The sequence below is a fragment of the Roseburia sp. AF12-17LB genome, from assembly GCF_003479605.1.
Taxonomy (GTDB): Bacteria; Bacillota; Clostridia; order Lachnospirales; family Lachnospiraceae; genus Roseburia_C; species Roseburia_C amylophila.
On the sequence record NZ_QUHR01000005.1, the window covers coordinates 173,015 to 222,517 of the forward strand.

The 49,503-nt window shown below is 41.7% G+C and carries 43 protein-coding genes, 1 tRNA gene and 1 pseudogene (1 of these 45 running past the window's edge); 38 read left to right on the top strand and 7 right to left on the bottom strand.

The window, feature by feature from the left end; all coding sequences use genetic code 11:
- The 5 genes and pseudogenes from glnA to DWV68_RS15080 form a co-directional block, all read left to right on the top strand.
- Positions 1 to 177 carry the 3' portion of a type I glutamate--ammonia ligase gene (glnA, locus tag DWV68_RS08295; RefSeq protein ID WP_118665482.1) on the top strand. Its footprint begins 1,152 nt before the window's first position, so only the last 177 of its 1,329 coding nucleotides appear in the window; the start codon falls outside the window, past its left edge; it ends in the stop codon at positions 175 to 177.
- Positions 178 to 210: 33 nt separating this feature from the next.
- Entirely contained in the window at positions 211 to 759 is a 549-nt protein-coding gene (locus tag DWV68_RS08300; RefSeq protein ID WP_117698948.1) for an ANTAR domain-containing response regulator, read from the top strand.
- A 56-nt stretch (positions 760 to 815) separates the two neighbouring features.
- Positions 816 to 2,030 carry an LL-diaminopimelate aminotransferase gene (locus tag DWV68_RS08305; RefSeq protein WP_117841815.1) on the top strand — a complete coding sequence of 405 codons (1,215 nt, stop codon included), beginning with the start codon at positions 816 to 818 and terminating at the stop codon, positions 2,028 to 2,030.
- 350 nt (positions 2,031 to 2,380) lie between these two features.
- Entirely contained in the window at positions 2,381 to 3,052 is a 672-nt protein-coding gene (locus tag DWV68_RS14725; RefSeq protein ID WP_243089499.1) for a helix-turn-helix transcriptional regulator, read from the top strand.
- A 68-nt stretch (positions 3,053 to 3,120) separates the two neighbouring features.
- A pseudogene (locus DWV68_RS15080) lies at positions 3,121 to 3,189 on the top strand (hypothetical protein); the annotation flags it as partial.
- Positions 3,190 to 3,244: 55 nt separating this feature from the next.
- Here the strand turns inward: DWV68_RS15080 and DWV68_RS08315 are convergent.
- Positions 3,245 to 5,389: a hypothetical protein gene (locus DWV68_RS08315; RefSeq protein ID WP_118087679.1), complete on the bottom strand. Its 2,145-nt coding sequence runs from the start codon at positions 5,387 to 5,389 to the stop codon at positions 3,245 to 3,247.
- 251 nt (positions 5,390 to 5,640) lie between these two features.
- Positions 5,641 to 5,713, bottom strand: a tRNA-Gly gene (locus DWV68_RS08320).
- 111 nt (positions 5,714 to 5,824) lie between these two features.
- Between DWV68_RS08320 and DWV68_RS08325 the strand changes: the two genes are divergently transcribed.
- The 3 genes from DWV68_RS08325 to DWV68_RS08335 are packed head-to-tail and all read left to right on the top strand — an operon-like array spanning position 5,825 to position 7,771.
- Positions 5,825 to 6,274 (top strand): hypothetical protein, encoded by a 450-nt coding sequence (locus DWV68_RS08325; protein ID WP_022244363.1) that lies wholly within the window; start codon positions 5,825 to 5,827, stop codon positions 6,272 to 6,274.
- A gap of 56 nt (positions 6,275 to 6,330) precedes the next feature.
- On the top strand, positions 6,331 to 6,924 hold the full coding sequence (locus tag DWV68_RS08330) for a M48 family metallopeptidase (RefSeq protein WP_118087678.1): 594 nt from the start codon (positions 6,331 to 6,333) through the stop codon (positions 6,922 to 6,924).
- Positions 6,908 to 7,771, top strand: coding sequence for an aldose 1-epimerase family protein (locus DWV68_RS08335; protein WP_197420835.1), 864 nt, complete (start codon positions 6,908 to 6,910; stop codon positions 7,769 to 7,771). Before DWV68_RS08330 ends, DWV68_RS08335 begins: the two co-directional genes overlap by 17 nt.
- Here DWV68_RS08335 and DWV68_RS08340 read toward each other — a convergent pair.
- On the bottom strand, positions 7,768 to 8,142 hold the full coding sequence (locus DWV68_RS08340; protein ID WP_197420836.1) for a DUF3783 domain-containing protein: 375 nt from the start codon (positions 8,140 to 8,142) through the stop codon (positions 7,768 to 7,770). The two genes, DWV68_RS08335 and DWV68_RS08340, sit on opposite strands and share 4 nt — an antisense overlap.
- 172 nt (positions 8,143 to 8,314) lie before the next feature.
- On the opposite strand from DWV68_RS08340, the gene DWV68_RS08345 reads away from it, so the two are divergent.
- The 5 genes from DWV68_RS08345 (at position 8,315) to aspS (ending at position 16,094) form a co-directional block, all read left to right on the top strand.
- Positions 8,315 to 10,630 (top strand): RelA/SpoT family protein, encoded by a 2,316-nt coding sequence (locus tag DWV68_RS08345; protein ID WP_118639174.1) that lies wholly within the window; start codon positions 8,315 to 8,317, stop codon positions 10,628 to 10,630.
- Between the two features lie 75 nt (positions 10,631 to 10,705).
- A complete protein-coding gene (locus DWV68_RS08350; protein WP_118087965.1) occupies positions 10,706 to 11,338 on the top strand; it encodes an MBL fold metallo-hydrolase in 633 nt (210 codons plus the stop codon).
- 9 nt (positions 11,339 to 11,347) lie between these two features.
- On the top strand, positions 11,348 to 12,841 hold the full coding sequence (hemZ, locus tag DWV68_RS08355) for a coproporphyrinogen dehydrogenase HemZ (RefSeq protein WP_118665488.1): 1,494 nt from the start codon (positions 11,348 to 11,350) through the stop codon (positions 12,839 to 12,841).
- 108 nt (positions 12,842 to 12,949) lie between these two features.
- Positions 12,950 to 14,206: a histidine--tRNA ligase gene (gene hisS, locus DWV68_RS08360; protein ID WP_118665489.1), complete on the top strand. Its 1,257-nt coding sequence runs from the start codon at positions 12,950 to 12,952 to the stop codon at positions 14,204 to 14,206.
- 64 nt (positions 14,207 to 14,270) lie between these two features.
- A complete protein-coding gene (aspS, locus tag DWV68_RS08365) occupies positions 14,271 to 16,094 on the top strand; it encodes an aspartate--tRNA ligase (RefSeq protein ID WP_118665491.1) in 1,824 nt (607 codons plus the stop codon).
- Between the two features lie 282 nt (positions 16,095 to 16,376).
- Here aspS and DWV68_RS08370 read toward each other — a convergent pair whose 3' ends face one another.
- On the bottom strand, positions 16,377 to 17,249 hold the full coding sequence (locus DWV68_RS08370) for a DegV family protein (protein WP_022244372.1): 873 nt from the start codon (positions 17,247 to 17,249) through the stop codon (positions 16,377 to 16,379).
- A 233-nt stretch (positions 17,250 to 17,482) separates the two neighbouring features.
- Between DWV68_RS08370 and DWV68_RS14555 the strand changes: the two genes are divergently transcribed.
- The 9 genes from DWV68_RS14555 (at position 17,483) to DWV68_RS08405 (ending at position 25,221) form a co-directional block, all read left to right on the top strand.
- Positions 17,483 to 17,650 carry a hypothetical protein gene (locus tag DWV68_RS14555; protein ID WP_022244373.1) on the top strand — a complete coding sequence of 56 codons (168 nt, stop codon included), beginning with the start codon at positions 17,483 to 17,485 and terminating at the stop codon, positions 17,648 to 17,650.
- Positions 17,651 to 17,661: 11 nt separating this feature from the next.
- Positions 17,662 to 18,744, top strand: coding sequence for an ATPase, T2SS/T4P/T4SS family (locus DWV68_RS08375; RefSeq protein ID WP_317246668.1), 1,083 nt, complete (start codon positions 17,662 to 17,664; stop codon positions 18,742 to 18,744).
- Complete coding sequence (locus tag DWV68_RS08380; RefSeq protein WP_117947673.1) at positions 18,731 to 19,993, top strand: hypothetical protein; 1,263 nt, start codon at positions 18,731 to 18,733, stop codon at positions 19,991 to 19,993. Before DWV68_RS08375 ends, DWV68_RS08380 begins: the two co-directional genes overlap by 14 nt.
- Before the next feature lie 8 nt (positions 19,994 to 20,001).
- Complete coding sequence (locus DWV68_RS08385) at positions 20,002 to 20,376, top strand: hypothetical protein (protein WP_118665493.1); 375 nt, start codon at positions 20,002 to 20,004, stop codon at positions 20,374 to 20,376.
- A 116-nt stretch (positions 20,377 to 20,492) separates the two neighbouring features.
- Positions 20,493 to 20,636: a hypothetical protein gene (locus tag DWV68_RS14415; protein WP_156454680.1), complete on the top strand. Its 144-nt coding sequence runs from the start codon at positions 20,493 to 20,495 to the stop codon at positions 20,634 to 20,636.
- Between the two features lie 5 nt (positions 20,637 to 20,641).
- Positions 20,642 to 21,085 (top strand): hypothetical protein, encoded by a 444-nt coding sequence (locus DWV68_RS08390; RefSeq protein ID WP_118665495.1) that lies wholly within the window; start codon positions 20,642 to 20,644, stop codon positions 21,083 to 21,085.
- The gene (locus tag DWV68_RS08395) at positions 21,082 to 21,717 is read left to right on the top strand and encodes a hypothetical protein (protein ID WP_117947671.1); all 636 of its coding nucleotides are present in this window, start codon (positions 21,082 to 21,084) and stop codon (positions 21,715 to 21,717) included. The genes DWV68_RS08390 and DWV68_RS08395 overlap by 4 nt, the downstream gene beginning before the upstream one ends.
- A 10-nt stretch (positions 21,718 to 21,727) precedes the next feature.
- Positions 21,728 to 24,364 carry an InlB B-repeat-containing protein gene (locus DWV68_RS08400; RefSeq protein WP_197420837.1) on the top strand — a complete coding sequence of 879 codons (2,637 nt, stop codon included), beginning with the start codon at positions 21,728 to 21,730 and terminating at the stop codon, positions 24,362 to 24,364.
- 77 nt (positions 24,365 to 24,441) lie between these two features.
- Positions 24,442 to 25,221, top strand: coding sequence for a hypothetical protein (locus tag DWV68_RS08405; protein ID WP_117698830.1), 780 nt, complete (start codon positions 24,442 to 24,444; stop codon positions 25,219 to 25,221).
- A 32-nt stretch (positions 25,222 to 25,253) separates the two neighbouring features.
- On the opposite strand, the gene DWV68_RS08410 is transcribed toward DWV68_RS08405, so the two are convergent.
- Together DWV68_RS08410 and DWV68_RS08415 are read right to left on the bottom strand one after the other, a co-directional pair.
- Positions 25,254 to 26,504 carry an HlyC/CorC family transporter gene (locus DWV68_RS08410; protein WP_117698829.1) on the bottom strand — a complete coding sequence of 417 codons (1,251 nt, stop codon included), beginning with the start codon at positions 26,502 to 26,504 and terminating at the stop codon, positions 25,254 to 25,256.
- Position 26,505: 1 nt separating this feature from the next.
- Entirely contained in the window at positions 26,506 to 26,745 is a 240-nt protein-coding gene (locus DWV68_RS08415; protein WP_022244383.1) for a hypothetical protein, read from the bottom strand.
- Between the two features lie 128 nt (positions 26,746 to 26,873).
- On the opposite strand from DWV68_RS08415, the gene DWV68_RS08420 reads away from it, so the two are divergent.
- From DWV68_RS08420 to DWV68_RS08435, 4 genes are all read left to right on the top strand, one after another.
- Positions 26,874 to 27,515: an HAD family hydrolase gene (locus DWV68_RS08420; RefSeq protein ID WP_117698828.1), complete on the top strand. Its 642-nt coding sequence runs from the start codon at positions 26,874 to 26,876 to the stop codon at positions 27,513 to 27,515.
- Positions 27,516 to 27,870: 355 nt separating this feature from the next.
- A complete protein-coding gene (locus tag DWV68_RS08425; RefSeq protein ID WP_022244385.1) occupies positions 27,871 to 28,194 on the top strand; it encodes a PadR family transcriptional regulator in 324 nt (107 codons plus the stop codon).
- Positions 28,191 to 28,883, top strand: a complete 693-nt coding sequence (locus tag DWV68_RS08430) for a DUF1700 domain-containing protein (protein ID WP_197420838.1) — start codon at positions 28,191 to 28,193, stop codon at positions 28,881 to 28,883. Before DWV68_RS08425 ends, DWV68_RS08430 begins: the two co-directional genes overlap by 4 nt.
- Positions 28,880 to 29,662 carry a DUF4097 family beta strand repeat-containing protein gene (locus DWV68_RS08435; protein WP_118665501.1) on the top strand — a complete coding sequence of 261 codons (783 nt, stop codon included), beginning with the start codon at positions 28,880 to 28,882 and terminating at the stop codon, positions 29,660 to 29,662. Before DWV68_RS08430 ends, DWV68_RS08435 begins: the two co-directional genes overlap by 4 nt.
- An 86-nt stretch (positions 29,663 to 29,748) precedes the next feature.
- On the opposite strand, the gene DWV68_RS08440 is transcribed toward DWV68_RS08435, so the two are convergent.
- Positions 29,749 to 30,315 carry an ECF transporter S component gene (locus DWV68_RS08440; protein ID WP_118665503.1) on the bottom strand — a complete coding sequence of 189 codons (567 nt, stop codon included), beginning with the start codon at positions 30,313 to 30,315 and terminating at the stop codon, positions 29,749 to 29,751.
- A gap of 210 nt (positions 30,316 to 30,525) precedes the next feature.
- Between DWV68_RS08440 and DWV68_RS08445 the strand changes: the two genes are divergently transcribed.
- The 12 genes from DWV68_RS08445 (at position 30,526) to DWV68_RS08490 (ending at position 49,277) form a co-directional block, all read left to right on the top strand.
- Positions 30,526 to 31,758 (top strand): CapA family protein, encoded by a 1,233-nt coding sequence (locus DWV68_RS08445; RefSeq protein ID WP_118087665.1) that lies wholly within the window; start codon positions 30,526 to 30,528, stop codon positions 31,756 to 31,758.
- A gap of 106 nt (positions 31,759 to 31,864) precedes the next feature.
- Positions 31,865 to 33,628 (top strand): S8 family peptidase, encoded by a 1,764-nt coding sequence (locus tag DWV68_RS08450; protein ID WP_118665505.1) that lies wholly within the window; start codon positions 31,865 to 31,867, stop codon positions 33,626 to 33,628.
- A 123-nt stretch (positions 33,629 to 33,751) separates the two neighbouring features.
- Positions 33,752 to 38,020 (top strand): EAL domain-containing protein, encoded by a 4,269-nt coding sequence (locus DWV68_RS08455; protein WP_117698822.1) that lies wholly within the window; start codon positions 33,752 to 33,754, stop codon positions 38,018 to 38,020.
- Positions 38,021 to 38,381: 361 nt separating this feature from the next.
- On the top strand, positions 38,382 to 41,018 hold the full coding sequence (locus DWV68_RS08460; protein WP_118665507.1) for a cation-translocating P-type ATPase: 2,637 nt from the start codon (positions 38,382 to 38,384) through the stop codon (positions 41,016 to 41,018).
- Between the two features lie 317 nt (positions 41,019 to 41,335).
- Positions 41,336 to 41,767, top strand: coding sequence for a hypothetical protein (locus DWV68_RS08465; RefSeq protein WP_117947664.1), 432 nt, complete (start codon positions 41,336 to 41,338; stop codon positions 41,765 to 41,767).
- A gap of 33 nt (positions 41,768 to 41,800) precedes the next feature.
- Positions 41,801 to 41,944: a hypothetical protein gene (locus tag DWV68_RS14560; RefSeq protein ID WP_197420839.1), complete on the top strand. Its 144-nt coding sequence runs from the start codon at positions 41,801 to 41,803 to the stop codon at positions 41,942 to 41,944.
- Between the two features lie 348 nt (positions 41,945 to 42,292).
- On the top strand, positions 42,293 to 45,721 hold the full coding sequence (locus DWV68_RS08470; protein ID WP_118665509.1) for an ABC transporter ATP-binding protein/permease: 3,429 nt from the start codon (positions 42,293 to 42,295) through the stop codon (positions 45,719 to 45,721).
- 65 nt (positions 45,722 to 45,786) lie between these two features.
- Positions 45,787 to 46,221, top strand: a complete 435-nt coding sequence (locus tag DWV68_RS08475) for a MarR family winged helix-turn-helix transcriptional regulator (RefSeq protein ID WP_118057166.1) — start codon at positions 45,787 to 45,789, stop codon at positions 46,219 to 46,221.
- A 127-nt stretch (positions 46,222 to 46,348) separates the two neighbouring features.
- Positions 46,349 to 46,855: a DUF2798 domain-containing protein gene (locus tag DWV68_RS08480; protein ID WP_118057167.1), complete on the top strand. Its 507-nt coding sequence runs from the start codon at positions 46,349 to 46,351 to the stop codon at positions 46,853 to 46,855.
- A 72-nt stretch (positions 46,856 to 46,927) separates the two neighbouring features.
- Positions 46,928 to 48,196 (top strand): Y-family DNA polymerase, encoded by a 1,269-nt coding sequence (locus tag DWV68_RS08485; RefSeq protein WP_118057247.1) that lies wholly within the window; start codon positions 46,928 to 46,930, stop codon positions 48,194 to 48,196.
- Positions 48,186 to 48,371 carry a hypothetical protein gene (locus tag DWV68_RS14320; protein ID WP_147326048.1) on the top strand — a complete coding sequence of 62 codons (186 nt, stop codon included), beginning with the start codon at positions 48,186 to 48,188 and terminating at the stop codon, positions 48,369 to 48,371. Before DWV68_RS08485 ends, DWV68_RS14320 begins: the two co-directional genes overlap by 11 nt.
- Before the next feature lie 114 nt (positions 48,372 to 48,485).
- The gene (locus DWV68_RS08490) at positions 48,486 to 49,277 is read left to right on the top strand and encodes a sporulation initiation factor Spo0A C-terminal domain-containing protein (protein ID WP_118057168.1); all 792 of its coding nucleotides are present in this window, start codon (positions 48,486 to 48,488) and stop codon (positions 49,275 to 49,277) included.
- Positions 49,278 to 49,503: the final 226 nt, after the last annotated feature.

The window sequence follows — 49,503 nt, forward strand, 5'->3', positions numbered from 1 at the left end:
TCACTTCCGGGAGATTTAATGGAAGCAATCGAAGAGTTCGAACACGATGATTATATCAAAGGGGTTTTAGGACCACATATTACAGAGAAATATGCAGAAGCCAAGAAGGCTGAGTGGGCGGACTACAGAGCCCAGGTGACACAGTGGGAGATTGATGAGTATCTGTATAAGATTTAGTTGATGTAAGAAAATGCTACAGGAGATAAGAACTTGATTAATGTTATTGTTGCATTCCCTAAGATAGAAAACGCCAAAAGTATAAAAAATATACTTGTGCGCAGTGGATTTCATGTAGATGCAGCAGTCACAACAGGGGCTCAGGCATTGCAGTATGCGAATTCGTTAGATGGAGGTATATTGGTCTGCAGTCCAAGATTTGTGGACATGATGTATACAGAACTGCATGAATATATTCCTGCTACATTTCAGATGCTTCTCGTTGCTTCGCCGGATATCTGTAATGAGCATGAAGTTGCTGATATTATGTGCCTTTCCATGCCGCTTAAGGTGCACGAACTGATACAGACGGTAGAGACCATGTCTTATACTATTACCAGAATGCGTAAGAAACGGCGTATGGAACCGAAGGTACGGAGCGAAGAGGAAAAACGCATGTTACAGGATGCCAAAGAACTTCTGATGGTACGGAATAACATGAGTGAAGAAGAAGCACACCGGTATATCCAGAAACGGAGTATGGATAATGGAACCGGACTCATCGAGACGGCACAGATGATTTTGAGCCTTATGCATGCATAAGTATGAAAAATATGTTAAGTATAGTAGATTATTTAGAGAGAAGAAAAGGAGATATTATGTATCAGATTAATGAAAACTACCAGAAATTACCAGGAAGCTATTTATTCAGTACCATTGCCAAAAAGGTAAATGCATTTACCCAGGCAAATCCGGATAAGAACATCATCCGTCTTGGAATCGGGGATGTTACCCAGCCAATCGCTCCGGCAATTATTGAGGCTTTACATAAGGCAGTTGATGAGATGGCAGATCCTGCAACCTTCCATGGATATGCACCGGATTTGGGATATGATTTCCTGCGTAATGCTATTGTAAAAAATGATTATCAGGCAAGAGGATGTGCAATCGAAGCAGATGAAATTTTCGTATCCGATGGAGCAAAGAGTGATTCTGGAAATATTCAGGAATTATTCGGACCGGATGTAAGAATTGCTGTATGTGACCCGGTATACCCGGTATATGTGGATTCCAATGTTATGGCTGGAAGAACCGGTACATATAACCCGGATACCCAGATGTGGAGCAATGTAATTTATATGCCATGTACCAGAGAAAATAATTTCGTGCCGGAATTCCCGAAGGAGACACCAGATGTAATTTATCTGTGTCTGCCAAATAACCCGACAGGAACAACCATTACCAAAGCACAGTTACAGGAATGGGTTGATTATGCCAATAAAGAAGGTGCATTGATCATTTATGATGGCGCTTATGAAGCATATATTTCAGAAGCAGATGTGGCACATACGATTTACGAATGTGAAGGCGCACAGACCTGTGCAATCGAGATTAAGAGCTTCTCAAAGAATGCAGGATTTACCGGAGTACGTCTTGGATATACTGTAGTACCAAAGGATTTGAAATGCAATGGCGTATCTTTACATGATATGTGGGCAAGACGTCACGGCACCAAATTCAACGGCGCACCTTATATCGTACAGCGTGCCGGTGAAGCAGTATATTCCGAAGCTGGAAAAGCACAGTTAAAAGAACAGGTTGCATATTACATGAAAAATGCAAGCGTAATTAAGAGCGGTCTGAAAGAAGCAGGCTTCGAAGTATTCGGTGGTGTAAATGCACCATATATCTGGTTAAAGACACCGGAGCAGATGACATCCTGGGATTTCTTTGATTACCTCTTAGAAAATGCCAATGTAGTAGGAACACCGGGATCCGGATTCGGACCAAGCGGAGAAGGATACTTCAGACTGACAGCATTCGGAACATATGAGAATTCAGTTGCAGCATTAGAGAGAATTAAGGCATTATAAGTCAGTGTCATAAGGATATACGAAAATATAGAAGGGACAGCGATTTTAATTGCTGTCCCTTTTTGACATCCGATATAACAGGCAATTGGGAAGAAAAATATATTTATTTAAAAAAGTTTGGATATCGAAGGGCATCTGGATTTTACACTGAAATACCGTAATTCTAAAATATCGGTTTTGCTTTTGACTATTAAAACAGTCTTTCCAATGTTTGACAAAGGCACTGTATTGTTCGTCAACTACGGATGCATGATAAGGTCTGTTAGGGGCACTTAGAATTTCGTCTGTTATCCGGCAACGCTGACACAGGGAAGTGCCAGCGAGGCGCATTTGAACATGGATGTGAATTTGTGCCGGTTGCCGGAACAGATACTATTTATAACGAAATTCTTAGTGCCCCTTGCAGATTTTATGTTGCATCCGTAGTTGACGGACAGTGCAGTGCCCCTGTCAAAGCAACGGAAAGACAGTTTACCATCAAGCAAAACCGATATTTAAGAACTGCTGGTATTCCAGTGCATATTATCCAGATGTCCTTCAATATCCAAATATTAAAAAGAAATTTCTTATTTCTTTCCCAATTGCCTGTTAATACGACAGCACCACAATATTATGCAAATTATGCCACAACCGGCAATAACGGCGGTGCTTCGTCTTCGGATGATGCAGCAGCCCAGCCACATGAAAGTGCATCCAGCAGTTTTATTGTAAAGAATGCACTAAAATACATAGAATCCAATTATAATCAGAAGCTGACCTTGTGTGAAGTAGCAGAGAAAACCTATGTCAGCCAGTGGCATTTGAGTAAATTATTAAACCGTCATACCGGTCAGAGTTTTTCTGATATTTTAAATCATTGTCGAATTGAACATGCCAAGAAGCTGTTAGAGGATCCGTCCCTTCGCATCGGGGATATTTCTGATGCAGTAGGATTCCTGGATCTGGCACATTTTTCCCGTGTATTTAAGAAGCAGGAAGGAATGTCTGCCAATGAATGGCGGAACCAGAAGCTTGGCAGTTAGAATATGAAAAGCTTTGCGAAGAGAGTTGAAGAATCGAAAGAAGAGGATGAAACAGCAGGAAGGCTCACATGATTGAGAGCCTTCCTGTTGGAAAGTACACGCTCAGAGAGAAATCTGCACTATATGGATATAAGGCAGCAAGTGATGTAACCTTTGAAGTAAAGGAGACAGCAGAAATCCAGAAGGTATCCATCACTTGGAAATACGCTCACATCTTTTTTCTAGATATTTTGATTTATACCTTACAACAACTGCCATTCCGCCACAGGCAGCTGCCAGCAATACTATCCAAACCAATGGATTGCTGTCATCCCCTGTCTTTGGTGCGTTTGTAGCAGTCGTACTTTCCGTTGTAGCTGTAGCCGTGGCCGTGACCGTGACCGTGGCTGCTTCTGAGCTACTCTTTCCGCTTTCAGTAGTTGCCTCTGTGGTCGTACCGCCTGTTGCCCGTTTAATCTCAAAATCCGCACTGCATTCGCCGTCTGTATAAATGACTGTTATCTTATGGGTACCGACAGATAAGTCTTTTAAGTAACTGCTCTTTAATGTAATGATTGTGGAACCGGACTGTGCTGTGTAATTATCAGCCGAAACCAGAGTACCGTCAACCTTTACTCCTGTAAACTTGCTGATTTCTCCGTTTACACGGAATCTTAATGTACCGTTGCCGCCCTGCGACCATGAAACATTTTCTCCCTCCAGGAACTTATAGGTACTTTGTGCTACTGTCGGCTGCATGGTCTTAAGTTCCATAGCATATAAGGAATCACATCCCTCATCGACTGTTATTTTGGATGCATCAACTGTTTCCCCATTTAAGGTCATAGTCAGTCCCGTATCTACATCTGCAAAGAAGTTTCCATCGACCGCCTCCAGATTAATGCAGTACGTATAGTTTTTGCCTTCTTCAAAGGTGGTTATCTTTTGGTCGTCTGCCAGTTTTGCATTTTTTGTTGCATCCGAATACCAGAATTTTACCGGTACCACAGTGCCGTCGCTCTGTTTTTCCATTTCCGCCCAGTATTCATATACAATCTTGTACTTGGTGGCATTTTCACCACTTAAGGCTGCGGTTGCTTTTGGTGCATCTCCTGCATGGTAGGTAAGTGTCGCATTCGTAACGTCAATCGTCTTAATGTCCTCCGGCACTTGTCTGCTCGGTAACGTCATGCTCTTAATATTTGTAGCATAAACAGTCCAATAATCGCCTGATATTGGTTGGGTATTGGTGACCGGAAAGGATTCTCCGTTAATAATTACTGGCATCTTTTCTGTAAAGCTGTCAACTGTCATCATAGAAAGTATAATTCTTACAGAATAATAATAGGTCTTTCCTGCTTCAAAGGTTTTTAACAACTGACTTTCATCCTGCGGATTATCATATTTATTTGAAGAACACCACTTCACCTTATTCCCGTTTTCATCCAACTCACTCCATTGCTCAGAGTCGATAAGATATTTGCCTTCTTCTCCGGCAGCAACCTGTGCCGTAAATACCGGAGCATCTCCGTCATTAAACTGTAACGTTGCTCCGGTAATCTCCGCACGGTCAAACACCCGCGAGCCAACCTTATATTCCATATACATCACCTGACTCGTATCTCCAAGATTAAAGTCGCTGTTTTCATCAGGAAAATATTCTGTCGCATTACCGCCGAGCATATTGGGACTGGTAAGAATAGATGCTGTTGAACCGTTATAAAAAAATTTTCCTTTTCCTTGCTTCAGAGTTTTCGTACTACTTCGCAAGATCACAGAAAAATCCGTATGCTCACAACCCGGATTAAACCAAATTAATCCTGACGAATACAAGGCACATGCCTCCGGAAAATAAGTCCCTATGGAAGCACGATTGTTGTCCCCTGTAATGGTAAGCTTAGCTGCTGTATCAAACGGTGTAATACGAATCTGGTTTACATATACTCCATATCTGGCACCGGTAATGCTGCAGTCTCCGTTAATCCGTAGCTCCAAGAAGGTATTTGGACAGTAAATACCTGAATTAAAACAATCTTCCGATTCACCTCCACTATTGCTGTAAATCTTTACATTTCGCAGGTTCACAACGATTGCCGATGCAGGGTCATGTTTCGTCTCTGCATTTATCACCACGTTTGCCTCTGCCTCGGAACATGCCTTAATTTCGCCGGTCCCCTCATTATACTTCCAATACGATGCTTCATTTGTCTTAACCGTTAATTCATTTCCCCCGATATATATAGTCTGGGTCGTATCATCTGCAAATACGGTAGCCGGTACCATTGCAAATATCATACTAAATGCAAGCACAAAGCTTACAAGTCGTCCGATACTATGTTTTCTATGTATCGTTTTCATTTGAAACACCTCCTGTTTTTTGTCCTCATTTACATGAGACGAAATATAGTCATTATTTATTATAACATATAGTTTCCTGTATTTGCTATAATAAATAATGAAAGCACCTGGATCCTGTGTTAGGATTAATCTGGATTTTTGATTCAGTGGGGACCTCCAGGATGCGGAAGCGTTTTTTACTTTACAGGAAAGCAATTTCCTGTAAAGTAAAAAGAAAGGACATCCAATCGGATGTCCTTTCTTAAAAGTAGAGCGATAGACGGGGCTCGAACCCGCGGTCTCGACCTTGGCAAGGTCGCGCGTTACCAACTACGCCACTATCGCATTTGTGTTGAACACAAAATTTACTATACTATAAGAAAAAGGGTTTGTCAAGTGTAATATTAGAAAAGTTTTCACATAAAATACAATAAGCAAGAAAGCAGGAGGACTCCCTTGAGTGCAAAGACAAAGATTGTAGTGCTTCATATGAAGGAACTGATTTACACAGGAATTTTTGCGGTACTTGGAATATTACTGGTATTATTGTTGGTCTATATGTTTTCTCCGGATAAAGATGAGGAGAGCCGGGAGACCATGAAATATGTGGCAGGGGTATATACGTCTTCCATCATATTTAATGATAAAACCGTGGATGTGGAGGTTGTGGTGGATGAGAATAAAATCAATTCCATTTCGCTGGTAAATCTCGATGAAACTGTAACCGCAATGTATCCGTTGATGCAGCCGGCGCTGGATAATTTGAAAGAACAGATATATGAAAATCAGTCAACGGATAATCTCAGCTATTCCGATGATAACCAGTATACGTCCATGGTGCTGATTCACGCCATTGATGATGCCCTGGAAAAAGCAGCGGCTGCCCCGGAGACAGAGGCGGAGTAACAGTATAAAATGATACGACAGAAATAGCAAAAGGAAAACAAGAAAAAGGCTTGTCAGTGCCGGGACCAAAAAGCTATAATAATGGAATGGAGAATACAATACAATATGAACTGACACCAAAAAAAGTAAAGAATATTATCATCCGGGTAAAAGCCAATGGCGTAGTAGCAGTAACGATGCCCTATCGCATGAGCAAAAAGAAAGTGGATGCATTTGTGCAGAGCAAGGCGGAGTGGATCCGCATGATGCAAAAGAAGCTTGCAAATCAGCAGAGGATAGATGTGGATGCACTGGAGTGGAACCGGCAGAAAGAGCAGTATTTAAGAGATATACTGCTGCAGGAGTATGAACTGTTTCGGGCTTATCATATTTCTATGCCAACGGTCAGATTCCGCAGCATGACCAGCCGCTATGGGAGCTGCTGCAAGGCAAAGGCATCCATTACTTTGAATAAAGTACTGGCAGACCTTCCGTTAGAATGCGCAGAATATGTTGCTGCTCATGAACTGGCACACCTGGTAGAAGCAAATCACAGCAGACGATTTTATCAGGTGCTGGATACTGTGATGTCAGATCATAGAATACGAGAAAAGAGGTTGAGAGAATATGCGTTATTCCATGGAAAACGCGAGCATGAAGGTGGAAGTTGAGTCCCTTGGGGCAGAACTGAAATCTGTGCTTGGAAAGAAAAGTAACATTGAGTATATGTGGTGCAGCAATCCGGAGTATTACAAACGGAGTGCACCAAATCTGTTTCCGATTGTTGGAAGCTTAAAAGACGGAGTCTATCATTATCAGGGAAAGACTTACAAGATGGGACAGCACGGTTATGTCCGTGATGTAGAGTGGAAGGTGGAGAAAAAAGATGAAAATACACTCGTTTTTACCCATCAGTCCGATGATACAACAAAAGAAAAATATCCCTTCGATTATGAGATGGAATTAATCTATCATATGAATGGCAACAGACTGGAAATCACATGGAACATTAAGAATACCGGTAAGGAAAAAATGTATTTTTCCTGTGGATTCCATCCATGCTTCTCCTGCCCGGTACATGGCGAAGCGGACAAGAGCGGTTATGGCTATGACATGCATATGAATGGAAATGCCATCTGTCGTGATTTTGACGTAGAATCCGGACTGGCATTAAACAGCGAAAGTGAGCTTAAGTTAGAAAATGGATTTGCAGCATTTACGAAGGATTTCTTTGACAATGGTGCTTATGTGATAGAGAATAACCAGACTCATGAAGTATCTTTGCGTGATCCGGAAGGAAAGAATTACTTAAATGTGTATTTCCCGGAAGCTCCGTTATTTGGACTCTGGTCAGCAGAGAAGAAGAATGCACCATATGCAGCCATTGAACCTTGGTTTGGAAGATGCGATAAAGAGGATTTTAACGGAAGTTTGGAAGAAAGGGAATGGGGACATGCGTTAGCACAGGGTGCATGCTTTCAGGCAGCATACACCATAGAAATTGCAGGAGAAGATTAATTTTCATGCATTTTCTTATCTTCCGCTAAGAGTTCTTCATGAAGTGCAATGGAATCCCAGTTGATATTGTGCTCCGTGAGAACGGCTTTCAGACCGATTCTGGTAAGATGAAGCTTTTTAAATTCCACCAGGAAACGGTCTAAAAGAGCATTATCAAAGCCTTTGAATACCAGCATTTCGTCGGTGAAACCATCGCCGGTATAGGCCTCTTCTTTCAAAGGGAAGCCATCAATCCCTGCGAGGGCACCTAAAGTCTGATTATATTGTTCTTTGGTGATAATACGGATTTTTATTTTTAACCGGAGGCAGAGCATTTTTAATGTTCTGCCTTTGCTGTTTTCTAAATTGTAAAATAATAAAACTGGATGCATAAGGGAAAACTCCTTTCTTAAAGAGGTAGAAAAAATCTGCCATTCAGCCATAAAGTATAAGGTTTCCGGGGGAAAATGGCAAGTATAAAAGATTGCATTTTTATATATTTTTTATTATAATGAAAAATCATAGTTAAAAGTGGGATAAAACGCAAAAAAGTTGGTGTGAATTATGGCAGATATTACAACAGAAGAATTAGAAGAATTAGAAAATGAAGTGGTGTCTAAGGATGACAACATAAAGACCATGCAGGAATTCGTCAGTCCGGAGAGCCTGTATCAGGAGCTGATTGCCAGTGTGAAGAAATATCACCCATCGACAGATATTTCTTTGATTGAAAAGGCATATAAGACAGCGGATACGGCACATAAGGGACAGGTACGAAAATCCGGTGAAGCATATATCATTCATCCGTTGTGTGTGGCAATTATTTTAGCGGAGCTGGAGCTGGATAAAGAGACTATCGTAGCCGGACTGCTTCATGATGTCGTAGAGGATACCGTCATGACAGTAGAGGAAATTGCTTCCGAGTTCTCAGAAGAGATTGCCCTTTTGGTGGATGGCGTTACAAAGCTGGGCCAGTTATCTTATGATGCGGATAAAGTCGAGGTTCAGGCAGAGAACTTAAGAAAAATGTTCCTTGCCATGGCAAAGGATATTCGTGTTATCTTAATCAAGCTGGCAGACCGGCTGCACAATATGCGTACGTTAAAATATATGACACCAGAGAAGCAGAAGGAAAAAGCAAGAGAGACCATGGATATCTATGCGCCGATTGCACAGCGTCTTGGTATTTCTAAAATTAAAATCGAATTAGATGACCTTTCCTTAAAGTATCTGGAGCCGGAAGCATATTATGATCTGGTAGAAAAGGTTGCACTTCGTAAGAGTGTCCGTGATGATTATGTGCAGAGCCTTGTAAAAGAAGTGAGTAAACATATTGAAAATGCAGGAATCAAGGCACAGATTGATGGAAGAGCAAAGCATTTCTTTTCCATTTATAAGAAAATGGTCAATCAGCATAAGACCTTAGACCAGATTTATGATTTATTTGCCATAAGAATTATTGTGGATAATGTCAAGGACTGCTATGCAGCACTGGGTGTCATCCATGAGATGTATAAACCAATCCCGGGACGTTTTAAAGATTATATCGCTATGCCAAAGCCAAATATGTATCAGTCCCTCCACACCACACTGATTGGACCGACCGGACAGCCGTTTGAGATTCAGATTCGTACCTTTGAGATGCATCGTACCGCAGAATATGGTATCGCTGCCCACTGGAAATATAAGGAAGCTGCCAATAACGGCGGCACAGTGGCTACCACCAAATCAGAGGAAGAGAAGTTAAGCTGGCTGCGCCAGATTTTGGAATGGCAGAAAGACATGTCAGATAATAAAGAGTTCATGAGCCTGTTAAAGAGTGATTTGAACCTCTTTTCCGATACGGTATTCTGCTTTACTCCGTCCGGAGATGTAAAGAATCTGCCAACGGGTTCCACACCGGTAGATTTTGCGTACAGTATCCACTCGGCAGTTGGAAATAAGATGATTGGAGCCAAGGTAAATGGTAAATTAGTTCCAATTGATTACGAGATTCAGAACGGTGACCGTATTGAGATTATCACGTCCCAGAATTCCAAGGGACCGAGCCGTGACTGGTTAAATATTGTTAAGAGTACACAGGCAAAAAATAAGATTAACCAGTGGTTCCGGAGTGAGTTAAAAGAAGAAAATATCGTAAAGGGCAAGGAACTGATTGCCCAGTATTGTAAGGCAAAATCCATTAATCTTACGGATATTAACAAACCGGAATATCAGAGTAAGGTTATGCGGAAATATGGATTCCATGACTGGGATTCCGCACTGGCAACCTTAGGACACGGCGGACTGAAAGAAGGTCAGGTCGTGAATAAGATGCTGGAGGAGTACCGGAAAGACCACCCAATCCAGCTTACCGATGAGGATGTATTGAACAATGTGCCTTCCGAGAATAAGGATAAGGCAGTTCCACAGAAATCCAAGAGTGGTATCATTGTAAAAGGACTTTATGATGTGGCAGTGCATTTTTCCAAATGCTGCAGCCCGGTGCCGGGAGATGAAATTGTAGGATTTGTCACAAGAGGCCGTGGTGTATCTATTCATCGTACCGATTGCATTAATATCATGAACCTTTCCGAGCTGGAAAAAGTGCGTCTGATTGATGCAGAGTGGCAGCAGGGTGCAGAGCATGGTGACAATGGACTTTATCTTGCTGAGATTAAAATATTTGGTAATAACCGTACCGGACTTTTAGTAGATATTACCAGAATTTTCACCGAACGGGAAATTGATATCAGTTCCATTAATTCCAAGACCAGCAAACAGGGTGTTGCGACCATTTCTATTTCCTTTAATACCAAAGGCAAAGAGGAATTGAGCAGCTTAATAGAAAAAATCCGTCAGGTAGAGAGCGTGATTGATATTGAACGTACTACCGGCTGATAGAGCATTAGCAAAATAAATTGCTGATTTATGAAAAAAAGTCAAAGTCAGTTATTATTATAGAAGAGGAAAATTATGACAGAACAGACAGAAGTATTACGATATATTGTGGGACCAGTCTGCACCAACTGCTATCTTCTGGTAAATCATAAGACAGGAGAACTTCTTGTGGTAGACCCGGGAGACCAGGCACAGTTGATTGAAAAGCAGATTGAGAAAACCGGAGCAAAACCGGTGGCAATCCTTCTGACCCATGGACATTTTGACCATGCAGGAGCAGCAGAAGAGCTTGCAGATAAATACCAGATTTCCATTTATGCCCATGAGGCAGAGAGGGAGACCTTGGAAGACCCGGGACTTAACCTTTGCGGGATGATAGGAGAGCATAAGGTCTATCGTGCAGATGTTTTCGTAAAAGACGAAGAAGTATTAAATCTTGCAGGATTTTCCATCCGTGTATTTTTTACACCGGGGCATACCATTGGCGGATGCTGCTATTATATTGCAGATGAGAAGATTCTTTTCAGCGGAGATACGCTGTTTCAGGAATCTGTGGGAAGAACCGATTTCCCAAGAGGAAGTGCATCGGATTTAATCCGGGCAATCAGAGAAAAACTGATGCCGCTGCCGGATGATGTGACCGTGTATACCGGACATGACGAAAGCACTTTAATAGGCTATGAGCGGATGCATAATCCGTATTTATAAGGACGAACCATGATAACAGTATTATTAGATAAAGCAGAATTTGAATATGATATCCATTCGCTGGTAAAGGCATTTTATCCGAAGGAAGAGGTATATGTTTCCACGAAGGATAAGGAGAAAAAAGAAGAGCCGGTACATTATCACATGGATGTACAGTTTGCACCGGAAGAAATCATTTTTTCCTGGAAAAAGGTAGAGCCTTCAGAAGAAAATGAAAATCAGACCGGAATTACAAAACGAGTAGCAGTAGATGATACAAACCGCAAGGAGACAAAGAACAGCCTGAAACGGACGCTGTATCAGCTGCTGTCAGAATATACCGGAGTGGAACTTCCGTGGGGAAATCTTACCGGTATCCGCCCGACCAAGATTCCGATGGCACTTTTAGAAGAGGGTAAGAGCGAGGAAGAAATTGCCCGCTATATGAAGGAAACGTATTTTACCTCCGATGAGAAGATAAAGCTCAGTATTGAAATTGCAGAGCGGGAGTTGGAACTTTTACACAAATTAGACTACGAAGAAGGCTACAGCCTTTATATTGGAATTCCATTCTGTCCGACCACATGTCTTTACTGTTCTTTTACGTCCTATTCCCTGGCAGCCTGGAAGAATCGTATGGATGAATATCTGGATGCACTGGAAAAGGAACTGGATTATACAGCGGTCAAATTTGCACATAAGAAATTAAACAGCATTTATATCGGTGGTGGAACACCGACCACATTAAATCCGAAACAGTTAGACAGATTGATTCGAAAAATTAAATGTAGTTTTGATTTATCTGATTTAGTGGAATTTACAGTGGAAGCCGGAAGACCGGACAGTATTACAAAAGAGAAGCTTATGGTGCTTCGCAATCATGATATCAGCAGAATTTCCATTAATCCACAGACCATGAAACAGGAGACACTGGATCTGATTGGACGGCATCATACCGTGCAGCAGACAATAGACAGCTTTTATCTGGCAAGAGAACTTGGATTTGATAATATCAATATGGATTTAATCGTAGGACTTCCGGGAGAGAGTCTTTCAGATGTGGCAGATACCATGGAAGTCATCCGGAAGCTTGCGCCGGATAATCTGACGGTTCACTCCCTTGCTATCAAGCGTGCAGCAAGACTGAATATACAAAGAGAGCGTTATCAGGATTTTGAGATTGTCAATACTGCAGACCATATTGCACTGACAGCCAAAGTAGCAGAAGAAATGGGGCTTTTCCCATATTATTTATACCGCCAGAAGAATATGGCAGGCAATTTTGAAAACGTAGGCTATGCAGCACCGGGAAAAGCCGGTGTATACAATGTTCTTATTATGGAAGAGAAACAGAGTATTGTAGCTTGTGGTGCTGGTGCATCCACGAAGCGTGTCTGGGTACAGCCAAATCCCGATGGCACACACCGGATTGAACGTGCCGAGAATGTCAAGGATGTGGCACAGTATATCGCAAGAATTGATGAGATGATAGAGCGCAAGAGCAGGCTCTTTACGAAGGAATAAAAGCGGTTGACATATCAGGGTACGAAAAATATAATAGTTCTGTATGAATACAAATATATAATAAGAAAAATAGATAAAATGCTTATCTCGGAAAATGGAGGAAATTTCATGGCATTGAGTAAGAAGCCGGTTACAGGCATGAAGGATATTTTACCGGAGGAGATGCAGATTCGTGATTATGTGCAGAATGTAATCAAAGAGACCTACCGGAGTTTTGGATTTACACCAATTGAAACTCCTTGTATGGAGAATATTGCAAACCTCACCAGCAAACAGGGTGGAGAAAATGAAAAACTCATTTTCAAAGTATTAAAACGTGGTGAAAAGCTGAACTTAGAGACAGCAGAAAAAGAAGAAGATGTAGTGGATTTTGGTATGCGTTACGACCTTACCGTTCCGCTGGTAAGATTCTATTCCAATAACAGTAACCAGCTCCCATCCCCGTTTAAGGCATTACAGATGGGAAATGTGTGGCGTGCTGACCGTCCTCAGAGAGGGCGTTATCGTCAGTTCATGCAGTGTGATATTGATATTCTGGGCGAGCCGTCTAATCTGGCAGAGATAGAGTTGATTCTTGCGACAACAACAACGCTTGGAAAAATCGGATTTAAGAATTTTGAAATCCGGATTAATGAACGCCGTATTTTAAAAGCAATGGCAGCTTACAGCGGATTTCCGGAAGAAAGCTACGACCTTGTATTTATCATCTTAGACAAGATGGACAAGATTGGGCTGGACGGAGTCGCAGAAGAACTGAAAAAGGAAGGCTTTGCAGAAGAAGCGGTCGATAAGTACTTATCCTTATTTGAAAAAGCAGAAGGTACCGAAAACGGACTGGTTACCTTATGTGATACATTAATTGAAGCAGGATTCTTAGAGGAAGAAGTAAAGCAGAATCTGACAGAGATTATCGACAGCGTAGAAGCTACCAAGGCAGCAGATTTTAAAATGGTATTTGACCCGACTTTAGTGCGTGGCATGGGTTATTATACAGGAACTATTTTTGAAATAGCTATGCCGGAGTTTGGCGGAAGCTGCGGTGGTGGCGGACGTTATGATAAGATGGTTGGAAGATTTACCGGAAATGATGTACCGGCTTGCGGATTTTCCATTGGTTTTGAAAGAATCATTCTTCTGCTCTTAGAGAGCGGATTTAAGATTCCGGGACAGGCAGTGAAGAAGGCATATCTCATTGAAAAGGGATATCCGGCAGATAAGCTGCAGGAGGTAATTGCACAGGCTCAGAAGGAACGTTCCGAAGGAACCCAGGTATTAGTGGTTCGTATGAATAAGAACAAGAAGTTCCAGAAGGAGAAGCTTACGGCAGAGGGTTATGAAGAATTTGTGGAGTTTTTTAACAGATAGTCTGTTTTTCTGCAAGAAGCAGAAAATGGAATGATTTTGATAAGATTTTTAGGAGGATAAGAAAATGTCAGAATCCATGCAGGGATTACACAGAACCCATAGATGTACAGAGGTATCCAATGCCAATATTGGAGAAAAAGTTACCGTCATGGGATGGGTACAGAAAAGAAGAAATTTAGGAAGTCTTATATTCATAGATTTAAGAGACCGTTCCGGAATTCTGCAGCTTGTATTCGACGAGCCAAAGGTAGGAAGCGAAGGCTTTGCCAAAGCAGGAACACTGCGTAGCGAGTTTGTTATTGCAGTCGAAGGAACCGTGCAGAAGCGTTCTGCAGCAGTTAATGAGAATTTAAAGACCGGTGATATTGAGGTAATTGCTGAGAGTATCCGTATTCTTTCAGAATCACAGACACCGCCATTTCAGATTGAAGAGAACAGCCAGACGAAAGATGAGATTCGTTTAAAATATCGTTATCTTGATTTACGTAGACCGGATATCCAGCGTAACCTGATGCTGCGTAGTAAAGTAGCATATCTGATGCGTGATTTTATGGCAAAAGAAGGTTTCTTAGAGATTGAGACACCGGTTCTTTGTAAGTCTACACCGGAAGGTGCAAGAGATTATCTGGTGCCAAGCCGTGTGCATCCAGGCAGTTTTTATGCGCTGCCACAGTCACCGCAGCTTTTTAAACAGCTTCTGATGGCATCCGGATATGACCGTTATTTCCAAATTGCAAAATGTTTCCGTGATGAGGATTTACGTGCAGACCGTCAGCCGGAATTTACCCAGGCAGATATGGAACTTTCATTTGTAGATATTGATGATGTATTAGATGTCAATGAGCGTCTGTTAAAATACATTTTCAAAGAAGCCATCGATGTAGATGTAGAACTTCCACTTAAGAGAATGCCTTGGCAGGAAGCAATGGATCGTTTTGGTTCTGATAAGCCGGATACCCGTTTTGGAATGGAATTAAAGGATGTATCTGATATTGTAAAAGATTGCGGTTTTGGTGTATTTACCAGTGCGTTAGAGCAGGGTGGTTCTGTCCGTGGTATCAATGCAGAAGGACAGGGCACAATGCCAAGAAAGAAGATTGACAAGCTGGTAGAGTTTGCAAAAGGCTATGGAGCAAAAGGACTTGCTTATCTTTCTGTACAGGAAGATGGCAGCTATAAATCATCCTTTGCAAAATTCATGACAGAAGAGGAATTGAAGAATCTGGTAGCAGCAATGGACGGAAAGCCGGGAGACCTGCTTTTATTTGCAGCAGATAAGAATAAAATCGTATGGAATGTATTAGGTGCACTTCGTCTTGAAATTGCCAAAGAATTAGACCTTTTAGACCCGAACCAGTATAATTTCCTCTGGATTACAGAGTTCCCATTGTTGGAGTGGTCAGACGAAGAGAATCGTTATATGGCAATGCATCATCCGTTTACCATGCCAATGGAAGAGGACTGGGATAAGATTGATACAGATCCGGGTGCAGTACGTGCCAAAGCATATGACATCGTATTAAATGGTACCGAGTTAGGCGGTGGTTCTGTCCGTATCCACCAGAGTGATATTCAGGAGAAAATGTTTGAGGTTCTTGGCTTTACAAAAGAGAGAGCACATGAGCAGTTTGGATTCCTTCTGGATGCATTCTCCTATGGTGTACCACCACACGCAGGACTGGCTTATGGTCTTGACCGTCTGGTTATGCATATGGTACATGCAGATTCCATCCGTGATGTCATCGCATTCCCGAAAGTAAAGGATGCATCCGACCTTATGTCCAATGCCCCGGATATCGTAGATGAGAAGCAGTTAGAGGAACTGTGCATCAAAGTGGATGAGAAAGAAGTAGAAGAAAAAGAAGCAGAAGAAGCTGCAGAAAAATAAAGAAACAGATAAAGCATGTTTCTCACATAAATAAAAGAGTTATTGTATCACAGAATTTTAAACCGTGGTACAATAACTCTTTTTTGATTTACGCGAGTAGCGAGAAAAATCTGAGAGAAAAGAAAGAGCCAGGCTTGCCTGAGCGAATTTCTTTTCTCAGCAGATTTTGGCGAGCACCGCGATAACTCGAGAAACTCGCAAAGCGTGTTTCTCGTAGTTGTCAGATATTTTGCCAGACATCCGTAAGAAGCTGACTTTGACCGCTTCGTATCTGCTGGCGTTTTATCGATATTCACCCATATAGAACAGCGCAATAGTTCCCGGACCGGAATGTGCACCGATGGTTGAACCGACGTAATTGATTAAGAAGCTGTCGATGCCAAAACGTTCTTTTACAAGATTTGCAACAAACTGTGCATCTTCTAAAGCATCACCATGGCTGATAAATACGATATCATTCTGGTCACGGTAGGAGCCCATCTGTTTTTCCATATTGTCAACCAGGGTAATCAGGGATTTTTTACGTCCACGAACCTTGGAAACCATGATAAGATGACCTTCATCATCTACATGAAGCACCGGTTTTAAGTTAATCATGGTACCAAGAACAGCAGCGGTTTTAGAAACACGTCCACCTCTGTGAAGGTGGAACAAATCATCTACCGTAAAGTTATGTACTAGATGTAGTTTGTTTTCTTCCAGCCATTTTACGGTTTCTTCTAAAGTGGCACCATTTTCTTTCATCTGGACAGCTTTGTGAACCAGAAGTCCCTCTCCCATGGAAGCACAGAGAGAGTCTACGACAACGACTTTATGTGGAAAATTATCTTCTTCCATTTCACTTGCAGCAATTTTTGTACTGGAGTAGCTGCCGCTGAGTCCGCTGGAAAAGGCAATGTGAAGAATATCACAGTCATTTTCCGTGGCAATTTTTGTAAAGATTTCGCGGGCAGTTTCCGGGTTGACCTGAGAGGTGGTAGGCAGAGAGCCGGCGCGCATCTTTGCATAGAATTCTTTGACATCCATTGGATGTTCCCAGTCATAGGTTTTGCCGTCTATAGTATAAGTGAGTGACAGCATGCCAAGATTATGTTCTGCTACATAATCTGCCGGCAAATCTGCGGTAGTGTCGGTGGTAATAATAAATTTATTCATGTGTCCTCCTGTAGTTCTTATATAAAATTGTGGCATAAAATCATACCTTTTTTATTATAGCATAATGAAAAATGAAAATGTAAAATTTTTATAAAAATGAAAAAATATATTTACAAAAAAAGAAAAAGCAGGTATGATTAGAGCCATCTTATTTATCTTTTTTTATCCGGGAGTTTCCTCCCAAATATTCCAAACAGTGAAACGAAATTCAGTATGGAAAGGGGTTTTCTTATTTGAAAGAAATTTTTGAACAGTATGGTGGGGTAATTATAACAGTAGTTGCGATTGCAGCATTAGCAGCACTTGTGACAGCAATTATGGGAAATGGAACCAGTGGCCCCGTTTATGATGCATTTAAGAACTTAATTGATAACTTTGGAAATAACATCGGAACACCATAGGAGGGGATGACTTGGACAGACAGGAACTGGGTATCCGGATGGAGCCGGATTATTTTGGCCCCCTTTGGCGTTATGTTCGGAATGATAAGATTACAGATATTGACTATAACGGAAACCAGTTGTGGATTACAGATGTAGAAAATGAACGCTATCTGATTCGAAGTCATGGCATTACAGAGAAGTTTGTAGAGCAGTTTTCCCATCGGATTGCCAATGAAGTGAGCAAGCCTTTTAACAAGAAAAATAATTTGTTGGAGGCGGAGACCGACACGCTGCGTATCAGTATTGTGCATGAATCTGTTGCCATATCCGGCAGGAGCATCTGCATCCGTAAGTCAATGCCAATGCTGCGTATGCAGGTAAAAAAGATGGTGGAGGATGAGTATGTAGCTGTTCCGGTATTAGAATTGCTGACCAATTGTGTGGCTGCAAAAATGAATTTTGTTTTTTGTGGAGAACCGGGGGCGGGAAAGACAGAATGTGCAAAATTTTTCTCGCAGTTTATTCCGGCAGGAGAGCGTGTCATTACAATAGAGGATAATCCGGAATGGCATTACAGTCAGATTAATCCCGGAAAAGATTGTGTGGAACTGCGAATTAATCCGGATTTTGATTATACCAAAGCCATTAAGACATGTCTCAGACAGAACCCATCCTGGATTATGTTATCGGAGGCACGTTCTACGGAAGTAAAGTCTTTACTGGAATGCTGGTCTACCGGAATCCGTGGATTTACCACGCTTCATACGGATGATGTGCGTAAAATTCCGGACCGTATTTTGAATATGATGGAGAGCCGTATGGATGCAGACCGCATGGAAAATGATGTATACAGCTATGTTGATGTTGGAATTCTGCTGCGGAAGAAAATGAGTGCAGAAGGAAAATTGTACCGTTATATAGATCAGGTCTGCTTCTTTGTAAGAGAAGAAGGAAGAAATGAAATACATATGCAGGTGGTGGATGGCAATCTTATGGTGAGAGAACTTCCAAAAGGGCTGATTGCGCGTATGAAGCGGCATGGAATTTCCGAGCCATTTGATAATCCGATGATACAACATCGTCTGGAAGGAGAAGAATATGAAAAAGAATGAGCGTTTCGTTGCCTATGGAGGTTGTTATGGATTATTGCTGCTGGCAGCATTTTTATTACAGCTTAAGTGGCAGGGATATATCTGCTGCAGTATTGTATTTGTTCTTGTTATGTGGCGTATGGATAAAGTGTTGAAGGAAGAAAAGAAGCAACAGACCCGTCTGCAGGAAGCAGAATTGTATATGGAGCAGATGCTGTATGCATTTTTGCAGAATCCGAAAATCTTATCTGCACTGGAGACAGTTTGTGCATTGTTTGAACCGGGAGCCATGCGAAAACAGATAGAAACTGCAATCTTTCATTTACGAAAAGAATATGACAGCAATATGAAAGAAGAGTTAGATGCGATTGAGCAGCAGTATGAAAATCGCAGAATGAAAGAGATTCATGCGTATTTTCTGATGGTAGAACAGTATGGCGGAGCATACGAGACAACGGTGGAATTGCTTTTGGAGGATTTGCAGAAGTGGATGGAACGGGTCAGACTGCATCAACAGGACTGTAAGAAATATCGAAGAAATGTATTCTTAGCGGTGGGTTTATCCATTCTGGTATGTGCAATAACGAATCATTTGCTGCCAAAAGATATTGAATTATCGCAACTTTTGGTTTGCCAGATTGCATCAATTCTTTTTCTGTCCCTGGATATGCTGATTTGCTTCCGGGCAATGAAGCGTACCTGCCGCAACTGGTTGAAGGAAAGGGAATCTTATGGAGAAGGGGATGAAAAGAAATATCGTTATGTGCAGTCCCATAAAGGAGTGCGCAGTAATTTCTACCGGAAGTATCTGAGAAAGAAAATGGAAACGGAATTTCCGCAGTGGTTAATGGACATTTCTTTATTGCTTCAGACTGAAAATGTGCAGGTGGCATTCTATCGTATCCGGCCGCAGACACCGGAGGTTCTAAGACCGGCAGTGGATGATATGCTGGAAGAACTTTCACAGAATCCGGAGAGTCTGGAACCATATCTTAATTTTTTAAAAGATTATGATTTGCCGGATGTGCATTCTGCCATGCGGATGTTGTATGCATTATCCAACGGCGGATATGGAAATAGTGAAAAGCAGTTAAGTCAGATTTTAAAACGGAATCAGGAACTTTTGGATAAGGCAGAAAGAGAGCAAAATCAGGATTCACTGGCTGGATTATATGCATTGTTTTTAGCTCCGGCATTGACTGGGGCAGGAAAAATGATGATTGATATGACGGCATTTCTGGTGGTATTTTTAGCAAGCGTACATAGATAGGGGATTAGATGGAGCAGGTAATAAAAACATATCTTGGAATATTTCTGATGATGCTGCTGTCAACAGTTGGAATAGGTATTGTTGCAGCAGAAGCACAGATTTGTCAGGCAAGAAATTTTAAATCGGATGTAGTAGTGGAACTGGAAAACAGCAATTATAACCGGGAAGTAATAAATGCCTGTATAAAGCAGGCTGATGAATTGGGTTATCAGCTGCAGGTGAATTTATATGAAGATTCCGGAACTGTAATTGTATGTGAAAATGGAAATGTGCCGCCATTGGAAAAGGAGGTAACCATGGCGGAAGTGATATTGCATTACGCATACCGGATGGGACCGTTTCACAGTAAAACGGAGCATAGTATCCGGGGATTTGGAAGGTAGATTTATGAGAAAAATTATGGAGGATTATGGACAGGCAATCATCTATGCAGTACTTGGAAGTGGTTGTATCGGAGTGTTGTGGTATTTGCTTGGTTATGTCCGGTAAGGGGATAAAAATGCATTTTTTTATGGAAGAATATGGTGGACTTGTGATAGCGGTTCTGGCAGTCATTGTTATGACAGGAATTTTATTTGGACTGTTTTCACAGGGAGGTTATCTTTATGAAATGATAAGCAGGGCACAGGGGGCATTGGGGTAAAACAAATGAAAACATTATGGAAAGAATATGGACAGACAGTAATTACCGTATTAGTGGCGGCAATGTTACTGATATTATGCTTATGGGGATTTCGCATAATTGGAAGTGGGATGGAACGTCCGGCAGCCGGTGCAGATGTTGGAAATAATATGGACGGAAAAATGTTAAAAGATATTCATAGCCGTCAGGTTCCGGTGATTATCTATGAAGATCATCGCATCTTAACGATTGCAGATAAGATAGCGTTATCAGAACTGTTTCACGCAGTGGATGCAGATGGAAAGGAACTTAAGATTGAGATAACTGATATCAGAAATCAGGCAGGAAAAACAGTAGAAGATATTTATGAAAAGGCAGGAATCTATGAAATAGAGGTGCGGGTAGAAGATGCATATGAAAAGCGGACGGTTTCCCGTTTCCGGATTCCGGTAAATGGAGGCGGTATATGAAACATATGGTATTGGGGGTATTATCCGGAGGAATTGTTGTTTTATTTGTGGTAGTTCTGCTGACCATGCAGCATAAAAATGTACGAAAAGAAGAATTAGAACAGAGTCTTACCGAAGCAATGGAAACAACATTGCAGATGGTACAGGCGGATGCAGACAGAGATTATACTTCCGAAGATATGAGGACATTACTGATTCGAAATCTGGTTCCACAGATGAATTCCAATTCAGAATTAACCGTTCGGATGCTTGCAGCAGATGCAGAAAAAGGATTACTTTCTGTGGAAGTGGAAGAGTATTTTTCGTATCCGGGTGGGAAAATGGGCAGTATAAAGTGCTGCCGTACAATTCTTACAGATGACGATGGGGATGGCGAAGAAACGGAGAAAGGGGAAAAAGAAGTGGCAATGCAGACGGTAATCTTTTATCGCTCCAGGGAAGAAATGGAACAGGGAAAATCTTATTATAAGAAGCTGGAAATACAAAAGGGGGATTACTGTACCTCTCCGGCAGAACCGGTTTGTGATGATTTGAAAAAGAAGTTTTTAGAGTGGCGGGACAGCAAGGATTATCTCGCGGATTTTACACAGTGTGTAGAAGAAAATCAGACATATTATGCAGTATTTGAATAGGGGGGTAAGCATGAAAAAGAAGGTGCGAAAGGGAGTATGCCGTTTCCTTTGCGGATGCATGATTCTTTTTATGAGTCCGTGCAGTATTCAGATGATAAGTGCGGAAACGGTAGAAGAAACTGAGGTGGCAGAATCTGAAAAAGCAGAAGTATTAGAAGCAGAAGTATTAGAAACAGAAGAAACCAAGCAGTTGGAAGAAATGCCGGATGAATTGACTTCATCTGTTTACGGAAGTGCGCAGACCTGGTATCCGGAAACTTCCGGGTATTTCATATTGATAGTTCGTGACAATGCAGGTGGAAGAACAGCTCGTTACCGGATTGACTGTAATATAGGGGAACGTCATTCCAATGGGATTAATTATCGAATCTATTATAAAATGTATCTGATTGGGGGAGACGAGCTTGGCATTACATTAGAAGATAGGGAATATTATACCAGACATGATAATGCAACTTCTGAAATAGGAGCAAGGGAATATCATCTTCCGGTTACGTTTCGTCTGCCGGAGCTGGGGCATCATTTTGAAGGAGTGTCTACCAGCAACTGCTATCAGACATACTTTGAGAGTATGGAAGAGGAAACCTGTAGTTTTGTGGTGGACACCAACGGATGTGGAATGACACCCTGGGGAGATGATGGCGCATGGCATAATGATAATATCGAAGTAAATTATCTCGAAAATCGTTATACCATTCATTATGATGGAAATGGGGCTACCAGCGGAACTGTTGCTTCTCAACCGGATGTGCTGTATGGAAAACCGATTCAATTACAGCAGAATCAGTATAAGAAAGAGTATACAGTAACCTTGGATGGAAATGGTGGAACATCTGAGGCAGAGAAACTTACCGCGGAAAGCACCTTTGCCGGGTGGGAAGATCATAACAGTTTTTATTATAACGGAATAGAATTTCCGTGGTATGCATTTGATGCCCCCTGTTATGCAAAAGCAAATCAGGATTTACTGGAAAGTTTCGGGTTTAATAAGGCAGCATTAGTAAAACATTTCTATCAGTATGTGATACAGGGCAGGGAACGAAGAATATCCAGTCCATATTTTCGATTGACGGATTATATGAAATATGGAGGGGAAGATTTAAAACAGGCATTTGGCAGCCGGCGTGAGTCATATTTATTACATTGGATAAATCATGGATATAATGAGCATAGAGAGGGAATAGGCACAATCGGTGTGCCGGAAGCGTTATCGGAACTTTCTGTATACGAAGATAAGGCACAGGTATTAAATTTATCTTCAAAGCATAAGGGAGAGGTTCTATTAAAGGCACAATGGAAGGATGCAGAAGTAATACTTCCATCTGCAAAGCGCAGTGGGTATGCGTTTGCCGGCTGGGCAGACAGGAAAGGTGCTAAAGAGCCGGTATATAATTCAGGAGATAAGGTAGTGGTAACGGAGAATCAGACCTTTTATGCCATTTGGAAGAAATCAAAGCCACCGGTTATAGAGCGGACGATATCGATTCAGAATGGAACGGATGGATTCTATACATATGTCTTTGTGCGGGATGGCGGAGATGGAATTAAAAAGACTGCTTTTGCGGTGTGGAGTGAAAACCAGGGTCAGGATGATTTGACGGCAGAATGGCAGATGTCAGAATTAGGAGAAAAAGGGGACTATTTTATAGAGGGGCAAAACTATAATTACCGTTATTATACCTCTGCTGTAAAACATAAGAATGAATATGGAAGGCATCTGATTTCAATTTATGCATATGACAGTCTGGATGGCTATGCAACAGCAGATACGGATTTTTGCTATTGCTTTCCAATCATTTTTGATGGAAATGGAGGCCTGATCGATGGAGAAGAGACAAAGCAGGAGAGCCGATATTATGGGACACCCTATGGAGAAATGCCAGACGCCGTGCGGGAGAACTTCCTTTTCTTAGGATGGAGCACAGAGCCGGATACAGAACAGGACAAAGAGGAAGATAAAAAGCCGGATGTAATATGGCAGGAAAAAGAACTTATCGGGGAAGAAGATGTTTTTTGCCATGCAGGGGAACAGAGATTATATGCACAGTGGGATGAGAGTCCTGTTATTGAGGCAAAAGATCAGTATTATAGTTTGACGGATGCAAGAAGCGGCAGGATTACAGAGGAAATACTTTTGCAGCAGGCATGTGCAAAGGACAGAGAAAACAGCTCAGAAGATAATCCGGAAGGTATCTTAGAGAGCGGAGTAGATGAAGAGAAGAATACTGTTTTTTGCGTGGAAGATTATACGGAAGAAGAGTGGAAGAACTTTGCGCATGAAGGAACCACCACGATTACTTATTATGCAAAAGATGCAGTTGGCAATGTCAGCAGAAAACAGGTTACCGTTTATCTGGTGGATACTACCTCGCAACAGGTGGAGGACAAAGAAAAAACGTTTCGATTTATCAGTGAAAAATATCTTGATACCATAACACAGGATTCTATTTGGAGGAGAGAAGAAAATTACAGACAGTTAGAAGAGGCATTGCAAAGGAATACGGCTTTAGAAGTCTGGAATTTATCACATCAACAGATGAATGAGATGAAAGAATATGAATTGCAGCATAATACTGGGAAAATGACGGAAATAGAGCGTTTTCGGAACAAATTTATCCATTGTATCGGTGAATATGCCGAAATTTAGAAAGAAAGAAGAAATTGGTTGCACAATAAAAATGACTTATGGTATAGTTGGAGAAAAGTGAAAGGAGTTATGAAAAATTGAATCCAAAGAAAAAAATATTGATTTTATCAGGCTGTCTGCTTACAGTGGCAGCTGTAGTTGGTGGTACATTTTTCGTACAGAAGAGCAGTAATCATGTTTTAAACAAAACATCCATAGGAAAATTCCACGAAGCAGAGGAGCATACTGCAACAGGAGTTGTGGTATGTAAGACGGAAGCATTGCAGGAGGTATTTCAGCAGAAGAAAGAAGAGGTTCTGTTGGCAAAGCAGGAAGTGCCGGATGAATCCGAGGGAAAGAATGAGAAAACCGATAAAAAGGGAACACAGGAAGTGACACCGGGAAAGGAACCAACAGAGCCGGCATCAACTGCAGGAGGGCCGGCCCCTTCAGCTCAGAAAAACGCAACGACATCCGGGGGACAGGAACCTGTCGGTGGAATTCCAGCAGCACCATCAGATGCACCATCGGAAACTCCGGCAGCACCATCAGATACACCGTCGGAAACTCCGGCAGCACCATCAGATACACCGTCAGAAACTCCGGCAACGACACCGACAGAACAGCCGGCAGAGGAAACAAAACCAGCAAATCCATGCCCGTATCCGCTTTGGACAGTGATGAGTTTTGATGATGGAACTATGGGATATTACTGGCCGATGGATTATGATATTGCAGATGCAGTAAGAGTGGACAAGGAATTGTATGAATTACATTATACCAGACTGGTAAGTACAACTTTTGTGGGAAATTATGATGGCGCATATCATGTAAGATTAAGTAAATTCAGTTATCATATTCCGTATGCAGATGACTGATGATAGAAAAAGAAAGGTATATCGAAAACTCCCTAAGGAGTTTTCAGATATACCTTTTCGATTCTGTTCTTATCCATTTTTTCAACCCGGAGCAGGATTCCATTTTCTGTGGTAATGGATTCTCCCTCGTCCGGAAGATGGTCTAAATGTTCTAAGATATAGCCGCCAATGGAATCATAATCTTCTGACTCTAAATGAATCCCCAGTTTTTCGCACATATCATAAAGGTTCATGGAACCATTGACCAGGTATTCTTTTTCACTTAAAGCAGTAATATCAGCTTCTTCATTGGCATCATATTCGTCATGAATTTCGCCTACAATTTCCTCTAATAAATCCTCTAAAGTAACAAGACCGGCAGTTGCACCATATTCATCTAATACGATAGCAATGTTGAGGGAAGAAGCCTGCATTTCTTTTAATAATTCAGCAGTATTCTTATGCTCATATGTAAAGAACGGTTCCCGCATAATAGAGCGAATGGAAAAATTCGTCCGGTCATCATAGAGCAATAAATCCTTTACATTTAAAATACCAATGACATTGTCCGTGGTATCTTCATATACTGGTAATCTTGTATATTTGGCTTCCCGGAAAATCTCTAATAATTTTTCGTAGCTGGCATTGACATCTACGAAAGTCATATCTATGCGGGGAACCATAATTTCTTTTGCTTCAGAATCAGTTAAATCGAACACATTATTAATCATATTGCGTTCTTCATTCTCAATAACACCGGATTCGTGACTGACATTTACGATAGTACGAAGCTCGGCTTCTGTCATGGTCTGCTTCTTGGCATCAGGATTAATATGCAGGAGCTTTAAGAAGCCATGGGAAAGCATATTAATAATAAAGATGACAGGAGTAAGAACCTTCATAAGAAAGCTGACAACTCCGGAGTACGCCAATGCCAGTTTTTCGGAATGTATGGTAGCAATTGTTTTTGGAGTGATTTCACCGAAAATCAGAATCAAAACAGTTAAAATTCCAGTTGATATTCCGGCAGCAACACTTCCGAAAATGCGGATGGCAAGTGCTGTAGAAATAGCAGAGGCGGATAAGTTTACAATATTATTCCCGATTAAAATAGCGCTTAACATCTTAGATGAATGATCCGTGATAGCAAGCACGCGCTTTGCCCTTACATTTCCTTCATCTGCCAAGGTCCGCATCTTAATCCGGTTAACGGTTACAAGGGCGGTTTCAGCAGAAGAAAAGAATGCTGATAAAAGAATCAGTATGACAAGACTTACTAATTGGATGATATCTGTTCCACTCAAATTAGTCCACCTGCAGATTGGAATAGTAATCCGTAAGAGCACTTAAATCTACCTCTGTATAGGATACCGGTTTATTTGCTTCATGATTTTTATAAATGGAGAAGCCTGCCCAGCCTATGATAAGTGCAATGACAACAACGGTAGCGGTATAACCCAGATAACGCTTGCATTTCTCCTGTTTCATTATTTTTTTACGATTTTTCTTTTGTTCTTTATAACGGTCAACTTTTTCCTGACTCATAAGAAATCTCCTTGCAATTTTTTTAATAATAATGGTATTATACACCATGTAGGAATAAAATTGAACAAAAAATTCAAAAACTAATAGAAAACTAATAGAAAACAGAAAAATAGAAGAAGGAAAGAAAAATGAAGCAGGGAATAATTTTTGATATGGATGGAACTCTGTGGGATTCTACAGTCGGTGTGGCAGAATCCTGGAATGAAATATTAAAACAGGAAAAAGTGAACCGTACACCTCTGACTGTAGAGGATTTTCGTGGAATCATGGGAAAAACAATGGATGTTATTGCAGCAAAATTTTTCCCGGATATGCCGGAAAAAGAGCGGATGGAACTTTTAGATAAATGTGGCGAATATGAAAATGAATATCTGTCCGGGCATGGTGCGGTGTTATATCCGGGTGTGGAAGAAACCTTTGCAAAGCTGAAGGAAAAATATGAACTTTATATCGTAAGCAATTGTCAGAGCGGATATATCGAGGCTTTTCTTTCTTATTATAACTTAGGAAAATATATTTCGGATATAGAATGCTATGGAAATAATGAAAAACAGAAAGAAGATAATATAGCCCTGGTAGTATCCAGGAATGCACTTACCGATGCAGTGTATGTGGGAGATATCCAGAGCGATTACGAATCCAGCAAAAAGGCAGGAGTCGCTTTTATCCATGCAGCATATGGATTTGGCACAATTGATGATGAAGTACCGGAAATTGAAAATTTGTCACAGCTTCCGGAAGTGGTAGAAAAAGTATTTGCCGGAAAATAATTAAAATAGAAAACAGGAAACGAATGTAGAAATAAGAGAAAAAGAGTCTTGGTTGTTTGAAAAGAACGAAGCAAGGCTCTTTTTTTGCTTTACAGGAAATTGCTTTCCTGTAAAGTAAAAAACGCTCCGCGAGGATGCGCACTGCGGCGTATAAGGTAGATGTCGCAAGCGACCGCCGCAGGCGCGGGAATGTGCCAAGGCACATTCTTTTTTCTTGCCCGGCATTCGTAAAAGGCTGCCAGTGACAGGTTTTATAGGTTGACAAATAATATTATATGATATATAGTATTGAATATAAAATAGTAATACATTAAAAATAATATTATATTTATGAAAATCTGGAGGGAGTGATTGCATGGTATTTAATACAGGCGCGGCACTTCTGGATGCAATTGTTTTAGCTGTAGTATCAAAGGATGAGGAAGGTACTTATGGTTATAAGATTACGCAGGATGTGCGGAAAGCCATTGAAGTGTCAGAATCAACGCTGTATCCGGTGCTGCGAAGATTGCAGAAGGACGGTTGTCTGGAAGTATATGACAGAGAATGTGGGGGCAGAAACCGAAGGTATTATAAGATAACTGGAAATGGAAATGAAAGATTAACATATTATCGAAAGGAATGGGAAAATTATTCTTCGAAAATAACAGAATTATTTTCCGGAGAGGAGAAGATATGAACAGACAGGAGTTTATGAGAAGGCTGGAGCAGTTATTAGAAGGAATTCCGGAAGAGGAAAAACGGGAAGCAATTGCATACTATACCAGTTACTTTGAAGATGCAGGAGAAGAAAATGAAGAAAAAATAATCCGGGAATTAGAATCACCGGAAAAAGTGGCAGCAACCATCCGGGCAGATTTCCCAGGATGCAATAATAGTGAGACAGCATCTTCCGGTAATCAGCAGAATTATAACGGTGCAAGCCAGAATATGGGGCAGCAGAATTATAACGGAGCGAGCCAGAATATGGGGCAGCAGAATTATAACGGAACGATCCAGAGGGAAGACAATACCACAAGAAATATTCTGCTTATAATCCTGCTGGTGCTTACTTCACCAATCTGGGGCTGTATTTTAGTAGCAATTGGTGGAACGTTAGCAGGAATTATCGGAGGACTATTTGGAATAGCAGTTGGTTGTGTAATTGGTGGAGTAGCGGTAGTCGGTGTGGCAATTACAATTTTGGTGACAGGAGCAATCTCCTTAGGCTTTATCTCAATGGGAGCCGGACTTCTGATGCTTGCAATTGGATTATGTGCGGCCGGACTTCTGGTTCTGGTATGTGGAAAGTTTCTTCCATGGTTTGCAAAAGGAATTGCAAAATTATGGCAGTCACTGTTTAAGAAGAAAGGGGGCGCTTGCGCATGAAAAAAGCATTAAAAATTATTTTTGGTATTGCATTAGGCTGCTTTCTTTTAGGCTGCGTGGTATTAGGAATTGGAATTGCAACCGGTGGAACCATGCGGGAATTTGTAGAAGCAGTGCAAAATAATAAATTTGCATTTCATTGGGATATAACTGACTGGGAAGGACAGGATAAAGGAACAGCCAGTACAGAAGAGACTGCATTTGCACTGGAAGATGTGAAATCACTTGATATCGATATGGATGCAGGAATGTTGAAAGTAGTCAAAGGAAAAGGCAAAGAGATTAAGGTAATAACAACTTCTAAAAATGCTGAGGTAGAGACTGCATTGGAAGATGGAACTTTAATAATCAGCGAAAATTCCCATGCAGCATATTGGGGCGATGGAGTGCATCGTTTACAGGTGGTCATTGAAGTGCCGGAACAGCTTGAGTTAGAGGAACTTTCAGTTGAAGTAGGAGCAGGAGATATTGATATAAAAGAAGGACTGTTGACGACAGCATATGCAAGCTTGGATGTGGATGCCGGAAATCTTGATTTTGCCGGTGAAGTAAAAGGTGATTTAGACGCCAATTGTAATGTGGGAAATATGGAATTGAAATTAACCGGAGAGCAGCAGGATTACAATTATAGTTTAAGCTGTGATGTTGGTTCTATAAAAGTAGGAGATATTTCCGTTTCCGGACTTGGCAGAGAAAAAGAAATCGACAATGACGCAGATTATGATATGGATATAAACTGTGATGTGGGAAATGTTGATGTAATTTTTGAAAAACGATGAGAAACACCCTTTGCGGGCTGCCAGCATAAAAATGATAGCAGATAATGTGAAAAGACATTGCCTGCTATCATTTTTTATAAAATTATTTACTTGGAAACCCACTCATTTACATCATTGATTTTACTTAAAACCGGGAGCAGAATCAGGCAGAGAATAATGCCGACAACACCCTGGACGATATTGAATGGAATACCTGCAGCAGAAGAAGCAATTCCGGTTGCAAGAGCAGCGGAGGAGAAAGAACCGCTGGCAAATGCAGCAAGACCAGCTTCAAACAGGAAGTAGCCAAGAACCATAAGAGTCTCACCTACGATACCGCCGATAACAACGCGGACACTGCGGTTAGCTTTGGAAGAAATGTTAAGACGCAGTTTGTGGAACAGAAGTCCGGCGATGCATGCGGTCAGAGCCTTGATGATTAAAGTGGCAGGAGCCCAGGTCATATAGCCGGAGAAAATATCAGCAAACATAGAGCCGATACCAGCGGCAAGTGCACCAATTCCAGGTCCTAAGATAATACCACATAGGAGTACCAGTCCGTCTCCTAAATGAATATATCCAAAAGTTGGTGTAGGAATCTTAATAATCATAGTTGCAATGCAGGTAAATGCAGCAAGCAAGGCCGCAGTAACCATTTTCTTTGTATTTTTCATAATAAAGTAAATCCTTTCTTTGGTATGTGATCTGCAAATCGTTTTCCCTATCATATGTAAAATGTGGTTTGATTAAAATAGCCAGATATAACAAATATGACCATGCCAGTTTAAAGGCAAAAGGAGTATACAAATTTTAACGATTGCCGAAATGCTCATTCATTGGTAAAATAGTCACGGAAACATGACTACAAAAAAGGAGATAAAATAATGAAGAAAGAAGTTCGGATTGCATTATATATAGTTTCTATAGTGTGTGTGATTCTGCTGGGTGCAGCAATGATATATGCAGCCCATCACGGTGGAAGCATCCGCCAGAAGGACAGCCGGCAGACTGCCACAACAGCAGGGACAGAAGCTGCAGAAGACAGCAAGGATAAAAATGGAGAATCCGATTTAAAGACCAGTGATAAAACTGACGGTAAAAATGATGCGGAAGCCGGAAAGGATGCTGCTTCTGAAGATGCAGATAAGAAGATTGGGAAAAACACGGAAACAACAGATGTAACAGAAGATACAACACTGATGTTTACCGGAGACGTACTTTTTGCCAATTCTTTTAAAACAAACTATGATGCCGGAGGCATAGACGCTGTCATAGATAATGGCATGAAAGAGCTGCTTGTAAATGCAGATATTACCATGGTAAATGAAGAATTTCCGTTTAGTAACCGGGGCACCCAGATGGAGGATAAGCAGTATACCTTCCGCACAGACCCATCCTATGCAGCCGCATTAAAGGAAATGGGCGTGGACGTGGTCACTCTGGCAAATAATCATATCCTCGATTATGGAAGGGAAGCATTGAGTGATACGTTTACAACATTAGATGGACAGGGCATTTTATATGCCGGAGCAGGGGACAGCGTAGAGCGGGCGCAGGAAGTGCAGGTAATAGAAGTAAATGGGAAAAAGTATGGATTTCTTGCAGCATCCCGTGTACTTCCGGTTGCCGGCTGGAATGTAGAAAGCGCAGTACCGGGAGTCCTTTCTACTTATGATGAAACGCGGTTTGTCAATGCCATTGCCGAAGCACGCAGTCAGTGTGATGTGCTGGTGGTTTATGTCCACTGGGGCTTGGAACATCAGGAAAAACCTGAGGCATATCAGAGAACGCTGGCACAGAAATATATCGAAGCCGGTGCAGATGTAGTGTTTGGTGCACATTCCCATTGTCTGCAGGGCATTGAATATATCGACGGAAAGCCGGTGTTTTACAGCCTTGGCAATTTTGTTTTTGGCAGCAGCATTGAGCGCACCATGGCAGTGGAAATGGTAGTGGATAAGGATGGTGCAATTTCTTATAAGCTGGTGGGAGCAAAGGCAGAAAATGGAAAGACCAGACAGATGAATGAATTAGAACAGCAGCAGTTGAATGACTATATCAACAGCATTTCCTTTGGCGTAACGGTGCAGGATGACGGAACCGTAACACCACAATAAGAGACAGCAGAGTATGAAAAAGTATTGGTACAATAAGCTGAAAAGAAGTGCATAAAAATACAGGATTGCGATAGAGTAGTAATAAAAGAAATTGCCGGGAGATGGAATGAACAGTTCGAAACGGGAAAACTTACTGAATCTGGCACTGGATGCAACGGAAGAGGAAAGACAGCAGTCCTTAAGCTTAAATGTAGGATATCAGGAAGAAACGGACACATGGGAAGTCATTGTAAAATATACCGGAAGTCTCAGAAAATTAGAGGAGATATTTCCGGATATTGAAGTTACAGAACTGAGCAATGAATATGCAGTTATCCGGCTGCCGGAGGCTTTGATGGATGCGGTAACAGACCGGACAGAAATTGAATATATGGAAAAACCAAAGAGGCTCTTTTTCTCTGTACAGCAGGGAATCAAAGCCTCCTGCATTACGTCCCTTTATACAAGAAAAATGGGGTTAGGGGGAACGGGATTGAGTGGGAAAGGTGTGATAACGGCATTTTTAGATAGTGGCATCGATTACAGACACCCGGATTTTAGAAAGGAAGATGGAAGCAGCCGGATTCTGGCAATCTGGGATCAGACCATTGCAGGAAATCCACCGGCCGGATTCCGGCTCGGGACAGAATATGACCGGAATATAATTAATGATGCATTGCAGCAGGAGGATATACAGGAGGGGTACCGTATCTGCCCCAGCCGGGATTTATCCGGGCACGGAACCCATGTGGCAGGAATCGCAGCGGGAAATGGAAGATCATCCAATGAAAGAAACCGGGGCGTGGCATATGAAAGTGATTTGCTGGTGGTAAAGCTTGGCACACCGGGAAAAAATTCCTTTCCAAGGACAACAGAGCTGATGCTTGGAATGGATTATATTCTCCGGAAAGCACTGGAACTTAAGCAGCCGGTGGCAGTAAATATAAGCTTTGGCAATACCTATGGTTCCCATGATGGAACCTCTCTTCTTGAAACCTATTTATCTGATATGGCAAATTACTGGAAATCGGTTCTGGTGATTGGCACCGGAAATGAAGGCAGTGCCAGAGGGCATACCTCCGGGCAGCTTGTAATGGGAAGAGAACAGGAAGTGGAATTTGCAGTAGGAGAATATGAGCCTGCGTTAAGCTTACAAATCTGGAAATCCTATGCGGATATTTTTTCCATCCGGATGACACATCCCAGTGGGAAAACGGTGGGGATTATCCGGCAGCAGCAGGGCCCCCAGAGATTTACTATCGAAGGAACGCAGGTTTTATTATATTTTGGAGAACCAAGCCCTTTCAGTCCTTTTCAGGAAATCTATTTTGATTTTCTTCCGGTGGAAAATTATATCGACAGCGGAATCTATAAAATAACGCTGATACCGGAAAAGATTGTAACCGGGGCCTATAATATGTGGCTGCCTTCCCTTGCGGTCATCGGAGAAGCAACCGGATTTTTATATCCCACAGAAGAGACAACGCTTACAATTCCATCCACTGCCTATAAGGTAATTTCGGTGGGGGCCTATGATGCAAGATATAATCAGGTGGCAGCCTTTTCCGGGAGAGGGTTCACCAGAGAGACCAATCAGGTGAAACCGGACATCTGTGCGCCAGGGGTGGACATTGAATCCTGTGCACCGGGCGGCGGTTATACCGTACGAAGCGGAACTTCAATGGCAACGCCATTTGTAACCGGGACGGCAGCACTTTTTATGCAATGGGGAATTGTAGAGAAACATGATGCTTTTTTATATGGGGAAAAAATAAAAGCATATCTCATCCGGGGAGCAAGACCACTGCCGGGATATTCTTTTTTCCCAAATCCAAGGCTGGGCTGGGGTGTATTGTGTGCAGCGGACAGCCTGCCATCGGATGCCGGATGAATACGGTTGTGCTTTTATGACACTTTTCTGAATAAATATTGTAAAAAACGATAATTTGATGTACAATTAAATAATGCAGGAAGGAATGTATAGACAGAAAAATATATATTTTTTGGAGGGGCTATGCAGGAGAAGAATACGCTGGATGAATTGTTTAAAGGGAAAAAAGGATTTGCGGAATGTTACCAGACTCTGCAGTTATTAAGTGAAAGTACCGATGATTATTTATTTCTGGCAGATTTAAAAGAGGGTAAATTTTATTTCGCCAGCAATGATATATCAAAGAGATATGCATTGCGCATGGATGAAAACAACAGCTGCGGCATAGATGACTGGAAAGATATTGTATATGAAAGAGACTTAAACCAGTGGGTTAATGATATGGAATCTATCTGCTCTGGAAAAAGCCTGATACATGATTTGGAATACCGGCTGGTAGACAGAAACAGCAATCTGGTCTGGATCAGCTGTCGTGGGAAAGCTGAACTGGATGAGACCGGGATTCCTTATGTAATGGTGGGAAGAACATCAGATACTGTCCTTTTGGGAAAGACAGATTCACTTACCGGACTTTTTAATAGTACTAAATTAATGGAACATCTGGATGAAATGCTGAACAGCAGAAAAGAAGGTGTTTTACTTGTTCTTGGTGTGGATAATTTTAAAAATATCAATACGAAATATGGAAGAGGCCATGGTAATTTTATTTTAAAGAGGATTGCGGCTCTTCTGGAAAATAGTATTGATGAAAACATAAAAATTTATCGTCTGGATGGTGACCGGTTTGCAGTTAATTTTGTGGGATATGATATGGAGGCTGTGCGTGAGGTATACCAGAATATACAGATGAAGATGATGGAGAACTGTACCTTTTCAGCAGGTGCAGTCTGCTATCCGATGTCCGGAATCAAGGATGCCAATACACTGTTTAACTATGCGGAAAGTTCTCTGGACCGTGCCAAGAAGAGCGGTAAGAACCGGTTGATTCTTTTCTCAGCAGAAGATTATGAGAAACAGTTGTCGGTTATTGACTTAACAGAAGAAATCAGAAAGAGTATCCGCAACCAGTGTGATGGATTTTATCTTCTCTTCCAGCCACAGATTGGGATGAGTAATTATGAAGTAGTGGGAGCAGAGGCACTGCTCCGTTTCCGCTCAAAATATCATGGGGTAGTGTCACCAAATCTTTTTATTGGAATATTAGAGCAGAGCGGAATGATTGTGCAGGTGGGAAAATGGGTATTAAAGGAAGCCATTGCCCAGTGTGCAAAGTGGCGGCGTTATAATCCGGAATTCCGTATGAGTATTAATCTTTCTTATATACAGTTACAGCAGCCGGATTTAAGCCAGTACATTTATGATTTATTAGAACAGGAAGGAATTCCCGGAGAAGCTATTATTCTGGAACTGACAGAAAGCATGCAGTTACAGGATTATACCAAATACAATCAGTTATTTTATCAGTGGGGCAAGCGTGGTATACAGATTTCCATGGATGATTTTGGAACCGGATATTCCAGCTTAAGTTATCTTAAGAGTCTGGCAATTGATGAGATTAAAATTGACCGCTGCTTTGTCAGCCGGATTAATATGAGTGCATACAATTACCGGCTTCTTCGTAATATTTTGGAACTGGCAAGAAGTGCACAGATCCGGGTAGTATGTGAAGGGGTAGAAACACCGGAGGAATTACAGACACTTGCAGAGCTTGCACCTGAAGTTTTACAGGGGTTCTATTTCAGTAAACCGATTGAAGAAGAGCTGTTTGAAAAACAGTATATTTTTGGACATGTAGAGGAAGAACGGTGGCAGGAAGATTGTGGGAATAGCACAGTGATTCTGCCGGAAGCAGGAGATGGTACCGATTATAAAGCAATATTAGACCAGTTAGAAGAGATGGTCTATGTCATAGATGCGGAAAGCTATGAGTTATATTATATGAACTCTGCCGGACAACGAATCAGCGGCGTCAGTGATTATGCCGGCAAGAAATGTTATCAGGTATTAGAGGGCAGGGAAGAACCGTGCCCAGATTGTAATATGGCAAAATTAAAGCATAAGAAGTTTTTGACCAGATATGCAAATAATGAATTCTTAGGAACCCAGATGTTGATGAAGGATAAATTAGTAAACTGGGGCAATAAGGCAGCACGCCTTCAGATAGGTATTGACATGAATACCATCAATATTTCCATGAGCAGGCTGGAAGAACAGTTAGAAGTGGAAAAGGGCATTGTGAAAGCCTTGGAAGAGGCGAAAGAAAAAGAAAATGAAGCTGATATCATCAGTGAACTTCTTCATCATACCGGGGAATTTTATCAGGCAGACCGCTGCTATATCTTTTTATATTCCAAAGAGGCAGATAGCTGGAGCAATGTCTGTGAGTGGTGTGAAAATGAGATTCAGAGCCAGCAGCTTTACCTCGCATCAGTACCGGGTGACCGGGTAAAACTGGTGATTGGCAGTCTGAAGGAAGACAGACCGGTTATTATCAAAGATGTGGATATGTATCGGGAGTCAGCACCGGATTTGTGGAAAATATTAGTGCATCAGGAAATACGCAGGCTGATGCTTCTTCCATTGTTAAATGAAGGTCATTTATTTGGATTTATTGGTGTGGATAATCCGAAATACCGCCCAAATGATAAGACTTTTCTTGCCAGAATACGTCCTTTTATTTCAAATATACTGATTCGTGACGGAATGATGGATGTAAAGAGTGAAATGATAGCCCGTATGACGGGTATGCTGAAGGAAGAAAATATATTACAGTCTGTAAAACTGGGACTGTGGACGCTGGAACTGGATACGGTCAATGGAAAGAACCGTCTGTATGTGGATAAGAGCATGCGCAGCATTCTGGGCATAGACGACATTATGAACAGCGAGGAATATTTCAGGTTCTGGTATGATAACATCAGTGATGGTTATTACGATTATGTACAGAATGCATTACATGATATTATTACAACCGGAAAGATTATTGAGATGGAATATACCTGGAATCATCCGGAACGTGGAAAAGTGACAGTACGCTGTGTTGGAGTGCTTGGTCATCAGGAAAATGGTGTCTATACATTAAAAGGATATCATCGTATCAATAATGATATGATTCGGAAAAAATTTTTAAAGAGTCAGGAATATGAACGTATGGAGTATAATGAGAAGAAACATACCATTTATTTCCATACAAATCGTTCTATGTTAAAGGGAAATCAGCTAAAAGAGGTTGGATTTCCGGAAAGCTGGGAGGATGGAATGGTACATCCCCATTTCCGGGATGTATTTCACGCAGCGTTTACCGGTGTAGAATATAGAAAAGAGGATCAGGTATTAGAAATTCTTTTAAAAAACAAGCAGGATGAGTTTGAATGGTTCCGTCTGGATATCTGTAAAATCGGAGACCAGAAACAGGATGAAAATTTGAGGATAGTTACTATTTATCAGATTGAAGATCATCAGAATATCCAGTTAAAATATTTACAGAGAGAGGACTTTTATCAGGCAATGCTGTCGGAGACCGTGGCATATGCTGAGGTAGACCTGAGTAATGGTAAGATTCAAAGCAGTGGTGGACTCTGGAAAGATTACGTAGCAGAGGGCGAGCGGGAAGCATTAAATTATATGAAGGTTTTCAACCGTCATATTGATGAACTGGTATTAGAGGAAGACCAGTTTGGATGCTATGATGTATTAGAGCAGGAAAAGATGGTTTATAATTATAACAGTGGAACGGCTACTGTGAATTATCAGCTTCGCAGAAGGATGGCAAGAGGAAGTTACCACTGGATGGAGCTTACCGTACATGTATTTCAGGAGCAGGTAACAGAAAATATGTATGCACTGCTGTATCTTAAGGATATAGATGGACAGAAACGCCGTCAGCAGGAACAGGAGCGTGCAGCCAATACCGATCCGTTGACGAACGTACTGAACCGGCGGATATTTGAACAATATACCAGCCATTATGTATTAGAAGAAGCAAAGAAAGGGGAAGTGTGTGCACTTCTTATATTGGATATTGATAATTTTAAACAGATTAACGATACCAAGGGACATCCATATGGAGATAAAGTATTGCGTACTTTTGTGGATACCATTCATGAAAGCTTCCGCTGTACCGATTATATAGGAAGACTTGGTGGGGATGAATTTGTAGTATTGTTTAAAGGATTTGGCTCAAAGAAAACCTTGGATAAGAGACTGGTTCGGATGCAGGAACAGCTGCGGGAGAAGCTTCCGACTCCGGTATCCTGTAGTGTTGGAATCACCCTGATTAGAAAAGACAGCTATAACTATGAAGACAGTATCAGGCAGGCAGATAAAGCTTTGTATACAGCGAAGCATAAAGGAAAGGATACCTGTTGTTACTGGGAAGAGTCAGAAAAATAGGCATTGACGGAGACAAAAGGTATATGTTATGATGATGGCGTATCAGGGAGTAGTTCGCACCGGATAGCCGGTGTTGTATTTTTCGTCATCACGTTATCTGAAGAGGGATAACCGGAATATACACTGCAGAGGAACGAGACTTTTACCGTATTATTTTGATGCGGTAAAAGTGCTCGTTCCTTTTTTGCTTTACAGGAAATTGCTTTCCTGTAAAGTAAAAAACGCTCCGCGAGGATGCACACTGCGGCGTATAAGGTAGATGCCGCAAGCGACCGCCGCAGGCGCGGGAATGTGCCAAGGCACATTCTTTGTTGTGCATGGTTGATACCCGGTAACATAAAAAGCAGGAGGTTAAGCGTATATGAAAGCATATTGGAATTGTACGAAAGAGCAGTTGGAAGAAATGTTTGGCTTTCGGGAAAAAGGATTAACAGAAGAAGAAGTAGAAAGAATACGAAAAGAGACAGGCGAGAACCGGCTGAGCGAGGGCAGACATAAGAGTCTGCTGCAGGTGTTTTTAAGTCAGTTTTGTGACTTGATGGTCATAATCCTGATTATTGCAGCAATTATTTCCATGTTTTCCGGAAATGTTGAGAGCACTATCGTAATTTTTCTGGTATTACTTATGAATGCTGTTCTTGGTACGATACAGTATAGGAAGGCAGAAAAATCACTGGATAGTTTGAAGGATTTGGCGGCACCAGCGGCCCGGGTTATCCGGGATGGAAAACGTCAGGAGATTGCATCCAAAGAGATTGTGCCCGGGGATTATGTAATCTTAGAAGCAGGGGACATGATTGTGGCAGACGGAAGAATTCTTCGCAATTATTCCCTGCAGGTCAATGAAGGCTCACTGACAGGAGAGTCTGTCAATGTAGAAAAGAATGAAGAAGTATTGCCGGAAGAAGTACCGTTGGCAGACCGGAAAAATATGGTATTTTCCGGAAGCTTTGTAACATATGGAAGAGCGGAGGTACTTGTAACAGCAACAGGAATGGATACGGAATTAGGAAAGATTGCCGGGTTGATGAATCAGACGAAGGAGCGGAAGACTCCGCTTCAGATAAGTCTTGATTCTTTCAGCAAAAAGCTGGCAATACTGATTATGGTAATCTGTGCACTGGTCTTTTGCCTTGGCATTTACCGGAAGATGCCGGTCATTGATGCCATGATGTTTGCTGTTGCACTGGCAGTAGCGGCAATACCGGAAGCATTAGGCTCCATTGTTACAATTGTGCAGGCAATGGGAAGCAGGAGAATGGCAAAGGAGCACGCCATTGTCAAAGAATTAAAAGCTGTGGAAAGCCTAGGCTGTGTATCGGTAATCTGCTCCGATAAGACGGGAACACTGACACAGAATAAGATGCATGTGGAAGAGGTTTATCTGAATGGTATGACTTGTAAACCGGATGAGATGACCTTGGAGTCCAGCCTGCAAAGGCTTTTTTTATACAATGCTATTTTAAATAATGATGCCAGCATAACGGATGGAAAAGTACTGGGAGATCCGACAGAATCTGCCCTGTTGGAAATGTTCCACGAAGTCCGCCTGAATCAGGACAGAACGGAAAATGTAGGGCAGCTTACCATACAGGAAGAAACGATTCGAAATATGATTCCGAGATTAGAAGAAATTCCATTTGATTCTGAACGGAAATGCATGAGCAGTAAATACCGGCTGCATGGCGAAGAAGAAATTATTTTTACAAAAGGAGCAGTAGATGTCCTTTTAAACCGTTGCATAAATGTGGCATATGAAGAAGAGATAAGACCGATGGATAATGTAGAAATCGCAAAAATCCAGAAGCAGAATCAGCATTTTTCTGAAAAGGGACTCAGGGTACTGGCATTTGCATGTAAGAAGTCCGGGGGAGAACTGACGGTGGAAAATGAAAATGGACTTACCTTTTTAGGATTAGCTGCCATGGCAGACCCGCCAAGGGAAGAATCCATACAGGCAGTAGCAGATGCGAAGCGGGCGGGAATCCGCACCGTAATGATTACCGGAGATCACAAAATCACAGCCGTTGCGATTGCAAAGCGTATTGGAATCTATGAAGAGGGGGATCTGGCATTAACCGGAACAGAGCTGGATGCCTGCCCGGAAAAAGAACTGGAAGAAAAGATTGATAAAATATCTGTTTATGCGAGAGTGTCACCGGAGCATAAGATACGGATTGTAAAAGCCTGGCAGAAGAGGGGCAATATCGTTTCCATGACCGGAGATGGTGTAAATGATGCACCGGCATTAAAGCAGGCAGACATCGGAGTAGCCATGGGAATAACCGGAACGGAAGTGGCAAAGGATGCGGCAGCCATGATATTAACAGATGATAACTTTGCTACGATTATTAAAGCAGTAACGAACGGAAGAAACATTTACCGTAATATAAAAAATGCTATTTTATTTTTACTTTCCGGCAACATGGCAGGAATTTTATCTGTATTGTATACATCCCTTTTGGGGCTTCCGGTTCCATTTGCTCCGGTGCATTTACTGTTTATTAACCTGCTGACAGATTCCCTTCCGGCAATTGCCATTGGCGTGGAACCGCAGGATGAAAGTTTATTGGAAGAAAAACCAAGGCAGGCATCGGAAGGAATTTTATCTGGAGAGACATTCCGGCGAATTATGTTGCAGGGCTTATGCATTGCGGCATCCACCATGGCAGCATTTTATATCGGAAATGGAAAAGGTGCGGCAATGGCATCCACTATGGCATTTGCAACACTGACATTGGCGCGTCTTTTCCATGGATTTAACTGTCGTGGAAACAAGACCATTTTTGCATTGGGCTTTACCGGAAATCCATACAGTATCCTTGCATTTGTGTCTGGAAGCGTGCTGCTGGGACTGGTGCTTTTTGTACCGCTGCTCCGGGGATTATTTTCAGTAGAATCATTGTCTGGTCCTGCTGTGATTGAGATTATTCTGCTGGCAGCACTTCCGACCGTTGTCATCCAGATGGTCAGAGGAGTGAGAGAGTTAAAAAAATAAGCCAAATTTGCGCCGGTGTCCGGGAAGAAGTTTTTGATGAAATGCGTTATCGTTCTTGAAAGTGTTTTTTCTGATAATAAATTGTCTTTCCGCTGCTTTGACTGCTCACCCCGTCTGTCCGTCGGAAGCGGATGCGAACTGGAATCTGCAAGGGCACATAAGAATTTCGATATTGTGTTTGATTTCGGCTGGCAACCGGCGCAAATTTGTGCTTGTATTTTTCTCTCTGTCCTTAGCCCATCTGGCTGCATCAACTCTTGACGGAAGCTGTCCTGCGACATATACTAAGCTTAATCACAGGGTAAGGAATGAGACAGATGTATCGGAAAAAGATAATCAGGCATTTGGCACTGCTGTGGAGCATCCTGTTTCTGGTAGCCATTGCAGGCGCATCCACCAGAACAGAACAGGTTTCCCCGGCAGAGAAAGAAGCCTTTGCAGTAAATTACATAGAATTAAAGAATGTCCGTCTTTTAGATACTCCGGATAAGATGTTATCCAGAGAGGAGCAGATGCAGAATACAGGCATTGCGGCATTGACACTAGGCTGCAGCGGTAGACTGGCGAACCATAGGAGAAATATTGGAATGATGTTCTGGCTGCTGTTGGTGGTGCTGCCACAGCTTTTTATGGGACGTATTCAGAGGAATCGGAAGAAGCATGGCGATAATGTACTAAGGAGCCTGATGTTAGCAAGGTTTGAGCGGAAGGCGGACGGAAAGAAGGAAGCATTGGCACCCGCATATTAAATACATAAAATAATAATATGCGAGGTGTAAGAAATGAATATTTTTATCTGGATTATGATAATCTTAGGTGGTGGAGTAGGAATTCTTTCCTGTGCTTATCTGGTACTGGCAATGCCGGTACTTCTGGTATGGAAGATTTGCCGGAAGGTAAAATATCACATTGGATTATTTGATTAGAAGATAAAGAAAAAGAAAAGAGGATTCTGGAATCTGGCGGCAGGTCAGAAAACAGAGTCCTCTTTTTACTTTACAGGAAATTGCTTTCCTGTAAAGTAAAAAACACTCCGCGAGGATGCGCACTGCGGCGTATAAGGTAGATGTCGCAAGCGACCGCCGCAGGCGCTAGAATGTGCCAAGGCATATTCTTTGTTCTGCACTTACGGGTATTTCTAAAATTTTTATGAAAACCATGATATTTTTCGAAAGTGAGATGTAAAAATGTTCAAAATAAGGTAATATAAAAAACAGAGTGAGAAAGAAAAAGTAAAATAGAAAAATAAAAAATGGAAAACGAGAGAATATCATATGCTTCAGATTCAACACATTTATAAGGAATATAAGACCGGAAGTCTGGTGCAGAAGGCACTGGATGATGTCAGCTTAAATTTAAGGGATAATGAGTTCGTGGCAATCCTCGGGCCGAGTGGTTCGGGAAAGACCACATTGCTTAATATAATCGGAGGACTCGACCGTTATGATAGCGGAGATTTGATTATCAATGGAATATCCACGAAGAAATACAAGGACAGGGATTGGGATTCTTACCGGAACCATACCATTGGTTTTGTGTTTCAAAGTTATAATCTGATTCCCCATCAGACGGTACTTGCAAATGTGGAACTGGCATTGACCATTTCCGGTATCGGTAAGGCAGAGCGGAAGAAACGAGCCGTTGCGGCATTAGAGCAGGTGGGACTGGGAAACCAGTTACACAAGAAGCCAAGCCAGATGTCCGGTGGACAGATGCAGCGTGTAGCCATTGCAAGAGCTTTGGTCAATGACCCGGATATTCTGCTGGCAGATGAACCGACGGGAGCATTAGACAGTGACACCAGTGTGCAGGTCATGGATTTGCTGAAGGAAGTGGCAAAAGACCGGCTGGTAGTTATGGTAACCCATAACCCGGAATTAGCAGAGCAGTATGCTACCAGAATTGTTAGATTAAGTGATGGAAAAATTCGTGCTGACTCCAATCCTTATGAAGTGGATGAAGAAATGTTGAAGGAACCGGAGCATAAAAACATGGGAAAATCCTCCATGTCATTTCTTACGGCATTGTCCTTAAGCTTTAATAATTTAAAAACGAAAAAGGCAAGAACCCTGCTGACTTCCTTTGCAGGCTCTATTGGAATTATCGGCATTGCACTGATATTATCTCTTTCTACCGGTGTAAATAAATACATCAAAAATGTAGAGGAAGAGACCTTATCCGAATATCCGCTGCAGATTCAGAGTACGGGATTCAGTCTGGCATCCATGAGTCTTGGAATGGCAGATTCTGAAAAGAATACGGAAAGTGATGACGGAAATGCCAAAACAGATAAAGAAAATTCCGGGGATAAAGTAAAAGTCATTAAGATGGTAACCAATATGTTTTCCACGATGGCATCTAATGACCTGGAGGCTTTGAAAAAGTATCTTGATGAAGGAGACAGTGGAATTGAGCAGTATACTACAGCGGTGGAGTATACTTATAATATCAGTCCGCAGATTTTTAAGGAAAATGAAGACGGGATACGTCAGGTAAATCCGGACAAATCTTTTGATGCAGTAGGTCTTGGAACTTCATCTGGTTCCAATAGTCTGATGTCATCCATGATGAGCACGGATGTTTTTTATGAGATGCCGGAAAACAGTAAGTTATATGAAAAGCAGTATGATATTAAGGAAGGACGCTGGCCGGAAAATTATAATGAGTGTGTGGTGGTGCTTACTTCCAATGGCGGAATTAGTGACTTTTTACTGTATACATTAGGTCTTCGTGACCCGCTGGAATTAGATGAAATGATACAGCAGTTTGCCAGTGAGGAAAATATCGAGACGCCATCTGATTTTGGAACTTATACTTATAAAGATCTGGTAGGAATCCGGTTTAAGCTGGTGAACAGTGCGGATTATTATACTTATGATGAAGAGTATCAGGTCTGGAAGAATAAGTCGGATAATGAAGATTTTATGAAACAACTGGTGGCAGATGGCGAAGACCTTACGATTGTAGGTGTGGTGCAGCCGGCAGAAGGAAGTAATGCCGCATCCTTAAATACAGGAATTGCATATCCAAAATCTCTGACAAAGCATGTGGCAGAGGAATCGGCAAAGAGTGAGATAGTAAAACAGCAGCTTGCAAATCCATCCGTAAATGTCTTTACCAATGAAGTGTTTGGTGAGGTAGATAAGGAAAACGGATTTGATATGCAGTCATTGTTTACCGTAGACAGTGAAGCATTGGAAAAAGCATTTTCCTTTGATGAAAGTGCCTTAAGCGGGTTGGAAAATTCTATGGGGGATATGGGAAGTGCCGATTTGTCCGAAGCATTTTCCATGGATGCTTCTTCCATGGGTCAGTCAATTTCTGCGGAAGAAATGCAGGCAATTGCAGGCAGTCTCTTAGAGGGCTACCAGCAGTATGCAAAGGATAATCCGCAGGCAGATTATTCGAATCTGTCCCAGTATTTTATGAACTATTTAAATACGGAAGAAGCCCGGAAAATTTTATCCGATAATATCAAAGAGATTATTACAGCAAATGGCATGGTAACTATTACACCGGAGCAGATACAGAGCCTCATCCAGCAGATTATGGGTGGATATCAGCAGTATGTCATAGACCATGGTTATACCGACCCGGAGAAATTTGATGAGTACTTAGCAGAATATTTGCAGACAGAGGAAGCCCAGGGGATCATAACAGCGTGGGCATCTGAGATATTTACAGGTAGTGGAAATATTGAGATTACGCAGGAGCAGATGCAGAAATTGTCTTCTGAATTATTTGCAGGTTATCAGACTTATGCACAGAATAATGGATTACCTGACCCGGCAAAATTGGGAGATTCTTTTGCGGCATATCTGAATACAGCAGATGGTCAGCAGAGAATTGCAGCCGGACTTTCGAATGTTATGAATGTGGATGCAGTACAGCAGCAGATGATGACGGCAATACAGCAGTATATGCAGCAGGCAGTGACACAGATGGGAAACAAGCTGCAAAGTGCCATGGCATCCGGCATGCAGGTGGATGAAGAAGCATTTTTAAATGCATTTCAGATTAATATGAATGAGGATGAGCTGACAGAGCTTTTGATGTCTATGGGTTCTGCAACCGGAACAACCTATGAGAATAACTTAAAGAAATTAGGCTATGTGGATTTTGCAGTGCCAAGCGGAATTAATATTTATCCGAAGGATTTTGAAAGCAAGGAGCATGTGGTAGAAATTTTAGATGCATACAATAACCGCATGGAAAAGGAAGGCAGGGACGAGCAGGTGATAACCTATACCGATATGGTAGGAACGCTGATGTCTTCCGTAACCGATATTGTGGATATTATCACATATGTACTGATTGCATTTGTGGCAATTTCGCTGGTGGTATCTTCAATTATGATTGGTGTCATTACTTATATCAGTGTGTTAGAGCGAAGAAAAGAAATCGGAATCCTAAGAGCCATCGGAGCATCGAAGCGGAATGTTTCCCAGGTATTTAATGCAGAGACCTTTATTATCGGACTGTGTGCCGGACTGATTGGAATCGGATTTACACTGCTTCTGATTATTCCGGTCAATGCGATTATCCATAATCTTGCAAATACAACCGATGTAAGTGCGGTGCTTCCGGTAGTTCCGGCACTGGTGCTGATTTTACTCAGTATCCTTTTGACACTTCTGGGTGGTCTGATCCCATCAAAGAAAGCATCGAAGAGTGACCCGGTAACAGCACTCCGGACAGAATAATGAGATTGACATTTTTTGAAAAACATTTATAATAAGTAGCAAAGCTACCTAAAAGGAGTGAAATTATGGCAGTGAAGATGCCGCTTGGACTTCGGATTGCAATTATAGACCGGGCATTCCGTCGCAAAATGGATGAATGGGCAGAAGAAATCGGAATTACTGCCGTTCAGCTTCGGGTATTAGGCGAAGTCAGTCTGATGGAAGATAATGGAGTGGAAGAAGTAAATCAGAAGGACTTAGAACATATCGAGCAGGTGACACATCCGACAATGACGGGAATTATAAAAAGGCTTGAGGCAAAAGGATTTTTAATCTGTGCACCAAGTGAGAATGACCGGCGTTATAAGAAAATATCCTGTACGGAGAAATCCCGTGGAATTCATAAGGAGATTGCGAAGAAGGAAGCACTGGTTGTAAAAGATATGTGTAAGGATTTTACACCGGAGCAGAAGGAAGCATTTCTGCAAATGACAGAGATGATGTTACAGAATATTTCCTAAGCATAAAATAAAAGTGAAATCGGAAGAGGAGGAAGTTGCCGTGTAAATTTCCTTTTCTGATTTCACTTTCGTTTTGAACTAATAGGTAGCTTTACGACTTAATGAAAGAAAAATGGAGGTAATGATTATGCCAATGCATAAGAGAGAAAGTTTGATTTATACGGTGTTAATGTGTTTTACCATGGTATTATGGATGAGTATGTATAATGTAGCACTGCATATGGGAACACTGAATATGGAAGTAATAAGAGAAGGCTGGCTGGGATTCCCGCTGGCATATGTATGCGCAATGTGTCTGGATTGGCTTCTGGTATCTAAAATTGCAAAGGGATTTGCATTTCGTTTTCTGGTAAAACCGGAAAGCAGCACAACGAAAAAAGTGATTGCAGTTTCCTATTGTATGGTAGTTCCGATGGTAATTTTCATGTCCTTATACGGTGGACTGGAAGCCTGCGTAAAAAGCGGAGCATGGAATATGCTTCTGATTATCTGGCTTACCAATATTCCAAAGAATTTTATTATGGCACTGCCGTTTCAGCTTCTGATTGCAGGTCCGTTGGTAAGAAAGATTTTTCGGACAGCATTTCCGGTTGGAACCGTATTATTAGAAGCAGAAAGTGGAAATCCTGTATAAGAATTCCTCTTGTAAAATCCAAACATATGTGCTAACATAAAACAAGAACAAATGTTCTTGAAAGGCATTGATATGAATGGAAATAAAATCTATTTATGTATTGATTTAAAATCTTTTTATGCATCGGTGGAGTGCGTGGAACGGGGATGGGATCCGCTGACTGCCAGGCTGGTAGTCGCAGACCCGGAACGCTCAGAGAAAACCATCTGTCTTGCCGTATCACCGGCGTTAAAGCAGATGGGAGTTCCCAACCGGTGTCGTGTCTTTCAGATTCCCAAAGAAATTCCATATAAGATGGCACCACCCCGTATGCAGCTATATATTGATTATGCAGCGGAAATCTATGGCGTATATCTAAAATATATTGCAAAAGAAGATATTCAGGTCTATTCCATTGATGAAGCATTTTTGGATGTGACGGATTATCTGCATCTCTATCAGATGACAGCAGTGGAACTGGGCAGAAAAATTATGCAGGATATTTTAGATACGACCGGGATTCCTGCCGCCTGTGGAGTAGGAACCAATCTCTATTTAGCGAAGATTGCTTTAGATATTATGGCAAAGCATGAAACAGACCGGATTGCCTATCTGGATGAAGCACGCTACCGGGAGAAGCTCTGGAAACATAAACCGCTGACTGATTTCTGGCGGGTGGGGCGTGGAACGGTAGAGCGTCTATCGAATATGGGCATCTGTACAATGAAAGAGATTGCCCATGCCAGAGAGTCTTTATTATATAAGGCTTTTGGCATAGATGCAGAGCTGTTAATTGATCACGCATGGGGAAGAGAACCGGTAACGATAGCGGACATCAAGGCATATCGGCCGAAGAATACATCCTTTTCCAGCGGTCAGGTGCTGCCGCGGGATTATGAGTACGAGGAAGGTGTACTGGTGGTAAAAGAGATGGCAGATTTATTGTGCCTTGACCTGGTAGACCAGGGCCTTGTAACATCCCATATCAGTCTGGTAATCGGTTACAGCAATCAGAAATGCTTTGAACCGGCGAAGGGAAGCACAACGTTGCGCAGTGCAACCAGCTCCAACCGCCGGCTGCTGTCTTATGTAGAGCAGCTTTATCGGAGAATTGTAAGACCGGGAGCATATATCCGGCGGATTACATTGACTTATACCGGCGTAATGGCAGAAGATTATCAGCAATTTGATTTGTTTTCAGACCCGGAAGAGACAGAGAAGGATGTGAAGGCACAGCGTGCAGCAATCTCCATCAAGCAGCGCTACGGCAGGAATGCTATTTTAAAGGGAATGAATTTGGAAGAGAGTGCAACGACAATAGAACGAAACGGTCAGATTGGAGGGCATAAGAGTGGCGTATAGAAGAGACACCATGGGAGCCGGACAGCAGGAAAACGCATCCGGCTGGAATGAGAGAGAGAATCTGAGAAGAGAGAAAATGGACATCGAAGACCGTGCCAAGCAGTTTATGCCCTTCGATGCCCTGAAGGGCTTTAAGGAAGCACTGCGGAAGAAGGAAAAAGAGAAAGGGTATTGATTTTTTTGACAAAATGATATAAATATATATCTGTAGCATTGTATAGATACAGGGAGTAGATTCCACAAAACAGCTAGGAAGCTGAATCGGAATGCTGAGGGAGGAAAAGAAAGAATGATTCGAATCATGCTTGTAGAAAGTGATAAACTTTTGTGCAAGGAATATGCATTAGAAATAGCCCGGGATGAAGAATTTGCATTGGTAGCGGTAACGGGGCGGCAGAGTGATGCAATCAATATTCTGACAGAACAGGAAGTAGATGCAGTAATTGTAAATTTGGAGTTAGAAGAAGGTGACGGAATCCATCTCATTATAGAGATGAAACGGAAGTTAAAGAAACATCCGGAAATTATCGTAACAACAAATTATGGTTCGGAGCATTTTCTGCATAGCATCAATAAGTTAGATATAGATTTGGTTTATAAGAAAAATAACGAATTATTTTCACCAAAGAAAATTATTGAAATAATTAAGCTGACCGCACCAACGACTGCAGATGGAGAAAGCGAATATCATAATGGAAGAAAGGTAATCTATACGGAACAGGAAGAAACCGAAATTCAGTATGTACTGGCATGGGGTGAACTGATAAAAAGCGGTTTTGAGCCGGACCGAAAAGGAACCAAATATCTTGCAAGAGCAATTGGGATTCTGTTGGCTGTTCCCAATGGTACGTCAATCCAGATAACGAATGATGTTTATCCGCAGGTTGCACAAGTATATCAGACATCAGTAAGTGGTGTGGAAAAATCAATTCGAAACGTAATAGAACGGGTATGGTCAAGGCCAGATAAGGAGATATCATACCTCAAGAATCCAGAATGGAGAGGCTCAATACAGAACAAACCATCGAATACAGAGTATATTCAGTGTGTGGTCAGACGATTGAGGAATGTTTTACATTAAATAAATACTTACAAGATAGAAGAAATTTGAATTTCTAAGGAGATTCAGATTTCTTTTTTTATTTACGCGAGAAATTCGCAAAGTGTGCTTTTCGTAGTTGCTCTGCATTGCAAGAAATTATGGTTATAGTTATTGGTAAAAATGCACAACCAATTCGTACTTCGTGCATGAGTGTAACCGGTTTTTATATATAATTCGACTTAAAAAATTTTTGGCTCGACCTTGA

What these genes read in the sequence shown, in the direction of transcription:
- DWV68_RS08430 (WP_197420838.1), top strand. Translation starts at nt 28,191, where the DNA reads ATGAACAGACAGGAGTTTATGAGAAGGCTGGAGCAGTTATTAGAAGGA.
- hisS (WP_118665489.1), top strand. Translation starts at nt 12,950, where the DNA reads ATGGCATTGAGTAAGAAGCCGGTTACAGGCATGAAGGATATTTTACCG.
- DWV68_RS08415 (WP_022244383.1), bottom strand. Translation starts at nt 26,745, where the DNA reads ATGAGTCAGGAAAAAGTTGACCGTTATAAAGAACAAAAGAAAAATCGT.
- DWV68_RS08370 (WP_022244372.1), bottom strand. Translation starts at nt 17,249, where the DNA reads ATGAATAAATTTATTATTACCACCGACACTACCGCAGATTTGCCGGCA.
- DWV68_RS14560 (WP_197420839.1), top strand. Translation starts at nt 41,801, where the DNA reads ATGAATATTTTTATCTGGATTATGATAATCTTAGGTGGTGGAGTAGGA.
- DWV68_RS08395 (WP_117947671.1), top strand. Translation starts at nt 21,082, where the DNA reads ATGAAACATATGGTATTGGGGGTATTATCCGGAGGAATTGTTGTTTTA.
- DWV68_RS08335 (WP_197420835.1), top strand. Translation starts at nt 6,908, where the DNA reads ATGAAGGTGGAAGTTGAGTCCCTTGGGGCAGAACTGAAATCTGTGCTT.
- DWV68_RS08475 (WP_118057166.1), top strand. Translation starts at nt 45,787, where the DNA reads ATGGCAGTGAAGATGCCGCTTGGACTTCGGATTGCAATTATAGACCGG.
- DWV68_RS08380 (WP_117947673.1), top strand. Translation starts at nt 18,731, where the DNA reads ATGAAAAAGAATGAGCGTTTCGTTGCCTATGGAGGTTGTTATGGATTA.
- DWV68_RS08455 (WP_117698822.1), top strand. Translation starts at nt 33,752, where the DNA reads ATGCAGGAGAAGAATACGCTGGATGAATTGTTTAAAGGGAAAAAAGGA.
- aspS (WP_118665491.1), top strand. Translation starts at nt 14,271, where the DNA reads ATGTCAGAATCCATGCAGGGATTACACAGAACCCATAGATGTACAGAG.
- DWV68_RS08445 (WP_118087665.1), top strand. Translation starts at nt 30,526, where the DNA reads ATGAAGAAAGAAGTTCGGATTGCATTATATATAGTTTCTATAGTGTGT.
- DWV68_RS08390 (WP_118665495.1), top strand. Translation starts at nt 20,642, where the DNA reads ATGAAAACATTATGGAAAGAATATGGACAGACAGTAATTACCGTATTA.
- DWV68_RS08350 (WP_118087965.1), top strand. Translation starts at nt 10,706, where the DNA reads ATGACAGAACAGACAGAAGTATTACGATATATTGTGGGACCAGTCTGC.
- DWV68_RS14415 (WP_156454680.1), top strand. Translation starts at nt 20,493, where the DNA reads ATGCATTTTTTTATGGAAGAATATGGTGGACTTGTGATAGCGGTTCTG.
- DWV68_RS08315 (WP_118087679.1), bottom strand. Translation starts at nt 5,389, where the DNA reads ATGAAAACGATACATAGAAAACATAGTATCGGACGACTTGTAAGCTTT.
- hemZ (WP_118665488.1), top strand. Translation starts at nt 11,348, where the DNA reads ATGATAACAGTATTATTAGATAAAGCAGAATTTGAATATGATATCCAT.
- DWV68_RS08305 (WP_117841815.1), top strand. Translation starts at nt 816, where the DNA reads ATGTATCAGATTAATGAAAACTACCAGAAATTACCAGGAAGCTATTTA.
- DWV68_RS08420 (WP_117698828.1), top strand. Translation starts at nt 26,874, where the DNA reads ATGAAGCAGGGAATAATTTTTGATATGGATGGAACTCTGTGGGATTCT.
- DWV68_RS08480 (WP_118057167.1), top strand. Translation starts at nt 46,349, where the DNA reads ATGCCAATGCATAAGAGAGAAAGTTTGATTTATACGGTGTTAATGTGT.
- DWV68_RS08385 (WP_118665493.1), top strand. Translation starts at nt 20,002, where the DNA reads ATGGAGCAGGTAATAAAAACATATCTTGGAATATTTCTGATGATGCTG.
- DWV68_RS08465 (WP_117947664.1), top strand. Translation starts at nt 41,336, where the DNA reads ATGTATCGGAAAAAGATAATCAGGCATTTGGCACTGCTGTGGAGCATC.
- DWV68_RS08470 (WP_118665509.1), top strand. Translation starts at nt 42,293, where the DNA reads ATGCTTCAGATTCAACACATTTATAAGGAATATAAGACCGGAAGTCTG.
- DWV68_RS08345 (WP_118639174.1), top strand. Translation starts at nt 8,315, where the DNA reads ATGGCAGATATTACAACAGAAGAATTAGAAGAATTAGAAAATGAAGTG.
- DWV68_RS08490 (WP_118057168.1), top strand. Translation starts at nt 48,486, where the DNA reads ATGATTCGAATCATGCTTGTAGAAAGTGATAAACTTTTGTGCAAGGAA.
- DWV68_RS08440 (WP_118665503.1), bottom strand. Translation starts at nt 30,315, where the DNA reads ATGAAAAATACAAAGAAAATGGTTACTGCGGCCTTGCTTGCTGCATTT.
- DWV68_RS08485 (WP_118057247.1), top strand. Translation starts at nt 46,928, where the DNA reads ATGAATGGAAATAAAATCTATTTATGTATTGATTTAAAATCTTTTTAT.
- DWV68_RS08400 (WP_197420837.1), top strand. Translation starts at nt 21,728, where the DNA reads ATGAAAAAGAAGGTGCGAAAGGGAGTATGCCGTTTCCTTTGCGGATGC.
- DWV68_RS08435 (WP_118665501.1), top strand. Translation starts at nt 28,880, where the DNA reads ATGAAAAAAGCATTAAAAATTATTTTTGGTATTGCATTAGGCTGCTTT.
- DWV68_RS08425 (WP_022244385.1), top strand. Translation starts at nt 27,871, where the DNA reads ATGGTATTTAATACAGGCGCGGCACTTCTGGATGCAATTGTTTTAGCT.
- DWV68_RS08340 (WP_197420836.1), bottom strand. Translation starts at nt 8,142, where the DNA reads ATGCATCCAGTTTTATTATTTTACAATTTAGAAAACAGCAAAGGCAGA.
- DWV68_RS08460 (WP_118665507.1), top strand. Translation starts at nt 38,382, where the DNA reads ATGAAAGCATATTGGAATTGTACGAAAGAGCAGTTGGAAGAAATGTTT.
- DWV68_RS08450 (WP_118665505.1), top strand. Translation starts at nt 31,865, where the DNA reads ATGAACAGTTCGAAACGGGAAAACTTACTGAATCTGGCACTGGATGCA.